Raw genomic sequence first — 57671 nt, 5'->3', positions numbered from 1 at the left:
TTAATCCCCTAGCCATAACTGATAAGCCAGTGCCACCACCGATAAGTACAACTTTTATTTGTCTCATTTTTTCTCGCCACTTTCAATATGTGCGTCCCTATGATGCACATAAACATTATATTCAAATACTTCATTTAGATAATTACCTAGTCGTTCTGCTAATGCTACAGATCGATGTTGTCCACCCGTACAACCGATGGCAATTACTAATTGAGATTTCCCTTCTTTTTTATACCCGGGTATCATAAAATCTAACAAATCAGTTAATTTTTCAAAGAAAATCTCCGTCTCTTTCCATTTCATAACATAATTATAAACGTCTTTATCTAATCCTGTTAAAGGTCTTAAATCTACTACATAATATGGATTTGGTAAAAATCGTACATCAAATACTAAATCTGCATCCATCTGAATCCCATGTTTAAAACCGAAACTTGTGACATTAATTGTAAAAGTTTCAAACTCTTCATCTTCATAGTATCGACGAATGCGTTCTTTTAATTCTTTAGGTGATAACTTTGTAGTATCTATAACAAAATTAGCTATACTTCTAATTTGAGACAAATGCTCTCGCTCATCATTAATTGCATTGATTAACGATCTTTTACCTTGTTCCATCAAAGGATGTGCACGACGCGTTTCCTTATATCTTGAAATTAATTTTTCAGTACTTGCTTCTAAAAACATAACATCAATGATGACGTCACTTTCACTTTTGACTTTATCCACTACTGCAACTAATGAATTAAATAGTTCCTTACCTCTTAAATCAATTGCAATTGCCACTTTTCTTAAGGATGGATTTCCTTGTTCCATCAACTCTACAAATTTAGGCAATAACACTGGTGGTAGATTATCTACACAAAAATATCCCATGTCTTCTAAACATTGAATAACCAAAGATTTACCTGCGCCAGATAAACCTGTTACAACTAATAGTTCACTTTTACTTTTTTCTTTTTCATTATTATCCATTATTTTTTCACCGCCAAAACGAATTTCATGATGTTAATTTAAATGTTCTATGACAAAATTAAGCAACGATGTTTTATATTTATTTCCAACTATGTCTAGATTAAATTTCTAAAAATATACATCATTTAAAGGAGCTTGGGACATAAATCAATGTCCTAGGGTCTATAATATTATATTGGCAGTATTTGACTGAATGAAAATGCGCTTACAACAAGCTTTTTTCAACTCTAGTCAGGGGCCCCAACACAGAGAATTTCGAAAAGAAATTCTACAGGCAATGCGAGTTGGGGTGTGGGCCCCAACACAGAGAATTTCGAAAAGAAATTCTACAGACAATGCGAGTTGGGGTGTGGGCGCCAACATAGAGAAATTGGATTCCCAATTTCTACAGACAATGCAAGTTGGCGGGGCCCCAACACAGAAGCTGACGAAAAGTCAGCTTACGATAATGTGCAAGTTGGGGTGGGACAACGATAAAGTAATACTTTTTCTATAGAAATTAGTATTTCTTATGCATGAGTTTTACTCATGTATTCCTATTTTTAAGTACACATTAGCTGTGGCTAATGTGTAAGAACCACTACATAATAAATCATTAGTGGCTCTTTATCATTTCTGTCCCACTCCCATAAAGTTATAAGTTTAATATAACATATAAAAAAACTAGAACTCATTGAAACGCACAAATGATACGTACTAAGTTCTAGTTTTCTATATAATTTGCTTTAATTTAAAAGTAAGACATTATTTTAACGCTGTGATGACACTATTAAAATAAATATCCAAATAATTTACAGCTCAACATCTTAATTCGACTTCGAATTAAGCTTGATCGTTTAAATGTTCAATATATTCCGCTGCACTTTGCGCTGCAATACTACCATCGCCAGTAGCAGTGACAATTTGGCGTAAACCTTTGTCGCGAACATCTCCTGCTGCAAAAATACCTGGTACTGATGTTGTCATATCATCTTTTGTTACAATATAACCAACATCATTTGTAATACCTAAGTCTTTAAATGGCGCTGTTAATGGTTTCATACCAATATAGATGAATACACCATCAGCCTCGTGTGTTTCTTCTGAACCATCTTTTGTAGACGTTAATGTCACAGAACCCACTTTGCCGTCTTTTTCATTAATTGATTTCAAAGTATGACTCCAAATAAAGTCGATTTTATCATTTTTGAATGCTCTATCTTGTAAAATACGCTGTGCACGTAACTCATCACGACGGTGAACGATTGTTACTTTGTCAGCAAATTTAGTTAAGAATGTTCCCTCTTCTACTGCTGAATCACCACCACCGATAACGAATAGGCGTTTATTTTTAAAGAATGCACCATCACATACTGCACAATAACTTACACCGCGTCCACCAAGTTCTTGTTCACCCGGAACACCAATTTTCTTGTATTCTGCACCTGTAGCAATAATAACCGCTTTCGCTGTTAATTCTTTATTACCAAAGTTAATCACTTTATATTCGCCTTTATCTTCTACAGATTTAATATCTCCATATTGATAAACTGCACCAAACTTTTTAGCGTGTTCAAACATTTTTGTAGATAAATCTGGACCTGTAATCATTTCGAAACCAGGGAAGTTCTCTACTTCTTCTGTATTAGCCATTTGACCGCCTGGAATACCTCTTTCAATCATAACTGTTTTTAAATTAGCACGTGATGCGTATACTGCAGCAGTCATACCAGCTGGACCTGCACCGATAATTGCTATATCAAAATCTATTTCAGTCATTTTATTAACGCCTCCTCATTATTAATCATTATGCGCATTATATAATAAATCTAACTTTTCATAAATCTATATGCTCAAGAGAAATTCAATCATTTTGTTCAGTTTATATTGTGTTATGCCTAACCATGTTGTAATTTGCTTCTTTGTAACGTTTCGAGGTTGATTTTTAAAATACAAATAAATAAACGCACCGATATATGGCTCAACATCAGTTAAATCTACTTTTTCAGCAATTATGAGTTCACCTTGATTAATCCATGCAACCATTACATCATTTTCACTTACAAATAATTCATTATGGTAAAGCGTTAATAAGCCGCGATGAATGAAGTCTAATTTATTGAGCGTTAAACCTTGAACTAAATACGTTAAATACAATTTCTCATAATTATTTAGATTTTCCAGAACCTGCCAAATACTTTCCGTCATCACAATTTCTTTACCATTTAATTGATCCAATAAAAAAATACCATATAAACGATAATGACTGTCATCACTTTGAAGTAATGGCAAAATATGTTGGTCAAAAACTTCTTTGCTATTTTCAATTACCCAAGGCGCATGTCCAATTTCCACTTTAGAAATTTGCTTCAATTTATCCCAGTAGTAATGACTTTCGTCTTCTTCACCTAAATAATAATAATTATATGCTAAAGCATTGTACATTTGAATTGATAAAAATTTCCCTTTTTTATATAAAGGGTACAACAATTGTTGTGATGCACGATACTGCTTTAAATAACTTAATACAATACCTAATTTAAAACTTTCATCGTCATTCATAGGTACAACTTTGTTTAATATTTTTAAATATTTTTGATATTGTTCATTTTCCTTAGTGTTATAAAGTAGCAAAGTATAATGGCATAATGCATATATATCTGTACTATCCTCTTGTAATAGTGCTTCGTACAATGCTTTAGCCGTATCATATTCACCGAGATATAAATAACACATTGCCAATAAATTACGTACTACACGATGATCTTGAACTTCTTGTGGTTGATGTAAGACATAATTCTTTGCATCTTTTAATCGACCTTGAGAAAAAAGATATTGGAATAGTATTTGAACTACAAACAATTGAGCTTCAAGTTCAATTTGTTCTTCACTTTGATATTTCACATCAAACATTTGATCTAATTCATCTCTATAATCTTGGTCGTCGCTAACAATAACATAATTAATACCAAACAAGAATGCCTTGTTTGGTTCGTTAACTTCAATGTTGAGCTGACTCAATTCATAAAAGCTATCTTCTAGATGCCTATTATAAATAATATTGTCATAAAATAAATGTTCTGCTTTTTTAGCAATACCAAGTTGCACTAGACATTGTGCATAATCAATTTGAATTTCCAGATCATCAGGTGACAATTCTAACACTTTTTCAAAGTATTCAGCAGCTCGTTTATATTCTCTTTGTTTAAACTTCTGTTTAGCCATTTTACGATAAAATGCATCATCAAAAGTCATTGGAATTACATTATTATTCTTTTGCGCCATAAAATTGTCACCTCCTAATCATTTTTATATACATAGGGTTGCCATATGCAAATCCATTATCCGGTATATCTTTTGAAACAACCGTACCAGCTGCAACTTTTACATTGTCACCAATCGTTATACCGGGTAAAATGGTAGCATTTGCACCAATCAAAGTGTTAGATCCTATCGTCACTGGTCCATAACGAAATTCATCAACTAATGCTTCATGCGTCAAAATTGTTACATTGTAACCAATAACACTGTTACTACCAATCGTAATCAGTTCTGGGTAAAAAATATCTAACATTACTTTATAAGCTATCGACGATTGATTACCGATATTAATATTTAAAAGTTGTTTATATATATGTCTTTTCAGTACCATACTTGGAATAAATTTCGAAAATTCAATGATAATTACATTCTTAAAAACTTTCGAAAATTTAACAAGACGGTATACACGCCATAAAGGGTTTGTATGATGATGTGTTTTTGATAAAAATTTCCTCAAACTATCACTACTTCACTTTTTTTGTTGGCCATGGAAGCGCCCCAACTTTGCTATACAACGGTGGATTATACTTAATCCTTCTATATACAATTAAACTTATACTTATTAAAATTAAAAGAATTGATACTAATTGTGCAACTCTAATATTACTTGTGAGCATTAAGCTATCTGTACGTAATCCTTCTATAAAGAATCGACCAATTGAATACCAAGTTAAATATAAAAAGAATGTTTCTCCTAATTTTAAATGTTTACGAATATTAACTAAGATAATAAATCCAGCGACATCCCAAATGGATTCATATAAGAATGTTGGATGATAATATTGGCCGTTAATATACATATTTTCTATTATAAAATTTGGCAAATGTAATTGTTCTAAAAAAGCGCGTGACACAGGTCCACCATGTGCCTCGTGATTCATAAAGTTACCCCAGCGTCCAATTCCTTGCGCTAAAATTATACTTGGCGCAACGATATCACCAATTTGAAATGGGTTTAAATTTTTCACTTTACATACAATAACACCAGCAATAAAGCCACCTATTAAACCACCATGTATTGCTATTCCACCATGCCATATTTTAATAATTTCACTTGGATTTTCCGCGTAATATGGCCATTGGAAAATCACAAAATAGATTCGTGCCGCGATAAATCCAAATAGTGCACTATAAAAAATAATATCTACTAAAGTATCTTTATGTAATCCTGCTTTAACTAGTGCACGTTGTGCAACAAAGTAACCAAGTAATATTCCGACAGCAATGATAATTCCATACCATCGTACACTCAGTGGTCCTAAGTTAAATGCCACAGGATCTATATAGTTAAATACAATACCCATTCAACCTACTCCTCACTCTTATGACTGTTCTTGATAATTTCTTCATTTAATCTTTCACTAAATTCTTCGGCCGTGTTAATGCCCATGATATTTAATCGATAGTTCATTGCAGCGACCTCAATAATTACCGCAACATTTCTACCAGGTCTTACAGGTATTGTTTTTTTAGTGATTTCAGTATCTAAAATACTTAGCGTCTCTTCATTAAGACCTACACGGTCATATAACTTTTGCTTGTTCCAGTTTTCCAAATTAATATTTAATCTAATTCGTTTTTCAGTTAATATTGAACCCGCGCCAAATAAAGTCATAACATTGATAATACCTAGTCCACGTATTTCTAATAGATGTTCTATTAACTTTGGTGGTTTCCCTATTAGTTCATCTTTATTAATTTGACGTATTTCTACATTATCATCTGCTACTAATCTATGCCCACGTTTAACTAATTCCAACGCAGTCTCACTTTTACCTATTCCTGAATCACCGGTAATTAGTACACCAACACCGTAAACATCTACTAAAACACCATGTAAAGATGTCGTCTTTGCAAGTGCATGCTCTAAAAACGTTGTTAAGCGACTCATTAAACTTGTAGTCGCATCTTTAGCAACTATAAGTGGGGTATTTAATTCTTTTGCAGCTTCAACTAATTCTTCTGGTGGCTGCAATCCACGTGTCACAATAATTGCAGGCGTTTCTGGTCTGCATAGTTTACGCATACGACCTGCGCGATCCTTATCTGGTAATAAATTGTAAAACGATAGTTCCGTTGTTCCTAATAGTTGTATTCTATCTGACGCATAATGTGAAAAATACCCTGCCATCTCTAAGCCCGGTCTTGATATATCAGCATTTTTAATTGGCTTCGATAGTCCTTCTTCACCAGCGATTAAATCTAACTTTAATGTTTCAACTAGTTTTTCTGTCGTTAACATGGGTTCACCTCAATTGTATTTATCCCTACTCTTACATCTCTTCTTATCATATCAAAAATATAACACCAATCTACATTGAAAAGCTAAAATAAATATTAATTGTTCATTATTGTTATTATTTTACAAGTCAATATCAATCATTAATTTATTGCTTGCTTAATTTACATGGTTCATATCGCCATAAAAGTCCGAGCCATAAATCAATGACCTAAGCTCTACAATGATATATTGGAATTAGGTGGCGGGGCCCCAACATAAAGAAATACTTTTTCTTTAGAAATTAGTATTTCTTATGCATGAGTTGCACTCATGCATTCCTATTTTTTAAGTACACAATAGCTGTGGCTAATGACAAAGAACCACTACATAATAAATCATTAGTGATTCTTTATCATTTCTGTCCCACTCCCAGTTCGATTTATGTTTAACTACTCTAGATTGACCCTATCTTAACATAATTCTTTTTACGCATCTTTTCTTTCTACTATTCATTACTAAATTAATAAAAAGAAGCGAAGGATAAATTTATAACATCCTTCACTTCTTTTAATCTTATTTATCTTCAGTATTTTGTTTATCTCGTTCAAGTACTTCTTTTAAATACTTTCCTGTATATGATGACTTTGTCTGAGCAATATCTTCGGGTGTGCCAGTCGCAACAATAGTACCACCTCCACTACCACCTTCAGGACCTAAGTCGATAATATAGTCTGCTGTTTTGATAACATCTAGGTTATGTTCAATAATTACAACAGTATCACCATTTTCAACTAATCGGTTTAATACTTTTAATAATCTACTAATATCGTCAACATGTAACCCTGTTGTCGGTTCATCTAGGATATAAATAGATTTACCAGTTGAACGTTTATGAAGTTCAGATGCAAGTTTCACACGTTGAGCCTCACCACCTGATAACGTTGTAGCTTGTTGACCTAATGTGACGTATCCAAGACCAACATCAACTAGTGTTTGTAACTTGCGCTTAATCTTAGGAATATTTTCAAAAAATTGTGTTGCTTCTTCAACAGTCATTTCTAAAATGTCAGCAATATTTTTACCTTTGTAAGTAACCTCTAGTGTCTCACGATTATATCGTTTACCATCACACACTTCACAAGGAACATAAACATCAGGTAAAAAATGCATTTCAATTTTAATAATACCGTCACCTTTACAAGCTTCACAGCGTCCACCTTTTACATTAAAACTAAAACGCCCTTTTTGATATCCTCGAATTTTAGCTTCATTTGTTTGCGCAAACACATCACGTATATCATCAAACACACCAGTATATGTTGCTGGATTAGAGCGTGGCGTTCTACCTATCGGTGATTGATCAATATCAATAATTTTATCAAGTTGATCAATACCTTCAATCTTATCGTACAATCCTGGCTTTACTTTAGATTTATTAATTTTTTGAGCTAATGATTTGTATAATACTTCATTTACTAATGAGCTTTTACCAGAACCTGATACACCTGTAACAACCGTCATGATTGATAGTGGTATGTCCACATCAACCCCTTTAAGATTGTTGCTTCTAGCTCCACGTATAGAAATTTTACGATCTGAAGCCGGTCTGCGATATTCAGGTACTTCAATACGTTTCTTACCACTCAAGTATTGTCCTGTTAATGATTTTTTATCTTTCATTACCTTTTGAGGAGTACCACTAGACACAATCTGCCCTCCATGTTCACCAGCACCAGGACCTATATCCACTAAGTAATCAGCCGCACGCATTGTATCATCATCGTGTTCAACTACAATTAAAGTATTTCCTAAATCTCTCATTTCTTTAAGTGTATTAATTAATCGATCATTATCTCTTTGATGCAGTCCAATTGATGGCTCATCTAATACATATAAGACACCAGTCAAACGCGACCCAATTTGCGTTGCCAATCGAATACGTTGTGCTTCACCACCTGAAAGTGTACCTGAAGCTCTGTTTAGCGTTAAATATTCAAGTCCCACATTATTTAAAAAAGTGAGTCGGGAAATAATTTCTTTCAATATTTGATTTGCAATCGCTTGATCTTGTTCTGACAAATCAATGTTTTTATAATAGTTCAGCGCTTGACTGATTGAGTATTCGACTACTTCACCAATATTTAAACCACCTACATAAACAGATAAAGCTTCACGACTCAATCGCTTTCCATGACAAGTTTCACAAGGTAGTTCGGTCATATATTTACTCATCATTTCACGTGTATATTCTGAAGGAGATTCATGGAATCGTCTACTTATATTAGGAACTACACCCTCGAAAACCATTGTTCGCTTTCTAGTACCGCCTTGACGTTGTGTAAATGTAAATTCAATTTCTTTGTCACCCGAACCATACAATAATATATCACGTTGACGTTCTGTTAACTTTTTAAAAGGTTTATCCATATTGATTTTATAAACTTCACAAACACGTTTTAACAATGTTGGATAAAAATCAGAACTCGTCGGTATCCAAGGTTCTATTGCACCTTCGTTTAGCGTCTTATCTTTGTCGGGAACAACCAAGTCTACATCGACTGTTAACTTTTGGCCTAAGCCATCACATGTCGGACAAGCACCAAAAGGACTGTTAAAGCTAAACATTCTTGGTTCTAACTCTCCGATTGAAAATCCACATATAGGACAAGCATGGCTTTCTGAAAACTTAAGGTCTTCCCCGTCAATGACATCAACTGTTAATTGTCCTTCTGAAAGCTCTAACGCAGTTTCTATAGAGTCAGCTAGTCGTGTTTCAATTCCATCTTTAACAACTAATCGGTCTACAACAACTTCTATTGTATGATTCTTGTTCTTATCTAAAGTAGGTACATCATTTACATCAACAATTTCGCCATCGATTCTTAAACGTACATAACCTTTTTTACCAATATCTTCGATTAGCTTTTCATGACTACCTTTACGATGAGCGATGACAGGTGCTAATAATTGAATCTTTGTACGTGCCTCTAATTCCATAATGCGGTCAACCATTTGTTGTACTGTTTGCGATTCAATTTCTATATTGTGATTTGGACAGTAAGGTTTACCAACACGTGCATATAACAAACGTATATAATCATATATTTCTGTTACTGTTGCTACAGTTGATCTTGGATTTTTACTTGTTGTTTTTTGATCTATTGAAATTGCTGGCGATAATCCTTCAATTGTATCAACATCTGGTTTGTCCATTTGGCCTAAAAATTGACGCGCATAGGCACTTAATGATTCAACATAACGTCGTTGTCCTTCAGCATATATAGTATCGAATGCTAATGACGATTTACCTGACCCAGATAAACCTGTCATAACAATTAATTTATTTTTAGGTAGTTCGATATCAATATCTTTCAAGTTATGCGCACGAGCACCTTTTACTACTATGGATGGTTCTTTCATTTACTTGTCACCCTTCTGCTTTTAATTCAAATAACATATCTCTTAATTCTGTAGCTTTCTCGAAATCTAAATCTTTCGCTGCTTGTTTCATTTCTTTTTCTATATTGTCGATTGTCTTTTGACGTTCTTTTTTCGTCATCTTCTTAGGTATCACAGTTTGTGCTTTGTCATTATTTTCGTCATTTTCAACAGTAGCACTAATTAAATCATGTATTTTTTTATTAATTGTTTTAGGTGTAATACCATGTTTTTCATTATGTTTCATCTGTATTTCTCGACGACGTTGTGTCTCATCAATTGCATACTTCATCGAATCAGTCATTTTATCGGCATACATAATGACTTCACCTTTATCGTTACGCGCAGCTCTACCTATTGTTTGAATTAATGAGCGGTTAGAACGTAAAAACCCTTCTTTATCTGCATCTAATATGACAACTAGAGAAACTTCTGGTATATCAATACCCTCTCTTAATAAATTAATACCTACGATAACATCATATGTACCCATTCGTAAGTCTCTAATTATTTCGATTCGTTCTAATGTCTTGATTTCTGAATGCAGATAATTAACTTTAATACCCGCTTCTTTCATGTATGTGGTTAAATCTTCACTCATCTTTTTAGTGAGCGTTGTAACAAGTACGCGTTCATTACGCTCAACTCTTGTTTGAATTTCACTTAATAAATCGTCAATTTGATTTTCAGTAGGTCTAACCTCAATCTTAGGATCCAGTAAACCAGTAGGACGAATAATTTGTTCAACCATCTTATCCGTATGTTCAATTTCGTATGGTCCAGGCGTTGCAGATACATACACAAGTTGTTTTGTCTTTTCTTCAAATTCTTCAAATTTAAGTGGACGGTTATCTAATGCACTCGGTAATCTAAACCCATGATCCACCAAAACTTGTTTACGCGCTCTGTCTCCGTTATACATGCCTCGAACTTGCGGTAATGTCACATGTGATTCATCAATCATTACTAACCAATCATCGCCAAAGTAATCCAATAAAGTATATGGTGTCGAACCCAGTGGTCGCAAAGTTAAATGTACGGAATAGTTTTCAATTCCTGAACAGAATCCCATCTCTCGCATCATTTCTAAATCATAGTTGGTACGCTGTTCTAACCTTTGCGCTTCTAGTAATTTATTCTCATCTCGTAATTCTTTCAATCGTTCTTCCAATTCTTTTTCAATACGTTCAATCGCAACTTTCAACTTTTCTTCACGTGTTACGAAGTGAGAAGCTGGGAATATCGCAAAATGTTCTCTTTCTTTCAACACTTCACCTGTTAGGTAGTTAACTTCTCGGATACGGTCAATCTCATCGCCGAAAAACTCAACCCTTATACAAAGTTCTTCTTTAGAGGCTGGGAATATTTCCACTACATCACCACGCACTCGAAACGTTCCTCGTTGGAAATCGATGTCATTTCGTGTATATTGCACATCTACAAGTTTTCTAAGTAATTCACTTCTATCCATTTCCATACCAACTCGAACACTTACTACTAAATCTTTATATTCTTCAGGATTACCTAAACCATATATACAACTTACACTAGCAATAATAATTACATCATCGCGTTCAAATAATGCACTTGTAGCAGAATGTCGTAGTTGATCAATTTCATCATTGATTGAGGCATCTTTTTCAATAAAAGTGTCAGTAGACGGTACGTATGCCTCTGGTTGATAATAATCATAGTAACTTACAAAGTATTCCACCCTGTTTTCAGGAAAAAATTCTTTAAACTCACTATATAATTGTCCTGCTAATGTTTTGTTATGCGCGATAATTAACGTTGGTTTCCCAACTTCTTTAATAACATTACTCATCGTAAATGTTTTCCCTGTGCCAGTAGCACCTAATAAAGTTTGATGTCTTTTCCCCGCTTTAATACCTTCCACGATTTCTTTAATTGCTTGCGGTTGGTCACCTTGAGGCTCAAAATCAGAATGTATTTTAAAAGGATAATGTTCAACCATTGTCACATATGCCTCCTCTTTCAACGTATTATTTATATTTCCGCTCAACTCTTTGCTTTCTCATTACATATTTTAGCAAAGTAGTCACACAAAAAGCAAACGTTTGTTCGTAAAAATGTCGAACAAAGAAAAACAAACATAGTTGTGCTAACTATGCTTGCCTTAAATCAAATCGTTTATCTTGTTATTTTTAGTATGTAAATACACATTATATTAATCATCATTTTGTTTCAACAAATTTGTTTGAAACATTATTTTAAAGTTAATCTTAGCGATCTTCATCTTGATGTTTATGAAATTCGAGTTGATCTATAATTAAATAACCAGCTAATAATGACACTACATCAATAAAAATAATCCACTCGTTATGGAAATACTCTTTATAGATTGAGGCACCAATTAAAATTAATGTCAGAATAGTACCGACCCATTTACTTCTTGTTATTACACTAAATAATACTACCAAGACACATGGAAAGAATGCTGCGCTAAAATACCATATCATTCATTTTCCTCTTTTCTTTTATTTAAAATGTTCATGGTTGTTTCTCTTAATTCTGTTCTAGGTATAAAGTTTTCAGTCAACATTTCTGGAATGATATTATTAATAAAATCTTGTACAGATGCTAAATGGTCAAATTGAATAATTGTTTCTAGACTCATTTCATAAATTTCGAAAAATAATTCTTCGGGATTACGTTTTTGTATTTCTCCAAATGTTTCATAAAGCAAATCAATTTTATCAGCAACTGAAAGTATTTGGCCTTCTAATGAATCATCTTTACCTTCTTGCAGTCGTTGCTTATAAACATCTCTATATTGTAATGGAATTTCTTCTTCAATAAAGGTCTCTACCATTTCTTCTTCAACTTGCGAAAATAATTTTTTTAATTCACTACTCGCATATTTAACAGGTGTTTTTATATCACCAGTAAACACTTCGGCGAAATCATGATTTAATGCTTTTTCATATAAGCTTTTCCAATTAATCTTTCGTCCATGATATTCTTCAACTGTTGCTAGATATTGAGCAATTTTAGTTACTTTAAAGGAGTGTGCTGCAACATTGTGTTCAAAATATTTAAATTTTCCAGGTAATCTTATAAGTCTTTCCATATCTGATAATCTTTTAAAATATTGATGTACACCCATTTCAATTACCTCCTCCATTAATTAATCATAAATTATACTTTCTTTTTACATATCAATCAATTAAATATCATTTAAATATCTTCTTTATATAACTCTGATTAAATGATACCAAAAAATCCTCTCAACCTGTTACTTAAACAGGCTAAGAGGATAGTCTTGTCTTGATATATTACTTAGTGGATGTAATTATATTTTCCTGGATTTAAAATTGTTCTTGAAGATTTAACATTAAATCCAGCATAGTTCATTTCAGAAACAGTAATTGTTCCATTAGGGTTTACAGATTCAACAACACCAACATGTCCATATGGGCCAGCAGCTGTTTGGAAAATAGCGCCAACTTCTGGTGTTTTATCTACTTTAAATCCTGCAACTTTTGCTGCGTAATTCCAGTTATTTGCATTGCCCCATAAACTTCCTATACTTCTACCTAATTGTGCACGACGATCGAAAGCATAATATGTGCAGTTTCCATAAGCATATAAGTTCCCTCTGTTAGCAACTGATTTATTGTAGTTATGTGCAACAGGTACAGTTGGTACTGATTTTTGTACTTGAGCAGGTTTGTATGCTACATTAACTGTCTTAGCTACTGCTTGCTTAGGTGCTTGCTTAACTACTACTTTTTTAGACGCTTGTTGTACAGGTTGTTTTACTACCTTTTTAGCTTGGCTTGCTTTTCTTACTGGTGTTTTAACCGCTTTAGTTTGTTTCACTTTATTTTGAGGCACAAGTGAAATCACGTCACCAGGAAAAATTAAAGGTGTTACACCAGGATTGTATGAATATAATTGATTCAACGTTAAGTGATGCTCTAATGCAATCTTATATAATGAATCGCCAGCAACTACTGTATAAGTTGTCGGTGATTGCGTTTGTGCTTGAACATTTGATACATAATTATGTTGAACAGGTGTTTTTACTTGTGTGCCATGTTGTTGTGCATGTGCTGCATTATTTAAAGCTAAAAAAGCTAACACTGACGAAACCGTCACTGTAAGAGTTTTTTTCATCTTGCTGTCATTCCTTTGCTGTTAGTATTTTAAGTATGCAAATACTATAGCACAATACATTTTGTCAAAAGCTATTGTTATAACGATGTAATCAAATGGTTAACAATATAAAAAGAATACAACCTTTTATCATAGTGTAAAATGTATTCATACCATGTAATTGAGAACGTTTTCAACGATTAATTCAATACCTTGAAAATCGCCATAGGTAATATTACTAAATGCACACTGCATATGTTGTTTTAACAAATACAACTTTCAAAAAATATATTCTAACTCTATCTACCGAATTGTACTTAAATATTCATAAACAAATCATATTCCAAAATCTAATTTACAATTTATTTAGCTACCTTTAAAAAAACCAAAAAGCCTGAGACATAAATCAATGTTCAATGCTCTACAAAGTTATATTGGCAGTAGTTGACTGAACGAAAATACGCTTGTAACAAGCTTTTTTCAATTCTAGTCAACCTTGCCGGGGTGGGACGACGAAATAAATTTTTCGAAAATATCATTTCTGTCCCACTCCCTTAAAAAATATATTAATCGTGCGACATTGTCTGTCTTAAATATGATTCGATAAATGGTCCAATGTCTCCATCCATCACTGCATCAACCTTACCTGTCTCTTCGTTCGTACGATGATCTTTCACCATTGAGTATGGATGGAAAACATATGATCTAATTTGGCTTCCCCAGCCAATTTCTTTTTGTTCGCCACGAATTTCAGCCATTTCACGTGCCTGCTCTTCCAATTTTAATTGATATAATTTAGACTTTAACATTTTCATAGCTGCTTCACGGTTTTTAATTTGAGAACGTTCATTTTGGTTATTAACAACTATACCTGAGGGGTGGTGGGTAATTCGTATTGCTGATTCAGTTTTGTTAATATGCTGACCACCTGCACCAGAAGCTCTAAATGTATCAACTGTAATATCATCCGGATTGATTTCAATCTCTATTTCATCATTATTAAAATCTGGAATCACGTCACATGATGCAAATGATGTATGACGACGTCCTGATGAATCAAATGGAGAAATTCGTACTAGTCGGTGTACACCTTTTTCAGCTTTTAAATAACCATAAGCATTATGCCCTTTGATGAGCAATGTTACACTTTTAATCCCTGCTTCATCCCCAGGTAGATAATCAACAGTTTCAACTTTAAAGCCTTTCTTCTCACAATAACGTTGATACATTCTAAATAGCATATTAGCCCAATCTTGAGACTCCGTGCCACCTGCACCAGGATGTAACTCTAGAATTGCGTTATTGGCATCGTGAGGCCCATCTAATAATAATTGCAATTCGTATTCATCCACTTTAGCCTTAAAATTAATGACCTCTTGCTCTAAGTCTTCTTTCATTTCTTCATCAAATTCTTCTTGTAATAAATCCCAAGTAGCATCCATGTCATCTACTTCTGCTTGTAGTGTTTTATAACCATTAACTATTGCTTTTAACGCATTATTTTTATCTATAATATCTTGCGCTTTCGTTTGGTTATCCCAAAAATTAGGTTCTGCCATCATTTCTTCATATTCTTGAATATTAGTTTCTTTGTTCTCTAAGTCAAAGAGACCCCCTAATTTGTGTTAAATCTTGATTATACTTATCTATATTTCGTTTGATTTCTGATAATTCCATAGCATTCGCTCCTATTTATATTTCAATTCAAGTCATTGATTTGCATCTTTTATAATGCTAAATTTTAACATAATTTTGTTAAATAACAATGTTAAGAAATATAAGCACACTGACAATTAGTTTATGCATTTATTGTTAAAAATCAGTACATTTATCATCGACATATGCCTAAACCGATTTTTTAAAACTAAGTACATAACAACGTTTAACAACTTCTTCACATTTTTTAAAGTATTTAACGCTTGTAAAATAAAAAGACTCCTCCCATAACACAAACTATAGGTGTTTAATTGGAAGGAGTTATTTTATATCATTTATTTTCCATGGCAATTTTTGAATTTTTTACCACTACCACATGGACAATCATCGTTACGACCAACTTGATCGCCTTTAACGATTGGTTTCGGTTTCACTTTTTCTTTACCATCTTCAGCTGAAACGAGCTTCGCTTCACCAAACTCTGTTGTTTTTTCACGTTCAATATTATCTTCAACTTGTACTACAGATTTTAAAATGAATTTACAAGTATCTTCTTCAATATTTTGCATCATGATATCAAATAATTCATGACCTTCATTTTGATAGTCACGTAATGGATTTTGCTGTGCATAAGAACGTAAGTGAATACCTTGACGTAATTGATCCATTGTGTCGATATGATCAGTCCAATGGCTATCAATAGAACGAAGTAAAATCATACGCTCAAACTCATTCATTTGTTCTTCTAAGATATCTTTTTGACTTTGATATGCTGCTTCAATCTTAGCCCAAACGACTTCGAAAATATCTTCAGCATCTTTACCTTTGATATCATCCTCTGTAATGTCACCTTCTTGTAAGAAGATGTCATTAATGTAGTCGATGAATGGTTGATATTCAGGCTCGTCATCTGCTGTATTAATATAGTAATTGATACTACGTTGTAACGTTGAACGTAGCATTGCATCTACAACTTGAGAGCTGTCTTCTTCATCAATAATACTATTTCTTTCGTTATAGATAATTTCACGTTGTTTACGTAATACTTCATCGTATTCTAAGATACGTTTACGCGCGTCGAAGTTATTACCTTCTACACGTTTTTGTGCTGATTCTACAGCTCTTGATACCATTTTTGATTCAATTGGTGTAGAGTCATCTAAACCTAGTCGGCTCATCATTTTCTGTAAACGTTCAGAACCAAAACGAATCATTAATTCATCTTGTAATGATAAATAGAAGCGACTATCCCCTTTATCACCTTGACGTCCAGAACGACCACGTAACTGGTCATCAATACGACGAGATTCATGTCGTTCTGTACCTATTACTGCTAAACCGCCTAATTCCTCTACGCCTTCACCTAATTTGATATCTGTACCACGACCAGCCATGTTAGTGGCAATAGTAACGGCACCTTTTTGTCCAGCGCCTGCAACAATTTCAGCTTCACGTTCATGATTTTTCGCATTTAACACATCATGACGGATACCACGTTTTTTAAGTAAATTTGAAATATATTCAGAAGTCTCAACTGCAACAGTACCTAATAGCACTGGTTGCCCTGCCTTGTGTTTTTCAACAACATCTTCTACTACTGCATCAAATTTACCTTTTTGGCTAATGTAAATTAAATCAGACTTATCGTTACGTTGCACAGGTTTATTTGTCGGAATTTGAGTTACTGTCATGTTATAAATATTTCTAAATTCTTCTTCTTCAGTTTTAGCTGTACCTGTCATACCCGCAAGTTTATTGTACATTCTGAAATAGTTTTGGAATGTAATAGACGCCATAGTTTTAGATTCATTTTGAATTTGAACGCCTTCCTTCGCTTCAATAGCTTGGTGTAAACCTTCTGAGAAACGACGGCCTGGCATTGTACGTCCTGTAAATTGATCGACAATTAGTACTTCGCCATCAACAACCATATAGTCTACGTCACGTTGTAATGTAACGTGCGCACGTAAAGCTGTGTTGATATGACTAATAACATCAACATTTTGTACATCATATAAGTTTTCAACTTTGAACATACGTTCAGCTTTATCCGCACCTTGTTCTGTTAAATGTACGGCTTTCGTTTTTTCATCGTATTTATAATCTTCGTCCTGTTTTAACATTTTCGCAAAAACATTTGCTTGTGTATAAAGCGACGTTGACTTTTCAGCTTCACCAGAAATAATTAATGGCGTACGTGCCTCGTCGATTAAAATTGAGTCAACCTCATCAATGATTGCAAAATGTAATGGACGCATTACTCTATCTTCAGAATAATTCACCATGTTATCTCGTAAGTAATCAAAACCTAGCTCATTATTAGTACTGTAAGTAATGTCTTGTGCGTATGCTTCACGTTTTTCTTCTGTCGTCTTACTGTTTAAGTTTAATCCGACAGTCAAACCTAAGAAGTTATATAACTCAGCCATTTCTTCACTTTGAACACTTGATAAGTATTCATTGACTGTAATAACGTGAACACCTCTACCAGCTAATGCATTTAAGTATGTTGGCATTGTCGCTGTTAATGTTTTACCTTCACCTGTTCTCATCTCAGCGATATCACCTTTATGAATTGCAATACCACCCATAATTTGAACTTTATATGGGGTCATATTGAATACACGTTTAGAGCCTTCTCTAACAAGTGCATATGCTTCTGGTAAAATTTTATCTAAATAATCATTTTGCTTTTTGACATTATCAATGTCAGCTAATTCTGTTTGGAATTGTTTCGTTTTATTACGAATTTCTTCATCAGTTAAAATTGCCGTTTTTTCTTCTAAAGCGATTACTTTATCAGCAAGTTTACCTAACTGTTTAATTTCTTTATTATTGCCATCAAGAATTTTTAATAAAAATCCCATTTCGTTCGCTCCTTTAGCTAAAAAACTGTTTGGCCTACAACAATATATCTTATCATTTATAGTTAGAAAATTATACTTATTTACTCATTTGTAGAATCAATATAAATATATTTATGACATACTTCATTCACATTCTGTTGTCAACAAGTTTATCACTAATAAATATATTCTCAATACGCAATTATACTTCCTAATAAATTATATTATAAATATTTTACGATTTTCGACTCGGACTATACAATAGACTGACATACTATTATTAACTTAACATTCAAATATATACATCCATTAACATTAGCATAGTCACTATGTTTCATTCAACAAATTACATTATCGAACTATGAAATAGTCATAATTTGCTTTTGGAGTATAAAAAAGCACTTGTGCAAAAACACAAGTGCTTTAAACTTAATTTATTGTTCACTAGTTTGAATCAAGCCATATTTACCGTCTTTACGGCGGTAAACGATACTTGTTCCATCAGTTTCTCTGTCTGTGAATACAAAGAAGTCATGACCTAATAGATTCATTTGTAATACCGCTTCTTCTGAATCCATTGGTTTTAAGCTGAATTCTTTTGAACGAATAATTTCTATCTCGTTATCATCGTAAGCGTCATTATCAACTTGTGTTTCTTGCATTTCTTGTAATTCGGCAACAAACACTTCTTGATCTCCTCGATCACGGCTCTTACGATTAATACGTGTTTTATATTTTCGAACTTGTCTTTCAAGTTTATTATTAATTAAATCAATACCTGCGTATAAATCATCGTTTCGCTCTTCAGCTCTTAACGTAACATTTTTCAATGGAATTGTTACTTCAATTTTAGTAGCTGAATTTGAATAAGTTTTAACTTTAACATGTGCCACTGCATTTGGTACGTCATTAAAATAACGTTCCAACTTACCAATTTTTTCCTCAATATAGTTGCGAATAGCATCTGTGATAGTGAGGTTATCTCCATGAATTTCAAATCTAATCATAGTAATCTCTCCTTAAACCTCTTTATTGGTAACTCTTTATTATATTTTAACATTTTTACGCTATCGTGCAAACGCAAACACTTTGAATTTTCTGATATTTTTAGCGTATAATTTACACCCTGCACGATGAATTGTTAATCCAGTTGTATAAATATCGTCAACGAGTAATATTTCCTTGCCATTTAAATCTAATTCCGTATCAATAATAAATGGATTTTCATCTGCCAGACGCTCTTTCTTAGTTAAATGAGACTGTTTTGGTCTATTTGACATCTTTAAAATCTTATCAAAGCGAATCCCTTTAGCTTTTAGTACTGCTTCTACCGGGTTAAATGTTCTAGATAAATCATGTGCCGGCGAAGAAGGAATTGGCACAATATAGTCATAAGATGTTTGTGGTATTTCAATCAAATGTGCCAATAATTCACATAAATAATAGTCTTTCAAAAATTTATACTGATGTATCATCTCTTTCATTAAACCGTCATATTGAAATTGACAATATAATTGTTCCATTAAATTAAAGTGTGCCGATAGAAACTTGCAGTCTAAACAATACGCTTCATCTTGATTTAAGTGTTTTAAGCACCTTGAACATCGCCTTGCTTTAATATCAAGTTTAATATTGTCCCAATTCTCTTTGCATCTGTCACATAATCTATTAGGTTTCTTGAACAAATTATAAATGGTTATATTTTCATATAACTTAGCACCACAACTCAAACAATTATTCATCAATCCAACCTCTTTTTAATGCTAATTTGTTCATCTTTTGAATCTCTTTTTTAGCTTGAATCATATTCATACTTACTCCTTCATGAAAAAACAATACTTTTCCAGTAGGACATTCTAATTTTCGTCCAACACGTCCAGCAATTTGTATTAAAGCCTCTTGAGTATATTGATGTGCATCGATAACAACAACATCCAAATTTGCCATTGTAAATCCACGTTCTAATATTGTCGTAGTAAAAATGACATCGAAATGTCCATTCCTTAATTGTTCAACTTTTTCAAAGCGAAAAACATCCTCGCTATGGACGTATGTTAATTTAGTAATTTTCTGCTTATAAACCGAAAATGTTTTAATCATTGTTTCTATATTGTTAAAAAACACCAGTGTATAACGTTGATTATTAATTTGATCTTGTAAAATTCGGTATAACATTTTCTGAATCTTATTATTATTAAGTTTGAAATAACGATATTTAGGAACTGGAAGTGATTTTTTATGAAAGCGAGCTGGCAATTTAATTATATTTTCGTGGGGAATCTCTGACAGAAGTTGTTTCGGTGGTGTTGCTGTCATATAAATCGTTGCATGTTCAACTTTAGAAGATGACTTCAATGCTTGTTGTAAACTTTTATCCATTGATAAAGGAAAGGCATCGACTTCATCAATAAAAATAGTATCAAAGTGCTGTTTGAATCGGTAAAGTTGATGTACTGTGCATACAACAAAATGCCCTTCAAATTGTTGACTTGATTGCTGGTGTAGTATGTCTATATCTTCATTAAGAAATGCGTCTTTAATACGTTTACTAATTTCTACAACAACATCTACACGCGGTGACACAATAGCTATATTATCTCCCTGTCGTCTTGCATATTGAATGCCTTGAAACATCATTTCTGTCTTACCTGCACCTGTTACGGCATATAACAAAATCGTTTGTCTCATTCTAATGGCTCGAACAATATGTTCTGAGGCATAAGACTGCTGTTCCGACATTTCAAATGAGAGATGATAATATGCTTGTGATGAACTTTGCGAACTCTCTGTTATTTTATATCTTGTTACATTATCCATTCGACCCAGTGATATACAATTTCTGCAATATACAATTTTCTTGGAATGTACTGAGGAAGCATACTGATAAAAATGCTTTGGATTTGTACTTTCACATTGAACACAATAAAAGTTTGAATTTTGTTTGATGACACCTGTTACTTCTTTTTTTATTTTTTCATTAGTAAGTGAAGTATGAGGATGAATTAATTTCCCGTAATGTTTAATGCTTAAAACCTCATTTCAACGTAAAAAAGAGCCTAATATTATAATGATTTTCTTATATCTTTAGCATTTTGACTTTCAAATGATGAACATTTAAAGCCATGTATACGAGAGATAATTTCCAATTACAATATAGACTCTTTTATTAAAATTTTATAATTATGTTAATCTTATTTTTCTGCCAACATAGCCTAAACCTAATCCACCAGAACCTAAATGTGCTGCAACAACTGGACCAAACTCAGAGTATGCTACTTGATAACCTGAAGGACAATCTTCTTGTAACTTTTTGTATAACGCTTGACCATCTTCAAAATGATCTCCATTTATGACAAATAAAGTTACTTCTTCAAAGTCTTTTACAATATCTAATACTTTCTTTTCTAATGTTTGAATGGCACGCTTTTTAGTACGAACTTTTTCTTCTGGTATAATCTTGCCATCTTCAAACTTAAGAACTGGCTTCATTTTCAATAATGTTCCAACCCATGCTTGAGCACCAGTAATTCGACCACTTTTTTGTAAATTCTTTAAGTCATCAACAATTAAATATGCACCTGTGTGCTCACGCATATTAGTTAAATCATCAATAATTTGCTGTGGTTCGTATCCTTCTTCAACCATTTCAATAGCACGTAATACATAACATCCTTCAATCATTGCTGCAAGCTTACTATCAAATGCATGTACATTAACACCTTCAACCATTTCCCCTGCTTGATAACTAGATTGATAACTTCCACTAATCCCACTGGATAAGCAAATGACAATGATATCTGTGTAACCCTGATCTCTTAGCATTTCATATTTAGTAATCCATTCGCCAATTGCTGGTTGGCTTGTTGTCGGAATCGTTTGAGACGATGCCATTTTATTATAAAATTCTTCAATTGCTATTTCATTACTTTCTGTAAAGTTCTTTCCATCATCAAAAGTCACACTTAATGGCGCTATTTGAATATTATATTTATCGATTAAGTCCTGCGACAGATAACTTGTAGAATCGGTCATCACAGCAATTTTCATAGTCGTCCTCCTAAAATATACTCATAGCAATGATACAATATTTCAGTTAAAAAGAAAATGGCAATCAAACGATTTATAGTCATGTCATTTTCAGTGTATAATGAAGATTAAATAATCTTAAGCTTATGAATTAAGGAGTTATTATGACACAAAATATCATTACTGTTAAAAAAGAACACATTATTGAAAATGTGATTAGTAAATCAAGATTCATTGCTCATATCAAACCTGTTCAAAATGAAGATGAAGCTAAAGCATTTATTGCTGCAATAAAAAAAGAACATAAAGATGCCACTCATAATTGTTCTGCATATACTATTGGACCTGAAATGAATATTCAAAAAGCGAATGATGATGGTGAACCGACAGGAACTGCCAGTGTCCCAATGTTAGACATATTAAAAAAGCTCGATGTTCATAATGCGTGTGTCGTAGTAACAAGATATTTTGGTGGTATTAAATTAGGTGGTGGCGGTTTAATTCGCGCCTATAGCGGTGCTGTTAGAGACGTCATTTATGATATCGGGCGTGTCGAACTACGAGAAGCAGTACCATGTATAGTAACACTGAATTATGATCAAACTGGTAAATTTGAATATGAATTAGCTTCAACTCATTTTATGTTAAGAAACCAAACTTACACTGATAAGGTAAGCTACTATATCGATGTCGTTAAAAGTGACTATGAAGCGTTTATTAACTTTTTAAATCAAATGACTGCTGGAAATTTCGATTTGACTGAAGAAACTCCAAAGCAGTTGCCTTTCGATATACCAACTGAATAAAAATAAAAAGCACTATCATTAGACGGTAAATATCAATTGCGTATAATTAAACGGCAATTGAAGTACACGTTTATGGCAGTGCTTTTTTATATTTGAAATTTAATACAAAAAAATTGTAAAGAGTAAAGCCATATAATACAAATTATCCCATACAGCTATGCTTTCATTCCCTATTCCTCTTTATGAGATGACTTACGACTAATTAAATTTAATATTGGTCGGTAGTTGTTATCTATTAATCCTGTAAATTCAACAATTAATTCAATACTAAATATGATTAATACAAACATTAATACAACACCTAATGGTGGCGATACATACAAAATAATGCTCGAAAGACTAAATAAAATAGAGATTGAATAGATTAATAATACTGTTTGTCTATGTGTGTAGCCTAAAGCTAATAGTTTATGATGCAAATGCGATTTATCAGCTTGCATTATATGCTGCCCTTTTTTCACACGTCGAATCATTGCGAACAAAGTATCAATGAATGGAACTGCTAAGATAACAATTGGGAAGAACAATGCAATAATTGTAATATTTTTGAATCCGAGTAAAGAAAGGAATCCGATGATAAATCCAATCATTAAAGCCCCACTATCACCTAAAAATATTTTGGCAGGATGGAAATTGTAAAATAAAAACCCAATTAAAGAGCCTAATAAAACACAACAAATCATCGTTATGAAAATATTAGCTTGTAAAATTGCAATGAATCCTATTGTAATGAGTCCGATTGCAGAAACACCCGACGCCAAACCATCGAGTCCATCAATTAAGTTAATTGCATTTGTAATAGCAACAATCCAAATCACAGTAATTGGAATACTAAGAAATCCAAAATGAATCGTTGTACCCATTGGCAACGAAATAAAATCAATAGTCACACCATAAAAAGCAACTACTAAGGCAGCGGCAATTTGACCAGCCAATTTTATATACGGTTTCAAATCGTAGATATCATCTACAAGCCCAAGTACGTACATAATAATCGCACCAATAATAAGTGGTTTGATTTCTGTTTCAATAGGATGACCAATCCAAATACCTATTAAAAATGAAAAGAGAATCACTGTACCACCCATAACTGAAATAGGTTTAGTGTGTACTTTTCTAAAATTTGGTTTATCAACTAAATTTAATCTTTTCGATATTGCAATAACAATTGGTGTTATCGTCAAACTGACAATCATTGTTACTGCAACTAGTAATAATGTAACCATTTATTCACCTTCATCGATATTAATTGTTTTTAACGTTATATTTATTTAATATTGTCTTTATAGAATGATATATCTATTTTCTACGTATATCTTATAGCTTTATTATAAATTAATTCGCTCAATCAATGATATCATATTTACAACTATACGATTCATTTCTTATATATCGCCTATTATTCATTTTTTCATCATATCATTTAAGGCAACATTTTAACATCAAAGTCTATATCATACATTAATTTTATATGTAAACTAATGACAAATTGTAAGTTTTCACTTACAATAGCTAGTGGTCAATTAAAGGAGTCGATTCAGACATGTTCGAAGCATTTATATACAATATATCTGTTATAGTCGCTGGAATCTATTTATTCCATCGCTTACAGTATTCAGAAAACAAACGTATGGTTTTTTCTAAGGCTTATGTCACTGTTTTAATGACAATCGTATCATTATTATTATCTGTCTACCCTATCCCTTATCGTGAAGATTATTTAATTCACTTAACATTCGTTCCTTTATTGTTTTTAGGTAGATTTACAAATATGGTCTATACATTATCTGCCACAGTAATTGTAGCAATTGTTGAAATTGTAGTATTTAACAACTCGATTATGTACGGTGTTACGTTGATTGTTATTGCTGCAGTAACAAGTGCTATTGGACCATTTTTAAAACAAAATGATGTGCTATCATTATTAATACTTAATGTTGTTACAATAATCATTTTATTTGGTGTCGCGTTAGTGAGTCCTATTTACACACTATCGGAAGTTATCATTTTAATACCAATTTCATTAATTATCACTTTAGCTTCAGCGATAACATTTGTCGATATTTGGCATTTCTTCTCACTCGTAAATCGTTATGAAAACGAAGATAAATATGATTACTTAACAGGCTTAGGTAATGTAAAAGAATTTGATAGACATTTAAATGAAATTTCACGAAAAGCTGAAAAAGAACATCAAAGTATCGCATTATTATTAATCGATATCGATGGCTTTAAAGATGTCAATGATACCTACTCACACAAATCAGGTGATGCTGTATTAAAACAAATGTCTCAATTACTTAAAAACTATGTGCCGAATCAATTTAAAATTTTTAGAAATGGTGGCGAAGAGTTCTCAGTTGTCATTCACAATTATTCACTTGATCAAAGTGTTAAATTGGCTGAAAATATTCGTTCGGGTGTTGAAAAATCATCATTCCATTTACCAAACAAAGAAGTTATTAAATTGTCAGTGTCTATCGGTGTTGGTTATTTAACAGATGACGATCCAAAATCACAGCGTAAAGTGTTTAAAGATGCAGACGATATGGTGCATGTAGCCAAAAATCAAGGGCGAAACAAAGTAATGTTTAACCCTATTATCAATTTATAACAACGACAAAACTGTTAATCCTTTGCTATTATTAAATCATAGTATAATAGCAAAGATTAACAGTTTTTCTTATTTAAATTTGAACCATACAAGTTCATCATACTAACACAAAGTCTCACTATTGAAAGTTGTAACAACAAGTTGTAAACTTCAATTGTTCAAATAAATAACACATATCATTGGAGGTGAATTGATATGCCAGATTCAATCACAATTATAGATGAAAACAAAGTGATTGATGTTGTATTAATTGCAGGTAGAATTTTACTTGAATCAGGTGCTGAAACATATCGAGTTGAAGATACAATGAACCGTATCGCACATAGTTATGGTCTTCATAATACATATAGTTTTGTCAGTTCAACTGCAATTATTTTTTCATTAAACGATCGAACAAGTACAAGATTAATTCGTGTACAAGAGCGTACAACAGATTTAGAGAAAATCGCTTTAACGAATAGTCTTTCACGTAAAATATCAAATAAAGAACTCACAATTGATGAAGCTAAATCTGAATTTATTCATTTACAGCATGCATCATTACAATATTCTTTTTTAACGAATTTCTTTGCAGCTGCCATTGCATGTGGCTTCTTCCTATTTATGTTTGGTGGTGTCGCATCAGATTGTTGGATTGCAGTCATTGCTGGCGGATCCGCATTTTTAACATTCAGCTTTGTGCAACGCTATATACAAATTAAATTTTTCTCAGAGTTTGTTGCAGCCGCTGTGGTCATATCCATTGCAGCCACATGTACTAAATTAGGCATTGCAACCAATCAAGATATCATTACTATAGCCAGTGTCATGCCACTTGTCCCTGGTATATTAATTACCAATGCCATTCGAGATTTATTAGCGGGTGAATTACTTGCAGGTATGTCTCGCGGTGTTGAAGCTGCATTAACAGCATTCGCAATCGGTGCTGGTGTCGCAATCGTTTTATTAATCATTTAAGGAAGGACTGTTAAAGCATGCTATTTTATTTATTTCATTTTACAATCAGCTTTATATCAACAGTACTTTTCTCTATCATTTTCAATGCACCCAAACGCCTCTTAGTAGCATGTGGATTTGTGGGTGCCATTGCATGGACGATTTACCAATTAACGGTAGATTTAGAGTTTGGAAAAGTTGGCGCTTCATTTTTGGGAAGCTTAATTTTAGGCTTAATGAGTCATACTATGAGTCGCAGATATAAACGACCGGTAATTATATTCATAGTGCCAGGCATTATACCATTAGTACCTGGTGGTGCAGCTTATCAAGCGACTCGTTTTTTAGTATCGAATGATTATACAAGTGCTGTAAATACATTTTTAGAAGTTACACTGATTTCAGGTGCGATTGCTTTCGGTATATTAGTTTCTGAAATTCTATATTACCTATACACACGTATCAAACAACTGTATGGTAAAATCAAAGGTAAGACATATAAAAAATCTTACAACATGAATAATAGAGTTTAAGGGGTCGAATATAATGAAGAACCAATTGATAGATAGATTAACAAGATATACGACAATTGATACGCAATCTGATCCAAAATCTACAACAACACCTTCAACTGAAAAGCAATGGGATTTGTTACATTTATTAGAAAAAGAATTACAACAATTAGGATTGCCAACTGATTTAGATGAAAATGGCTACTTATTTGCTACATTAGAAAGTAACATCGATGTCGACGTCCCAACAGTTGGATTTTTGGCGCATGTTGATACATCACCTGATTTCAATGCTTCAAATGTTAAACCGCAAATTATTGAAAACTATGATGGTAAGCCATACAAACTAGGCAATACTAAACGTGTCTTAGATCCTAAAGTATTTCCAGAACTTAACAGTTTAGTTGGTCACACATTAATGGTAACTGATGGTACATCGTTACTAGGTGCAGACGATAAAGCGGGTATTGTGGAAATTATGGAAGCTATTTGTTATTTACAAGAACATCCAGAAATTAAACATGGTACCATTCGCATTGGATTTACACCAGACGAAGAAATCGGTCGTGGTCCACATAAATTTGATGTTGACCGCTTCAATGCTGATTTTGCTTATACTATGGATGGTAGTCAATATGGAGAATTACAATATGAAAGCTTTAACGCTGCTGAAGCGATTATTACATGCCACGGTGTGAATGTACATCCTGGTTCAGCTAAAAATGCAATGGTAAACGCAATACGTTTAGGTGAACAATTCGATAGTTTGCTACCTGATAGTGAAGTTCCGGAGCGAACAGAAGGATACGAAGGCTTTTATCACTTAATGAACTTTGACGGAACTGTTGAAAAAGCAACTTTGCAATACATTATTCGTGATCATGATAAAAAACAATTCGAATTGCGTAAGAAACGTATTTTAGAAATACGTGACGATATCAATGCCCATTTTGAAAATTATCCAGTTAAAGTTGATATATCGGATCAATATTTCAATATGGCAGAAAAAATATTACCATTGCCTCATATTATTGATATACCTAAACGTGTCTTTGCTAAATTAGATATTCCAGCAAACACTGAACCTATTCGTGGTGGTACAGATGGTTCACAATTGTCATTTATGGGGTTACCAACTCCAAACATCTTTACAGGTTGCGGTAACTTCCACGGCCCATATGAATATGCATCCATTGATGTTATGGAAAAAGCAGTACAAGTAATCATTGGAATTGTAGAAGATATCGCTGAAAATCACTAAAAACCAACGATTATATACTAGTTCAACTCAGGCTTAATTAATATATAAAAATCACGCTAACATTCAGTGCAATGATAGCGTGATTTTTCATATTTTTTACGTATACTTTCGATCTTCTAATTCGTTTTGCTAACCATCATAAATGTTATTAACCATCATGACAGCATCACCAATTTAGTCCTTCTTTACTAAACCTCAACATTAAAATGTGTTTTCAACAGTTTTAAAGACTGAACCGTATAATGCCTAATTTGTAACCCCATTTTAAAGTCAGTATAAGTTTCTGGCATATCGATAAATGTATTAAACATTGCTGTAACCCCTTGTGATTCAAATAAATCAAACTTTTCAGCAGTTGCACAAATTGCAATGGCAACCTTTTGATGTTTATGACAAAGTTCTGCAATACGCAATGTTGTCGTTTCTAGCAACTGATCATTTTCATTTAATCCTTCTCCAAAAATAATTAAATCCGCTTGTTCAACTAAATTTTCTAAATGTGTTAGTTGGTCTACTAATGCATGACTGGTTAATATTTCAGCTTGATACAGTCCATTCAAGACTGCTGCAATTCCACCACCAGCACCACCACGTTCAACTGGACCAATTGCAATTTTCAATTCACTTTTAAATAACTCACTAAAATACCAAATTAAATTATCGATTTCTGCTGCTTGATTATGATTCAACTGATGCGCATCATAAGTTTGCATGATTTCACTTTGCTTACCATATAATCGACTTGAAAAATCCGACATTACTTGAATTCTTGCTGTTTCCATTTTTGGGTGTAAGTTCGACATATCCATACGACGAATATATTTAATTACACCAGCACCTTGTCTCATATCTACGACACGCCCTTCGTCATCATAGAATTGAGCACCTAATGCTTGTAACATACCTGCACCAGCATCAAAACTATCAATCCCACCTAGTGAAATTACAACATGTTTTGCGTCATTATCTAATGCATGTTTAATCATTTCTCCTAAACCATAACTTGTTCGTTCAACAATTGGTTTTTTACCTTTTAAAAATAAATTCCCCTCGATAACGGTCATCCCTGTATCAGTTTGTCCGTAAACACCTTCAACTTCATTCATATCTGCATCATGTACTGGTATACGATACTTTTGCCCAGATTGCCATAAAAATACAGAATCTAATAATTCATGTCTTCCATTAAATAATGGTACTTGAACTACATCTGCAGTTTCAATTTGGCTTGCAACTGCCTCTTCAACATATCTATTAGCTTGATAACTCGAAATAATTCCATGAAACTCATCCATGGCTACTAATACTTTCATAACCTTGACCACCTTACTTTATTATTTGTTGTGATACGTTTTTTATTCATAAAAGATTAATCTTAAATTTTAGATTTTATCTCGTGATTATATGCGAACATTTAACATGACATGATTATTAATTATTCCAGTAAATAACAGTATGCTTCTTTTGGTTTAGCATATATTTCCTATTAAACTAACTTACAAATCATGTTTAAATTTTCTTATTGGATTCGTCGTTTTCCAAAATATTTTCAATAAAAATACTCGAATACATTATACATATGTTTGTAAAAAAGTACTAACTTAACTGCTTCTAAAGGTGACATAAAATAAAAGGTCAGAACATCATTATAGCCAAACTACTCTGATTCACACGAATTTATGTTGTGCTATTCACGTCTAGTAGTGTAAGGCAAAATGTTCCAACCCTATAGTTTCATTATTCTTCTGCTTGTGCTAATGACGACACATTGATATCACCGTGGTCTCGATTCCAAACCATTTCACCATTTACAAAATAAAATGCTTGAGGTGATTCATGTTTAACGTTCGTTTTTTTAGCAATATAATCTGACAAATCGCGTTCTTGTTGGACAATCAAATAATAACCGTCCATATCGCGTTCATATAAAAATTTATTAAATTGATCGTACGCATTTGCCGATATTGGACAAGTTTCACTATGTTTTAATACAAAAACATATTTATTTTCCTCAATAACCTGTTCAAATTGGTCAATTGAACTTAGCTTTATAGCCACTCTATTCACCTCTAAAAATATTTATCACATTTAAATAGCATCTGCGTGACATTTTTATACATATAGTTAATATCAATGTTTACCATTATACACATAGTAAGTTGACATGTTAACCATAAATTCAAAATTTTTAACTTTGAAAAATGATTATAGTTATTTTTCTTCTAATTTTTCAAGCTTTTTTTCAAAGGCTTTATCGCCGTGAGTTATATCTATACCCTTTTTCGGCAACTTATCTACATCGACTTTTGATAACTTCTCACTAACCTTTATTGTTTCAATACGTGTATTATAATAGTTTTGCAGACTGTAATACATTTCTATTGCGTTTTTCCTTGCATTATTAACATGCTTATCACTAATATTAGTTTGGTTAATATCGGTAATTTGCTTTTCAATCATTGGCATAATGTGATTTTTAATCGCGCCTTTTACTTCATTTTCTTTACTATCATCTAGGTTCTTCTTCGCAGTATCTCTTAACGCTTTATTATTATGTTCTAATTTTGTCGTAAGATTAGTTGCTTCACTTTTATTATCAGCTAATTTAATTTCTGATTCAACTTTGTATCTATTTTTTTCAAATTGTTTCGTATAATCTAAAATGTCTTCGTTATACTTGATAGATTGATTACATAAACCTATGAATTTTTTTAATTGATATATCGCATCCTTCTTCTCATTTGCAAGCGTCATATATTCTTTTTTTAATTTCTTAACTTTCATTGTATCATCAGGCAAATTTTTTGCTGACTTATAATATGCTTCAAATTTAGGTATGAGATGGTTTTTAACATCTTCTTGTAGTGCCTTAAATTCTTTACTATTTTTATCAGTTGTATCAGTTTTACTTAGATGATCAATTTCTTTCAAATGTATATTATCCATGACATGTTGTAATTCTTTTTGTTTTTGCTCAACATCTTTAAATTGCTTAGTAAATTGATGTTGTGCCTCTTTTTCTTTATTACCACAAGCACTTATTACTACAAATAAAATCGCTAAAACAGCGATAATAACAATTTTTTTCATGATTGCACTCCTTAACAGATTCATTATACAAAAACATGTTTATTATGAAAATGAATTATGTTATAGTATTCCAGACTTTATCGTGATTAAATTAAATTTCAATATCAAAGGAGTTTATCATGTATTCAAATGTTCAACCATTCATTAATAGTGATTTAACTAATTGTTTTCAATCACAATACACTGAAATTGAATCATTATTATTCAACCTCTTAGACAGCCCAGTAAAATATACAAAACATATTGGCGGTACGCATCATTTTAAATATTCAACAGAGCCAATTTTAGATATTTTAGTAGGTGTAGAAAATTTGCATGATATTACATCCTTAGATGAAAAACGCTTAAATTATGTAGGGTTTTATCGTTTGCATCATAAATATACTAAGAAAGTTATGATGGCGAAGTTTAACAATTTTCATGAACTAAAACAACAGGTGCGTCTACATATCATTCAAATGAATACCCAAACATTTGAATCTTATCTTGCACTTGATTACCTCTTATCAACTAATGATGATATTGCTTTGCAATTCAATACAAAAAAGCACCAAATATTGCAACATAGCTTAACAATTAGACAATATGAGATGCAAAAGCAACATTACTTTGAAAAACTATGTAAAAAATACTTATAACGACAATAATGCCGTATTTTATAATTATACTAATTCTAATACTTTCTTTTCAATTTTCGCAAATGAATTTTAAAATTGGTATAATACTATATGATATTAAAGACATGAGAAAGGATGTACTGAGAAGTGATAAATAAAGACATCTATCAAGCTTTACAACAACTTATCCCAAATGAAAAAATTAAAGTTGATGAACCTTTAAAACGATACACTTATACTAAAACAGGTGGTAATGCCGACTTTTACATTACCCCTACTAAAAATGAAGAAGTACAAGCAGTTGTTAAATATGCCTATCAAAATGAGATTCCTGTTACATATTTAGGAAATGGCTCAAATATTATTATCCGTGAAGGTGGTATTCGTGGCATTGTAATTAGTTTATTATCACTAGATCATATCGAAGTATCTGATGATGCGATAATAGCCGGTAGCGGCGCTGCAATTATTGATGTCTCACGTGTTGCTCGTGATTACGCACTTACTGGCCTTGAATTTGCATGCGGTATTCCAGGTTCAATTGGTGGTGCAGTGTATATGAATGCTGGCGCTTATGGTGGCGAAGTTAAAGATTGTATAGACTATGCGCTTTGCGTAAACGAACAAGGCTCGATAATTAAACTTACAACAAAAGAATTAGAGTTAGATTATCGTAATAGCATTATTCAAAAAGAACACTTAGTTGTATTAGAAGCTGCATTTACTTTAGCTCCTGGTAAAATGACTGAAATACAAGCTAAAATGGATGATTTAACAGAACGTAGAGAATCTAAACAACCTTTAGAGTATCCTTCATGTGGTAGTGTATTCCAAAGACCGCCTGGTCATTTTGCAGGTAAATTGATACAAGATTCTAATTTGCAAGGTCACCGTATTGGCGGCGTTGAAGTTTCAACTAAACACGCTGGTTTTATGGTAAATGTAGACAATGGAACTGCTACAGATTATGAAAACCTTATTCATTATGTACAAAAGACCGTCAAAGAAAAATTTGGCATTGAATTAAATCGTGAAGTTCGCATTATTGGTGAACATCCAAAGGAATCGTAAGTTAAGGAGCTTTGTCTATGCCTAAAGTTTATGGTTCATTAATCGATACTGAAACACGCTGTCGCCATTATTTTACCGAAGAAGATATTATTGCTATTAAATTTAAATGTTGTAATAAATACTATCCATGCTATAAGTGCCATAATGAGTTTGAAAAGCACGCCATTAAGCGTTGGTCTGAGCCTTCATTTAACGAAAAAGCAATCTTATGCGGTGTATGCAAACACGAATTAACAATCAATGAATATATGATGGTAGAGCGTTGTCCAAATTGCCAATCTCGGTTTAACAATCGCTGTAAATATCACTATCATATTTATTTTGAAATTTAAACAACATAGTCAAAACATTATAGGGAGTGGGTCAGACATGATAAAGCACCACTTCTGTAGAATTCCTTTTTGAAATTCTCTATGTTTGGGCCCCGCCAACTTGCATTGTCAGTAGAAATTTAAAATCAAATTTCTCTATGTTTGGAGCCCACTGGTATTGAAATGAACTTGTTACAAGTACATGTTCATTCAACCAACGACTGACAACAAAACATTTTAGAGTCTAGGACATTGATTGACGTCCCAGATTTCCTTTTTTAAAGAAAAGAGGGGAGCAATGATTAAGACCTTTAACCATTGTTCCCCTCTTTTAAAATTATTTTACAACTTTATCAAGTTCCTCAATTTGTTTAATTGTAGTTGTAGTTGATCCAGCTGCAAAGTACCATAATTTAGGATCTAAATTATATACTTTGTCTTCTTTAATTGCTTTAACATTTTTTAATACAGGATTATTTAATGCTTGTTTCGCAGTTGATTTACCACTTATCGCTTGACCTCTATCCATCGCTAAAATAACATCTGGATTTTCTTTATTAACATATTCGTTAGAAACATTTTGTCCATGATTGCTATTACTTACTTTTTTATCAACTGCATTGAATCCTAATGTATCGTAAACTAATCCACCAAAACGACCTTTAGGTCCAAATGTTGATAATTCACCTTCGTTAACTAGTAAATACATAACAGTTTTATTGAAGTTTTTCGTTTTATCTTTCATTGAAGCAATTTTGTTATCTAAATCTTTATTTAATTCTTTAGCTTTATCTTCTTTATCGTAAATTTTACCGATATTTTCAGTGTTTTGTTTCATTGAACCAATTAAGTTCTTTTCATCTGCACCAACATAAACAATTTTCGCTTTAGGTGCAGCTTTTTTGAATTCATCTAAATTCTTTTGATTAGCTGTACGTCCAGAGATAAAGATTACTTCGGGTTTCGTCGCAGCAATTTTATCAAAATTCACTTCTTTTAAATTACCAACGTTTGTATATTTATCATCTTTAAATGATTCTAAGAAATTCGGTAATGACTTACCGCCTTCCCCTTTAGGTAATGCTTTTACTTTATCTGATAAGCCCATTTCTTTCATTACATCTAATGCGCCATAGTCTAACACAACTGCATTTTTAGGATTTTTTGGTACTTCAACAGTTTCTTTAACTTTTTTAGCGTCACTACCATCTTTTTTCTCGCCACGCATTTTATAGTTATTTTCAATTTTTACTGTATCTTTAGAACCTTTAGTTTCTGATTTTGATTGTTCTTTATCAGAATTGTTACCGCATGCCGCTAATAAAAACATTACTGCTAATACTAAATATAAGACTGTTTTCTTCATAATATAATATTCTCCTCTTTTGGCTTAATCTGTGTGCTTGATGTGAAATATAAATAAATGCTTTACGTTTAACCCTTCTTTAATTGGCGCATCACCCCTTTAAAGTGTCTCCAAATTATCAATCCTTAAAATATAAACAAATCCTTTGATTTCTTATATGTTCAATTTGAATATTCATGTCATATAAATCACTTAAAACACTACTTTGAATGACATTATCTTTCAAATCTGACTTAACTAGTTGTCCGTTTTTCAATGCTACAATCTGATCTGAATAACAGGACGCAAAGTTAATATCATGTAACACAATGACAATCGCTTTATTCATTTTATGCGCTAACATTTTTAACGTTTGCATAATTTGAACAGCATGCTTCATATCTAAATTATTTAATGGTTCATCTAGCAAAATATATTCAGTATCTTGTGCTATTGTCATTGCAATGTATGCACGCTGACGTTGTCCACCAGATAATGACTTAATATTACGATTTCTGATATCTTGTAGTTGCAACAAATCTAGCGCATCATTGACAATATCATGATCCTCTTTCGTCAAACGACCTTTAGAATAAGGGAATCGTCCAAAGTTTACCAACTGCTCTACCGTAATATTCATTTCAGTATGGTTTGTTTGTTTTAATATAGATATTTTTTTCGACAAGTCATTATTTTTATAATCAGACATGAGCTGTCCATCTATTTTCACTTCACCGTTATCAAAACGAATTAACCTACATATCGCTGAAAGTAAAGTACTCTTACCCGCACCATTAGGTCCAATTAAAGAAGTCAATTTACCTTTTTCGATATCTATGCTAATATCTTCCAATATCATTTGATTATTTATAGTTTTAGTTAAATTTTCAACTTGAATCATTGCGCATTTCTCCTTCTAACTAATAGATAAATGAAATAACTTCCACCAATCAAATCAATAAGTATACTCATTTCTGTCGTAGCTTCAAACACATTTTCAACTACCCATTGCGCACTAAATAAACTAATCCAACTCAAGCAAATTGTCGCAATTAAAATATACTTATGTTCATACGTCTTCATTAGTTCATGCGCTAGATTTACAGTTAATAAACCTAAAAATGTAATTGGTCCTACTAATGCAGTTGACACAGAAACTAAAACTGAGACTATTACAAGTAGAATTCGCGTTAATTTTTCATACGATATCCCAAGATTAATTGCTTCAGCACGACCTAAAAGCAATACATCTAAATAAGGCAATAGTAAAATTGTAATGACTAATAAGATTACTAATAGCACTGCTGAGAAAATAACTAAATTCGAATTAGAAGCATTAAAATTAGCAAACATACTACTTTGTATTGCTAAAAATGACTCAGGATCCATAATCAGTTGAATAAAACCTGTTATGCTTCTAAAAAATGTTCCTAAAAGGACACCAATAAGTAAGATAAAATAAATTGAAAAATGTCCAATTTTAAAGATACCTTGGAATAGGATTAGTGCGAATAACACCATCGTTATAAGTGTTAATATAAAGTTCAAATATACATTAGTAACCCATACCGATTGAATTCCAAATAAAAAGACTGGCAATACTTTGATAAATAAATAAACTGCATCTAACCCCATTATTGATGGTGTCAATAGACGGTTATTTGTAATCGCTTGAAAAATCACCACTGAAGTTGCAATGGCAGCACCTACTAAAATAATTAATATGAACTTTCTTAAACGACTTGAAAATTGATATTCAAATATTTCAAAATCAATACCTACAAATAAGTACAGCATACTAATTAATAACGTTACTGCAATTAAAAGCATTATTTTTTTATTATTGTTGCGCATAATTTTTCCTACCTTTCATAAGCAAGATAAGGAAAATGATTGTTCCAAATACACCTATTGTTAAACCAATATTTATTTCATATGGATAAACAACAATTCTGCCAACTATATCAGAAAATAATACAAAGATGGCACCTAACATCATCGTATGAGGGATAGCATTTTTCAAATGATCACCTCGATAAATTGAAATAATATTTGGTATTACTAGTCCTAAGAACGGTAATGTTCCAACAGTCACCACTACCAATGCTGTAATAGTTGCAGTAATAAACAATGCGATGTTAATTAATTTTTCGTAACTCAAACCTAAATTATTAGTAAAGTCTTTACCCATTCCTACAATCGTGAAATGATTAGCAAAAAGATATGTCAATGCTAAAAGAGGAATACTTAAATATAAAATTTCATAGCGTCCACTTGTGATAATGGCAAAGTTCCCGTTAAGCCAGTTACCAATGCTTTGAACAGCATTCGTGCGCAATGAGATGAAGGTTGTGAAACTTGCAACAATCCCACCCATCATAATTCCTAGAAGCGGTACAAAAATGACATCTTTCACTTTTATAAAATCAATGATTTTAACAAATAAAAACGTACCGCAAATACTGCAAATAACAGCAAATACTAGTTTTAATAAAATATGACCGGTTGGAAAGAACAATAAAGCAATTAAAATACCTAGTTTAGCCCATTCCATCGTTCCAGCTGTAGTCGGACTAACAAACTTATTTTGCATCATTTGTTGCATTATCAAGCCTGCTAAAGCCAACGAACTTCCAGCAATTAAAATACTCATCGTCCTTGGTATTCGGCTTGAGAATAAAATATTCCGCTGTGACTCAGTTAAATGTAGTAAATCTTTAATTGATAGTTCACTCACACCTATGAACAACGAAATAATTGTCAACAATATTAGTAATAGAAGCAAAATATTTCCCTTTAATAAATACTTCATTACAAATTTTTCTCCCTTTAAATTAATGATAATCATTATCATTGATAATATTTCTCATTAATAGTAGCGTTTTTTGACCATAATTTCAATAGCCTTTCAAATAATTTAGTGTCAATTTTATTGATATTTGCAATTAAACTGAAATTTAATTTTTCGGAATGTGTATTTTGTTTGCTTAAAGTAAAATAGAACACTTAAGATTTTGATGTCTGGGAATAGTGGAAATGATAAAAACTACTAATGATTGATTATGTAGTGGTTCTTAACATTAGCCTCAGCTAATGTGTACTTAAAAATAGGAATACATGAGTAAAACTCATGTGGAAGTGATAATTTCTAAAGGAAAAAGTTTTTCTTTATGTTGGGGCCCCGCCCGAACTTGCACAATATTGTTAGCTGACTTTCCGCCTGCTTCTGTGTTGGGGCCCCGCCAACTACTGCCAATATAAATAACATTGTACATCTTAGAGCATTGATTTCTTACTCAGACTCATAATGAGTTAGATACACATAAAAAAAGACCTTCAACATGTAGGAGACAAGACGAAACGAATCGCTATTTCCCTTTACATGTGAAGGTCTTTTAATTTAATTGTTATTTGTTGTCAAATACAAAGTCATCATCTTGTAATGCTTCTACGTTTAATGCTAATACATAACCATCACCTTTTACTGAGAAGAAGTCATGGTTTTTAGTTGTTGTATCTAAGGCATTCTCAATGATTGGGTTAAATTCACGTTCCTCAAAATAAGGTTCAAAGCCTAAGTTTGAAAGTGCTTTGTTTCCATTATATTTAACATAGTTTAGCACATCTTCAGTGATTCCAAGATCATCGTATAACATTTTTGTGTATGACTCTTCATTTAAATACAAGTCATTTAGCAATTTATACATTTCTTGATCTGCTTTTTGTTTCTCACTTTCAGATAGTTCATTTCGTAAATGCTGTGCATCTAAACCGGTAAATACACCATGAATAGATTCATCTAAAAGAATTTTACGAATGATTTCACCTGATGTCGTCATTTTCCCTTGACCAGCAAGATATAGTGGATAATAGAAACCTGAGAAGAATAAGAATGTTTCTAAAAATACACTCGTAACTCTGGCCATATATTGGTCGTATATCGAAGCTTCTTTACCCCAAAGTTTGTGATAATTAGCAACAATTTTATCAGATTTATATTTTAAATGGGGTTCCTCTAAAACCCATTCATCTAATAGGTAGTTTGTTTCACTAGATGGTAATAGTGTTGTGAAAATATGTGAATAGCTTTTCGCGTGTATTTGCTCCATCATCGCCATAAATGAATAAACTGCTTTTTTCCTTAAGTCAGTCGTATGTAGCATAACTAAAGGCATGCCATCATCTGCTTGATGTGTATCTAAGCCTGTTAAACCAGCTAATGCTTTTTTAAATGTGTCTTGTTCAGCTTCAGATAAAGTCTTCCAACTTGCAATGTCTTTTGATACTTTAAATTCTGTTTCAACCCACATTTGAGATATATTTTGTCTCCAAAACATATTCGTCATATCTTCTTGTGTGTTCCAATTAACAGCTATCATGAATATAATTTCCTCCTGTAATGTTACTCAATAATTGACAAATACAGACATAGCAGTCTAATCATCTGCTAATTCAGACCAGATGATTAGCTGTTTGTCATTTTCAACATTTAATTGTTAGATAGAACAACTTGTACATTCTTCTACACTTAATAATTTATTTCTAGTATAGTAAAGTGATTTTAATCCTTTATAGTGCGCATATACATATAATCTTGCTAACTCACGTGTAGAAATTTCAGAATTAACATAAAGGATCGTTGAGATACCTTGGTCAATATGCGTTTGAATTGTCGCAATTAAATCGATTAATTTCATCTGATCAGTATTGAATGCTGATTTGTAGTACCACATTGTTTGTGGTGATAAGAATGGCATAGGGTAAAATGTTTCCGCATTACCATAAGTACGACGTTCAATTTGGTCAACGATTGGCATTACAGAACTTGTTGCATTTTGAACATAAGAAATACTTTGTGTTGGAGCAATTGCTAATCTATATGCATGATATAAACCATATTGTTCAACATCTTGTTGTAGTTTCTTCCAATCCTCAGAAGTAGGAATAGCCATACCATCGAATAATTCACGTACTTTTTCGAATTGAGGTTCAAATTCTTGAGTTGTATAGAACTCGAAATATTTGCCATTAGCATAATCAGACTTTTCAAAGTCTTGATATTTGATACCACGCTCTTTAGCGATTTCCATTGAACGTTCGATTGAGTAGAAATTCATCATCATAAAGAAGATATTTGCAAAATCTTTTGCTTCTTCTGACTCATAACCAATTTTATTTTTTGCTAGGTAACCGTGTAAATTCATGACACCAAGACCAACTGAATGTAATTCACTGTTAGCTTTTCTAACTCCTGGTGCATTTTGAATATTTGCTACATCACTCACAACAGTTAATGCGTCCATACCAGAGTGAACTGAATCTCTGAATTTTCCGCTTTCCATTACATTAACAATATTTAATGAGCCCAAGTTACAAGAAATATCACGTTTAATTTCGTCTTCAATACCATAGTCATTAATAATTGAAGTTTCTTGTAGTTGGAAAATTTCCGTACATAAGTTACTCATTTTAATTTGTCCAATGTTTGAATTCGGATGCACTCTGTTAGCATTATCTTTAAACATTAAATATGGATAACCTGATTGTAATTGTGTTTGCGCAATTAAATTCAACATTTCACGCGCATTCTTTTTCTTTTTCTCAACATTTGGGTTTGCAACCATGTCATCATAATATTTTTCTAAATCGATATCGTCTAATGTCACACCATATTCTTCTTTAACTGTATGAGGTGCAAACATATAAAAGTCCTTACCTTCTTTAGCTAAATCGAAGAATTTAGATGGAACAATTAAACCAGTTGATATTGTAGATAAACGTAAATCTTCATCCGCATTTACTTTTTTAGTATCTAAAAATTCTTCTACATCATAATGGAAGATATTTAAGTACACAGCACCAGCACCAGGGCGTTGACCAAGTTGATCTGCATAGCTAAAGCCACCTTCAAGTGACTTAGCAATAGGTAAAACGCCTTTCGCTACGCCTTTAATTCCTTTAATTGCTTCACCACGTGCACGCAATTTAGATAAGTTAATTGCAACGCCGCCCCCAATTTTACTTAATTGTTTTGCAGTTGAATCAATAAAGTTAATTGAATTTAAGCTGTCATCCACTTCTAATAAGAAACATGACACTAGCTCACCACGACGCGCACGGCCTGCGTTTAAAAATGTTGGTGTCGCTGGTTGATATCTTTGTTCAACCATAGCAGAAATAAATTGTTTAGCTTGTGCTTTATTACCATTTGCTAGGTATAAAGCAACAATGGCAACGTGTTGATTATAGTCTTCTAAGTATTGACTTTTATCATTTGTTTTCAAAGCGTAATCTTTGAAAAATTTACTAGCTGACATATAACTTGCAAAATTAAACGGGATTGATTTTGCATAATCAGTGATTTCAATTAGATCCGCTTCACTATAAATATCAAACACATTGAAATAAAAATCGTTGTCTACTAAATAACGTAAACGCTCGATTTCAGTGTCGAAGAAGATTGTTTTGTCTTTTACTTCTTCTAAATAAGCTACTAAAGCTTCTTGGTCTTTTTCTAAACTAAAGAATCCATCTTCTCTTCGTTTAGTGACCTCATTATTTAATTCAATATGATTGTACTTTTTCTCTTCCATGGTTTTCATTAAAATTACCCACCTTGTTCTTAAATTCAATAACGTCTTTGTTTTTTCCATGTAACTCAAACTTCATTAATAAAGGGACATTATACTCTTCTGATATCGTGCGACCCGCTTTTGCGAAATTTAGTCCCCAATTTCGATTACCGCTAGCTGCCACACCTCTGATGTATTGATGATTAACTTCTAAAAAAGATTGAACGGGTTCTGGTACTTCTCCAAATCCAATAGTGCCAGTAACGATAATAAACGGTTCATGAACTGGTTCCATACAATTTTCTGCTGTAATCTCAAGCGTATTTTCAAGTTCTGTTCTCTTAATAAAACGACGGACATTTCCAGTAAATGAAAAATATATTATTTTCATTGGATCACCTTCTTTCTTCAACCCTTTTAAATAAAGTAGTCATTCCAATTAAAAAATGCTTTAACAACATGGTTACTATGGTTATCTCAGCATTGTATTAACTATAATGAAGCTACTTATTTTCTCAAATGTAAACCAATTGCATAGATTTATATTTGAGAAAATAGTAGCTTATATGGGTTGAATGTATAAAAATCACTATATGTAGTATTTACATCATTGGATATCTTCCATTTGCTCAGTACATTTTCTAAAAATATGACTATTAATTGATAATAACTATTAAATTTCTGTGTTAAATTACTTTTAAATGTAATTTCTTCATAAATAAAGCATTTGCATACAAAACACAAGATATTGTGTCTTTTTCGTTTCACCAACACTATATTATGTGTTTCATTATACATAAGACACACTATGATTTAAAGTGCCATTTTCTAATCGAATGTTCGTAAAACGTTCCAACTAGGCACCAATACTAAATTAGAAAAACTTGAACAAATTTAAAAAAATTTTTTAGTAGATATCACTTGATTTTTTTAAATCTGTGTCAATCTCAATTGTATCAACAGAAATCAAGAAAAAGCTTATTAGCTTGATACTGAATTGATATTTGTTTTATGTAATAACACAAACATTCATAAAAGTGTAATGCCCTATTATTCCGACAAATAAACACAGAACATTTGTTCGGTACAGTCTATTATAGTCTTTTTATAGTAAATTTCAACTATTTATGCACAACATGTTGTTTTATGCTAATATAAATACGTTAATTTTATATAAAAGAGGCGATAAAATTGAATCCTAAAGTAAAAGGTATCATTGCCATTTTAATTTCGGCTATTGGTTTCAGTTTTATGTCAGTGTTTTTCAGACTTGCAGGTGACCTTCCTGTTTTTCAAAAATCATTAGCACGAAACTTAGTAGCAATGTTTATTCCATTATTTTTTATATATAAATACCATCAGCCAATGTTTGGCAGACTTTCAAGTCAACCCTTATTAATAACACGATCAACACTTGGACTTATTGGTGTATTGTTAAATATTTATGCCATTGATCATATGGTACTTAGTGATGCCGATTCATTAATGAAACTCAATCCTTTCTGGACGATTTTATTAAGCATTGTTTTCTTACATGAAAAGGTAAGGAAGTATCAAATTACAGCAATGATAATTGCTATTTTAGGTATGCTTTTAATAGTGAAACCTGAATTTTCATCATCTATGATTCCATCATTAGCTGGCTTATTCTCAGGTATTTTTGCAGCATCAGCATATACATGTGTTCGAGCACTTAGTACAAGAGAAGCACCATATACTATAGTATTTTACTTCTCCTTATTTTCTGTCATCGTTTTAATACCTTTCACTGCATATACCTATGAACCAATGAGTCAGATGCAAATACTTTATCTATTAGGGGCTGGCTTAGCTGCCGCTGTGGGTCAAATTGGTGTTACATTAGCATATAGTTTTGCAGCAGCAAAAGATATTTCTATTTTCACGTATGCATCTATAATTTTCACAGCAATACTTGGATTTATTCTATTCGGAGAATCTCCAGATTTCTATGCAACATTAGGTTACGTCGTTATTATCGGTGCAAGTTATTACATGTTTGAAAAAGCACGCCGAGACGCCAAAATAATAAAAAAATAAATTTAAAGGAGCGCTTTATATGGCACATGGCCGTCAACAAGATGAATTACAAGATATAACTTTATTAGGAAATCAAGACAATACTTACAATTTTGACTATCGTCCTGATGTATTAGAATCGTTTGATAATAAGCATCAAGGTCGTGACTATTTCGTAAAATTCAACTGTCCAGAATTTACATCATTATGTCCAATTACTGGGCAACCAGATTTTGCAACTATCTATATTTCATATATTCCAAATGTTAAAATGGTTGAATCAAAATCTTTGAAATTATACTTATTTAGTTTCAGAAATCACGGTGATTTTCACGAAGATTGTATGAATATTATTATGAATGATTTGATAGAGCTTATGGACCCACATTATATTGAAGTCTGGGGCAAGTTCACACCACGTGGTGGAATTTCTATTGATCCTTATACAAACTATGGACGTCCAAATTCTAAATATGAAAAAATGGCTGAGCATCGTTTGATGAATCATGATTTATATCCCGAAAAAATAGATAATCGTTAAATGTATCATTTAATAAACACACCAATAAGTTGATTTTCCTAACTTATTGGTGTGTTTTTCATTTAGCATACATAATAGGTTACATTAAAATAATATTTTATACCAAAGTACACCAAAAGAATATTAGTACACGAATTAAACAACATTTTTATAGAAACCTATTGCACTTTAACGTCAATAAGTATATTTTTATATTATCTCTAATTAATTGTGCGCGCTTAATAACAGAATATTCTCAATATTTTTATTTTTTTGTGATTTGTTGGAATATTTAGTTGATAAGGCACAATCAAATTTACTTAAACTATTGTATTAGGGGAAGAAAGGATGGGATGTATACATGACACAACAAAACTCCCATGGAAATCAAATTCAAGACATACCTCAAACAGGATTTTTCGGGCATCCTCGAGGACTAGGCGTACTCTTCTTTGTAGAGTTCTGGGAAAGGTTTAGTTATTATGGCATGCGTGCCCTACTCATTTTCTACATGTACTTTGCCGTAACAGATAATGGCCTTGGAATTGATAAAACAACAGCTATGTCAATTATGTCAGTTTATGGTTCATTAATCTATATGACATCAATACCAGGCGGATGGATTGCTGACAGAATTACAGGTACTAGAGGCGCTACTTTATTAGGTGCAGTCTTTATTATTATCGGACATATTTGTTTAAGCTTACCATTTGCATTAATCGGCTTATTCACATCAATGTTCTTCATCATTATTGGTTCAGGTTTAATGAAGCCAAACATTTCAAATATCGTTGGCCGTTTATATCCTGAAAATGATAGACGTATGGATGCAGGTTTTGTTATTTTCTATATGTCAGTTAATATGGGTGCATTATTATCACCTATTATTTTGCAACACTTTGTTAATGTTAAAAACTTCCACGGCGGATTCTTGATTGCAGCAGTTGGTATGGCATTAGGTTTAGTATGGTATGTACTTTTCAACCGCAAAAACTTAGGTAGCGTTGGTATGAAACCTACTAACCCATTGACACCAGCTGAAAAGAAAAAGTATGGTCTTATTATCGGAAGTGTTGTTTTAGCAATTGTATTAATTATCGTTATTGGTGCATTAACTAATTCATTATCATTTAACTTAGTTAGTAATACTGTTTTAGTATTAGGTATTGCATTACCAATCATTTACTTCACTTTAATTATTAGAAGTAAAGATGTCACTGATACTGAACGTTCTCGTGTTAAAGCATTTATTCCATTATTTATTCTTGGAATGGTGTTCTGGGCTATTCAAGAACAAGGGTCTAATGTATTAAACATATATGGAATTGAACATTCAGATATGAAATTAAACTTATTTGGTTGGAAAACAAACTTTGGTGAAGCGATCTTCCAATCAATTAACCCATTATTTATTTTATTACTAGCTCCAATTATTTCACTTTTATGGCAAAAGCTTGGAACTAAACAACCTAGCCTGCCAGTAAAATTTGCAATTGGTACGTTCTTAGCAGGTGCGTCATACATACTAATTGGTATTGTAGGTTATGCATCAGGTTCATCAAACTTCTCAGTTAACTGGGTTATTTTATCGTACATTATTTGTGTTATCGGTGAGCTATGCTTATCACCAACGGGTAATAGTGCTGCTGTTAAGTTAGCACCTAAAGCATTTAATGCCCAAATGATGAGTATTTGGTACTTAACTAACGCTTCTGCACAAGCAATCAATGGTACTTTAGTTAAGTTAATAGAACCACTAGGTCAAACAAATTACTTTATTTTCCTAGGTGTTGTTGCAATTATTGTTACAACAATTGTATTAGCATTCTCACCTTTAATCATCAAAGCGATGAAAGGTATACGTTAATATTGTTGGCCTAATTCAAAAAACAGTAAGTCATTTAAATGGCTTACTGTTTTTTTATAGGTTTCTATTAATTAAATTCAAGATATCAGTATAAATAAAAGCTTAATATGCTCGTTATAGACAGCTATAACTATTTTTTCTCGTCCCACTCTATAGACATCAATGTCAGTTATTACCATTTTCTCTATTTAAAAACATATTTTTGGTATTAACAATTAAAAGTGGGTATATATATTTAATGAACCAATTTTTAGAAAGTAGGCTAAACTATGGAAAATAAATATACACATGGTGTCCTCTTTTACCATGAACACAGTGGATTAAAAAATATTAATCAAGGTATTGGGGAAGTTACAACAGCATTAAGTTCAATTTGTAAGCATCTTTCTATTCAATTGAGTGAAAACGAAGGTGACATTATTAAATATTGCCAAGAAATCAAAACTAAAAACTATGCAAAAGATGTAGATATATTATTTATTCTTGGCGGTGATGGCACGGTTAACGAACTTATAAATGGTGTTATGTCACATGACCTTCAACTCCCTATTGGCATTTTACCAGGCGGTACTTTTAATGATTTTACAAAAACGCTAAATATAGCACCTAATCATAAACAAGCTAGTGAACAAATGATTTCTGCACAAGTTGGTACATACGATGTAATTAAAATAAATAATCAATATGCACTCAACTTTGTTGGGTTAGGTCTAATTGTTCAAAACGCTGAAAACGTACAAGATGGTTCAAAAGATATATTTGGTAAATTGAGTTATATTGGATCAACTGTCAAAACACTGCTAAATCCAACACAATTTAATTATCAATTATCAATAGATGATAAGACATATTCTGGCGAAACGACCATGATACTAACAGCAAATGGCCCATTCATTGGTGGTAGTCGTATACCATTGACTGATTTGTCTCCTCAAGATGGTGAACTGAACACTTTCATTTTTAATGAACAAAGTTTCAGTATTTTAAATGATATTTTTAAAAAGCGTGATAGCATGAATTGGAATGAAATCACTCAAGGTATTGAGCATATACCTGGTAAAAAGATTTCACTTACAACAGATCCAGCAATGAAAGTTGATATTGATGGCGAAATTTCATTAGAAACACCTATTGATATTGAGGTTATACCAAATGCCATTCAGTTACTTACTGTCAATGATTTGTAAGCATCCGGAATGATCTTAACCCGATATTATATTAGGTTTGGAGTGTAATCATAAGATTCAACGCACCTTATATTCGTTTTTATTAGCTTTAAGCTATTACCCTGTTTCAAAAACAGACATATAATTTTGGCGCATGCCACTAAAATGATTGATGTTGTATTTTAAATCATAGTGGTTTATGCGTCTTTTTCAAATTCTATAAAAAATCGGATGACGTGTAATCTGCCATAGATTAACACATTCATCCGATTTATAATAATGAGATAGACTAACATTTATTGAGAGCGGGACGGAAATGATAAAGAACGACTAATGATTGGTTATGTAGCGATTCTTTATCATTAGTCACAGCTAATGTGTACTTAAAAATATGAGGGAGGGGGACAGAAATGATATTTTCGCAAAATTTATTTCGTCGTCCCACCCCAACTTGCATTGTCTGTAGAAATTGGGAATCCAATTTCTCTGTGTTGGGGCCCCGCAGTCAACTACTGCCAATATAGTGTTGTAGTGTCTAAGACATAAAAGTTCATCTCAGTCACAATTACTTTATAGCCTATCCATCATCTTTTCTACATGAAATTTTTCAAGTGATATATTTTATTTCTCAATATTATCTAAAAAATACTGTTCTACATCTTTCCAGCTATTTACGCGTTCAAATCGATCATCATTAATATTATGCACTGCTGTAAACATAATCGGTGTACCAGTAAAAATTTCAAGCTGTCTAGGATTGTCATCTATTAAATAATCAGCTTTAACGATGTTTTTTCTACCACAAAAAACAAAATGCTGAGGATCTAAAAATGGAAAGAACTCTAGTAACCATTCATATTTATCACTAAATGATGTTGGTACATCCATTGCTGCTGTAGCAATATATACATCATAATGTTCAGTTAATTTTTTCACAACTTCTTGTGCATACGGCATCACTTTAAGATGTCTGAAGAAGCCTGGTTCTCTCAATACTTCTGTAATTAATCCATCATGTTCAGGAATAACATGTTTAAGTTTTTGACCATTCAAAGCTTCCATTTTAATACCTAAATCCGCTCTAAAATTGACAGCATCAATGATTTCTCCTAATGTATCTGCCAATACTTCATCCATATCAATCGCGATTGATTTACGGGTCATTTTAATCTTCTCCTCAAAATATCAGTATTGATTCAGTATAGCAAAAAAGCAATTGATACAAAACAATATCATCTATTGTTGCTTTTTACACTGAATACTCTCACCTCATCATTCACACTGCATTGAGCTTGAGACATAAATCAATGTTCAATGCTCTACAAAGTTATATTGGCAGTAGTTGACTGAACGAAAATGCGCTTGTAACAAGCTTTTTTCAATTCTAGTCAACCTTGCCGGGGTGGGACGACGAAATAAATTTTGCGAAAATATCATTTCTGTCCCACTCCCCACTTACTATTCGTATTTAAAGTTTGATAAAACTTCTAACATTTTATCATTTTGTTCTTTAAAACCAATTGTAATTCTAACACCAGTTGGAAATGGTCGCGTAATACACCCTACATTTAAAAGTGCTTCATAAAGTTCATTTACCCGCTTTGTTTTTACAAATATAAAATTCGTTTGACTTGGCAAGAAATACTCACTTTGAGGTAATTGATAAAATCTTTCGCGTTCAACACTATTTTTATGTGTTACCTCTTTTAAATATTGTTGATCTTCAAGTGCTGCAACTGCTGCGTATTCAGATATACGTGTCACATTAAATGGTGGTCTAATGATGTTCCATTTTTCAATCGCATGTTCACTTGCTACCACATATCCTACACGTAAACCCGCTAATCCATACGCCTTTGAAAATGTACGTAATAAGAAAGCATTGTCATATTTTTGTTGCAAAGCAAGTGTATCCGGGTAGTCCTCTGCTGTCACAAATTCAAAATAAGCTTCATCTATAATTACTGGTACATGTGGAGGTACTTGAGATAAAAACGAATCTAAGCTCTCATGATTAAAATATGTACCTGTAGGATTATTTGGATTACATAACCATATCAATGACGTATCTTCATTAACTTCTTTTAAAATACCTTCTAAATCGAAGCCACCATCTTTTAAAGGTACTTGTATCACATTAGCTGATTCAACAATCGCATTGTGATAATATTGACCGAATGTCGCTTCACTTGTAACAATAGTATCCCCTGGCGTTAATACAGCTCTAGAAATCATTAATATAACTTCATCTAATCCCGCACCAAATAAAATGCGTGATTGATCTACATTTAAATGTTTACTAATCGCCGCTTTTAATGTCGGTGATCCTGTTTCAGGATAATAATATAACTCATCTAAGTGTGCTGATATCGCTTCTTTAACTTTAGGCGATGGTCCATACAAATTTTCATTTGATGCAAGTTTATATAAATCTCCTTCAATGCCATACTTTTCTTTCAATGCCCTTGGAGATAAACCAGGCTGATATGCTGATAGTTGATTAAGTTGTTCTTTCATAATAAAAACAACCTCCTTAGAATTAACTGAAATTTTAAAAAACTTATATTCATTATATCGCTCTATGTTTCTAAAATGCAATGCTACTATTTTCACATCATAATAGCTTACATTGTGTTTAACATGTCATATTTTTTAATCATTATTGCATGTTTAAATTGAACATAATTATAGATTTAAATATAACAACGCCACATAAGATATAATTTGGTGTTACGCATCTTATGTGGCGTTGGTCGTTATTTGATTAACCCTTTTGCTTTTAAATAATCTTTCGCAACTGTATATGGGTCTTCATTTTTAACTGTTACTTTATAGTTCATCATTTGCATATCTTCATCAGATATTTTGTTTTCTAGTTTGTTTAACGGTTTCTTAATTTCTGGATGTTTCTTTAAAAAGCTTTCTTTAAATAATGGTGCTCCTTGATATGGTGGAAATACGTGCTTATCATCTTTTAACACAACCATATCATATTGTTTTAATTCAGCGTCAGTTGAATATGCATCTATTAAATTAATATTACCTTTATTGATCGCTTGATATCTCAACTTAGGTTCCATTGTACGTATGTTATCTAAATTTAAATTATAAGCCTTTTGAACAGCTTTGTAACCATCTGGACGATCATTAAATTCCAATGTAAATCCTGGTTTAAGTTGATCTTTAACCTTATTTAAATCACCAATTGTACGTATATTATGTTGTTTAGCAAAATCACGTTTTACAGCTAAAGCATACGTATTGTTATACTTCATTGGTTTTAACATAGTCATTTGATATTTCTTTTCAAGACTTTGCTTAGCTTGTTCATAAACTTTTTTCTCTTCTTTTGACTTCAATGGTTCTTTTGTTAATTCACCTAAAACTGTTCCAGTAAATTCTAAATACCCATCTATATCGTCAGATTTTAAAGCATTAAATAAAAATGCTGTTTTGCCCATACCATCTTTCACTTCTACAGTATTTTTGGTCTCTTCTTCTATTAAAATTTTATACATATTTGTAATAATCGATGGCTCGGAGCCAAGCTTTCCAGCTAACGTAATTTTATCACCTTTTTGTGCAAACATAGGAATAGCGATAGCCAGTATAATAATCATCACTATAACACCTAACGTCATCAATAACTTTTTATAAGATAATTTAGCCATAAATCTTAAAATTAAATCAAATATAATTGCCAATAAGGCTGCTGGAATTGCACCTAATAATATCAACGATGCATTGTTACGGTCTATACCTAATAAAATTAAATCTCCTAGTCCGCCTGCACCAATTAATGCTGCTAGTGTTGCTGTACCTATAATTAATACCATAGCCGTTCTTACACCAGCCATTATAACAGGCATTGCTATCGGAAGTTCGACTTTAGTTAAACGTCTAAATGGTTTCATACCTATACCTTTAGCCGCTTCAATGAGTGATGGATCAACTTCTTTAATTCCAGTATACGTATTCCTTAAAATTGGTAACAACGCATACACTACAAGTGCAATAATTGCTGGCACACGACCGATACCAAATAAAGGAATCATTAAACCTAATAATGCCAACGATGGTATGGTTTGAAGAATTGCCGCAATATTCATTACGATTTCAGATATCGTTTTAGTCTTCGTTAATAAAATACCTAATGGTACCGCAATAGCAGTTGCAATCAATAATGCGATAAATGATATTTGAATATGTTCTATCATTGTCGAAAAGAGTTGCCCCTTACGTTCACTCAATATGTCGAAAAAGTTAGTCATGTTGAGCTACCTCCTTTTTCTGGGACAAATATTTGAAGATATCTTTCCTATCAATAACATATTGACCTACGCTATCTTCTTGCATGACAATGACACGCTCGCTCTCTGATAAAAGTTGATACAATACTTCAATTGGTTGATTGTCATAAACAATTGGATAAGCGCTCATAGATGTAACCTCATCGATTGGTTTCATAATATCCAAGTCACGGATAATTGCGTTCTCTTCAACACATGGCGCATCATCTTCTAAATGACTACCCATAAATTGTTTAACAAATTCACTTTGAGGATTATTTTTAAATCCTTCTGGTGTGTCAATTTGTTCAATATGCCCTTCATTCAAAAGACAAATCTTATCACCAAGTTTCATCGCCTCTTGAATATCATGTGTAACAAATATGATTGTCTTCTTAATTTTAGTTTGTAATTCAATTAAATCATCTTGAAGTTTTTCTCGGCTGATTGGGTCTAATGCACTAAACGGTTCATCCATTAAAATAACTGGTGGATCAGCTGCTAACGCACGTATAACTCCTACACGTTGTCGTTGCCCCCCTGACAATTCATCAGGTTTTCTGTTTTTATATTTTTCAGGTTCTAATCCAACCATTTCAAGTAATTCATCTACTCTTTTATCTATATCTTTTTCTTTCCACTTTTTCATTTGTGGCACTTGTGCAATATTTTCTTTGATTGTCATATGTGGGAATAATGCAATCTGCTGCAATACGTATCCAATATCCCAACGCATTTCGTATACTGGATAATCACTTATTGGTTTATCTTTAAAATAAATATAACCTTCACTTAAGTGAATGAGTCGATTAATCATTTTTAATGTCGTAGTTTTTCCACAACCTGAAGGTCCAATTAGCACAAAAAATTCACCCTCATTAATATTGAAACTAATGTTATCGACAGCAACATGTTTGCCATAACGCTTAGTTACATTTTTAAACTTAATCACTTTGCCACCTCTTTTTTTCTCATAGCATAAAACCGAGATTATATGTATGTATTCCCTATTTAACCACGTTTATTACAATTTTCAAATTTAAATGATTTATCCTTGAACTTTTTTAATAAAATAATGAATAATAGGTAATCTCCAGTTAAGAAATAGTGTTATTTTACCTTGAATTCAAAAAAACACCCAGTAAAACAAGGAATGCTTACTAGGTGTCTTCACTATACTTTGGCTTTATAATTTTGAATCGTTTCTAAAAATGCTGGACAATAATGTTTTAATTTGTAACTACCTACGCCATCAATATTAATCATATCTTGTTTCGAAGCAGGCTTACGTTTAGCAAATTCCTCCAACGTGTAATCAGAAAATATACTTACAGGTGCTATCGTTAATTTGTCACTTAACTTTTTACGAACTTCTACCAACTGACTGAATAATACTCGGTCAACCCCTTCAACCGTATTTATAAATACTTTTTCAGTCGCTTTTTGCTTAAATGGTGTTGTGAATACTTCTACTTCATTACTGAGTAATTTTTTAATTGAAGTATCACACATTAATATTTCATCATTTTCATTTAAGAACCCTTTGAATCTTAATTCATCTATTAAGTGACTTAATTCTGATGTTGTGTAACCTTTCATTAAACCATGGGTTGAAATTTGATCATAACCTTTGTACTTAATATAATCTGTTGACTCTCCTCTTAGCACTTGAATGATAACACTATAACTCTCTTGTTGTTTCATACGAGCGATGCAACTAATAATCATCTTAGCTTCTTGTGTCATATTATATGATTTATCTTGTTGAACACAATTACTACATTGTTCACATTCTTCTAATTTTTCATTCGGTTCAAAATAATGGACAATTGTTGCTTCTAAACATTTTTTTGTTTTTGTATATTGAATCATTTTAGTTAACTTTTCGCCCATTTTATCTTTATAGTCATCATCAGCTTGAGAGACTGTTATAAAATACTCGTGTAAATTGATATCGCGTTCGCTAAATAACAAAATACATTCACTTTTCAACCCGTCACGACCTGCACGACCGGCTTCTTGATAATAAGATTCTAAATCTCCAGGCATATTATAATGAATAACAAAACGTACATTGGATTTATCAATACCCATACCAAAAGCATTTGTAGCAACGACTACTTTAACACGATCAAATAAGAAATCATTCTGCGCTTCTTCTCTTTCTTTATTGCTCAAACCTGCATGATATATAACACTTTCAATTTTCTGGCTTTCTAAGGCTTCTTGAAGCTCTTCAACTTGCTTACGTGTAGAACAATAAATAATACCTGCATCTTCATCGTGTGTTTTAATATAATCCAATATAAATTTTTGACGTTGATAAGTAGGATTTACTTTAAAAATTAAGTTTCTACGCTTAGTACTCGTTTTAATTTGATCAGTTTGAGCGATATTTAACTTTTCTCTAATATCTTGCTGTACTTCAACCGTGGCAGTTGCTGTCAACGCTATTATTGTAAAATCTTGAGGTAACGTAAATACTTTTGAAATAACATTTTGGTAACTCGGCCTGAAATCATGACCCCATTTAGAAATACAATGCGCTTCATCAAACGCGACTAAGTGAATCTTTATACGCTGAAGCATATTTAAAAAATATCGGTTTTCAAATCGTTCTGGTGCAACATACAAAAATTGAATTTCTCCATTTGATAATGCTTTTTCAATACGTTGTTGCTCTTTTTGAGTCAAACTACTATTTAAAAAAGCAGCTTGAATTCCCATCGCTTTTAATTGATCCACTTGATCTTTCATTAATGATATTAGTGGACTTATTACAATTGTTGTACCACCTAACAATAAACCTGGTACTTGATAGCATATAGACTTACCTCCACCAGTTGGTAAGACACCAAGCACATTACGATGGTCTAATACTTTGCTAATAATTTCTTCTTGTCCTGGTCGAAACGTTTCATACCCAAAGTAATGCGATAATGTTTGTTGCATCATAAATTGACCCCTTATTGTTGTTCTTTAATTTCTTCTAACTCACTCCATCTTGTGATGTCTAAATCATATTGAATTTCAAGTTGTTCTTTTTCTTCGTTTAATTCTTTAATTTTCCCATAATCTGCACTTGCCTCAATCATGAGCACATCTATTTCTTCCATTCTTACTTCCGCTTGTTCTATGCGTTTCATCAATTGTTCATATTCTAACTTTTCTTTATATGATAAACCATTTTTCTTACGTACAGTTGTAGAAGATTTAGATTGTTGCTTCAATGTGGATTTATTTTTATCTAATGATTTTTTATAACTTTCATAATCTTCAAAAGTTCCGATAATCTTTTCCATCTGACCATCATGAATAAACCAATATGACTGTGCAACTTTATTTAAAAAGTAGCGATCATGGCTTACGGTAATCACTGTACCACCGAAAGTATGAATATAATCTTCAAGTATTGTTAAAGTCTCAGTATCTAAATCATTTGTCGGTTCATCTAACAACAGAACATTTGGCTGGTGTACGAGTAGACGTAATAAATACAAACGCTTTTGCTCTCCACCAGATAATTTATAAACTTTTTTACCATGAGTTGCACTTGGAAATAAAAATCGTTCAAGAAGTTGTGTAATAGATACCGAGGTTCCATCTTTTTCTTTTGCGATCTCACTTTCTTCTCTTAAATAATCAATCATACGAATATCTCTATCCAGGGTCTCATCTGTTTGCTTAAAATAAGCTACTTTAACCGTCTGTCCAGTCTTCAATTTACCTTCGAATTGTTGGTCTTCTCCACTCAAAATATTTAAGAGTGTTGTTTTACCAGCTCCATTTGGCCCAACAACACCAATACGCTCACCTTTTTGAATAATTTCCGTCAGATGTTCAAATAATACTTTATCATTAATAGCCTTTGATAAGTCTTCTAATTCGAACACTTGCTTACCTAATCTTGAATAAGCAAGATTCAATTCACCTTTATCGTCTTTATATTGCTGGTTAACTTCATTTTCTAGGTCATTAAATCGATTAATTCTAGCTTGTTGCTTTGTAGTACGAGCCTTAGCTCCAGCCCTCATCCAAGCAAGTTCTTCCTTATATAAAGCTCGTTGCTTTTGTTGTTGCTTTTGAAGTGTTACTTCTCTTTCAGCGCGCATTTCAATATAAGATTCATAGTTACCAGGATATGACGCTAACTTACCTCTGTTTAGTTCAATAATTCTAGTGGAAACTTCATTTAAAAAATATCGATCATGGGTTACGAATAAAACAGTATGAGGATATTGCTTCACATAATTGATCAACCAGCTGATTGATTCGAAGTCTAAATGGTTCGTAGGTTCATCTAATAACAATAAATCTGGTTGTTCTATTAATGTTTTAGCAAGTACAACACGTTTTTGTTGTCCGCCGGATAATTCTTTAATGTATTTAGTAGTATCATGTATACCTAGTTTTGAGAGGATTGTTTTAATTTCAGCGTTATAGTCCCAAGCATCATGTTGATCCATAGCATCTTGCGCATCCATCATTCGCTTGAACAATTTATCACTTTGGTCATCCGCATAAGCTTGTACTGCCTGCTCATATTGCTTGATGATGCGTAAAGTTGTTGTATCAGAACTTAATACTGCATCAAAAACTGTCATATCTTCATTAAGGTCCTGTTTCTGAGACGAATATCGAATTCGATATTGATTTGGATGCATAACATTGGCTGTAAAATCATCATCAATACCACCAATTACTTTTAACAACGTACTTTTCCCTGTACCATTTATGCCTACTAAACCTATTTTTTCACCTTCTGAAATTGATAAATCTAGGTTATCGAATATAGTCTTATCGGCATAAGATTTATTTAAATGTTCAATTTTATATGCTTCCATACCCATCTTCCTTCTTCTGTTGAAATCTCTACGTACTTAAATCAGTTCTATACATTATACACCTTTTTGAAATCAAAAGAAATCGATACCGTTAAGTGTCATAATTTAATATATTGTTGCTTCAACTATAAATAAAACTTGTTAAGGCTTTGATGACTATGCTAATGATCTTTATAATATACCTTTTTATCAACACATATAATGTAAAACATAATATAAAAGAACATAATAAAAACCCGGATTGATATTTTATCAATCCGAGTTCGTGTTTAAATATTATTTTTTAGAGTTTGCTTTAGGTCCTGTTTCATATTTATACTTCGAAGGATTTACCTTTTTGAAGTCTGGATTTTTGTAGAATCTAAACAAATCACCATTAAGCACGTTGTCACTCATTTCGAGATCCTTTTCAACTTGCTTTTTATTCTTTTCGAAATCAGCTGGTTGAGTAGTTATGAGTTCATTATTTTTATTAGAATAAATCTTACCATTAACATATTTATAATCTTTTGTTATAAAGTCACCATTTCTGAATGGAACTACTTGATTATGACCTTTAGAGAATAAATCAGTACCGAACATTAAATAATTCTTCGTATCTATACCAGCCAAATGTAAAATTGTTGGCATTACATCGACTTGACCAGCATATTCATTATTGATACCACCAGATTTACCAGGGATTTTAATCCAGAAACCAGTTCTGTTTAAATCTGTAAATTTAGCTGGTGTGATTTTTTCACCTAATAGTTTTTCCATGGCATTGTTATGGTTTTCAGAGATACCATAGTGGTCACCATAAATCATAATCACTGAATTGTCATATAATCCTTTTTTCTTCAAGTCATTAATATATTCTTCTAATGCTTCGTCTAAATAACGCGCTGTTTGAATATAACCATCAACTGTTGCATCACCTGTGTTTGACTTCTCAATAGTCGCATCCTTTTCATCTAATGTGAATGGATAGTGGTTAGTCAAAGTAATTAAATGAGAATAGAATGGTGATTTCATCTTAGCTTGATAATTAGCAGAATCTTTAAAGAAAATTTTGTCTTTCAAGCCTAAGTTTACAACGTTTTTATCAGACATGTCATAGTATGTTGCATCATAGAATTTATCGATACCAAAGTGTTTATATACTTGGTCTCTGTTCCAGAATGTTTTATAGTCACCGTGCATGACATCAGATTTGTAGCCTTGCTTTTGATCTAAAATTGCTGGTAGTGACT

General features: G+C 32.3%; 53 protein-coding genes (2 of these 53 only partly in view). 13 read left to right on the top strand and 40 right to left on the bottom strand.

Going from position 1 to position 57671, the window contains the following annotated elements; translation table 11 throughout:
- From HMPREF3247_RS11630 to fakB1, 20 genes are all read right to left on the bottom strand, one after another.
- Nucleotides 1-67, bottom strand: the start of a protein-coding gene (locus tag HMPREF3247_RS11630) for a YvcK family protein (RefSeq protein ID WP_001248939.1). It extends 929 nt beyond the left edge of the window; 67 of the gene's 996 nt are visible here — the first part of the coding sequence; the start codon lies at nucleotides 65-67; the stop codon falls past the left edge of the window.
- Nucleotides 64-975 carry an RNase adapter RapZ gene (rapZ, locus tag HMPREF3247_RS11625; protein ID WP_000369722.1) on the bottom strand — a complete coding sequence of 304 codons (912 nt, stop codon included), beginning with the start codon at nucleotides 973-975 and terminating at the stop codon, nucleotides 64-66. The genes HMPREF3247_RS11630 and rapZ overlap by 4 nt, the downstream gene beginning before the upstream one ends.
- An 822-nt stretch (nucleotides 976-1797) precedes the next feature.
- The gene (gene trxB, locus HMPREF3247_RS11615) at nucleotides 1798-2733 is read right to left on the bottom strand and encodes a thioredoxin-disulfide reductase (RefSeq protein ID WP_000134963.1); all 936 of its coding nucleotides are present in this window, start codon (nucleotides 2731-2733) and stop codon (nucleotides 1798-1800) included.
- A gap of 66 nt (nucleotides 2734-2799) precedes the next feature.
- Nucleotides 2800-4239: a tetratricopeptide repeat protein gene (locus HMPREF3247_RS11610; RefSeq protein ID WP_000057542.1), complete on the bottom strand. Its 1440-nt coding sequence runs from the start codon at nucleotides 4237-4239 to the stop codon at nucleotides 2800-2802.
- A 7-nt stretch (nucleotides 4240-4246) separates the two neighbouring features.
- On the bottom strand, nucleotides 4247-4732 hold the full coding sequence (locus HMPREF3247_RS11605) for an acyltransferase (RefSeq protein ID WP_001224793.1): 486 nt from the start codon (nucleotides 4730-4732) through the stop codon (nucleotides 4247-4249).
- A 7-nt stretch (nucleotides 4733-4739) separates the two neighbouring features.
- Nucleotides 4740-5579, bottom strand: coding sequence for a prolipoprotein diacylglyceryl transferase (gene lgt / locus HMPREF3247_RS11600; protein ID WP_000513305.1), 840 nt, complete (start codon nucleotides 5577-5579; stop codon nucleotides 4740-4742).
- Nucleotides 5580-5584: 5 nt separating this feature from the next.
- Entirely contained in the window at nucleotides 5585-6517 is a 933-nt protein-coding gene (hprK, locus tag HMPREF3247_RS11595; protein ID WP_000958224.1) for an HPr(Ser) kinase/phosphatase, read from the bottom strand.
- Nucleotides 6518-7069: 552 nt separating this feature from the next.
- Nucleotides 7070-9916: an excinuclease ABC subunit UvrA gene (gene uvrA / locus HMPREF3247_RS11590; RefSeq protein ID WP_000662681.1), complete on the bottom strand. Its 2847-nt coding sequence runs from the start codon at nucleotides 9914-9916 to the stop codon at nucleotides 7070-7072.
- Nucleotides 9917-9923: 7 nt separating this feature from the next.
- Nucleotides 9924-11909: an excinuclease ABC subunit UvrB gene (uvrB, locus tag HMPREF3247_RS11585; protein WP_000229253.1), complete on the bottom strand. Its 1986-nt coding sequence runs from the start codon at nucleotides 11907-11909 to the stop codon at nucleotides 9924-9926.
- A gap of 268 nt (nucleotides 11910-12177) precedes the next feature.
- A complete protein-coding gene (locus tag HMPREF3247_RS11580) occupies nucleotides 12178-12414 on the bottom strand; it encodes a CsbA family protein (RefSeq protein ID WP_000638419.1) in 237 nt (78 codons plus the stop codon).
- Entirely contained in the window at nucleotides 12411-13061 is a 651-nt protein-coding gene (locus HMPREF3247_RS11575) for a YfbR-like 5'-deoxynucleotidase (protein ID WP_000538141.1), read from the bottom strand. Before HMPREF3247_RS11575 ends, HMPREF3247_RS11580 begins: the two co-directional genes overlap by 4 nt.
- Nucleotides 13062-13234: 173 nt before the next feature.
- Entirely contained in the window at nucleotides 13235-14074 is an 840-nt protein-coding gene (locus tag HMPREF3247_RS11570) for a CHAP domain-containing protein (protein ID WP_000753321.1), read from the bottom strand.
- Between the two features lie 147 nt (nucleotides 14075-14221).
- Nucleotides 14222-14329, bottom strand: coding sequence for a hypothetical protein (locus tag HMPREF3247_RS11565; RefSeq protein ID WP_072360986.1), 108 nt, complete (start codon nucleotides 14327-14329; stop codon nucleotides 14222-14224).
- A gap of 290 nt (nucleotides 14330-14619) precedes the next feature.
- Nucleotides 14620-15730, bottom strand: a protein-coding gene (gene prfB, locus HMPREF3247_RS11560) for a peptide chain release factor 2 (RefSeq protein ID WP_010956549.1) whose coding sequence is annotated in 2 segments (ribosomal slippage) — nucleotides 14620-15657 and nucleotides 15659-15730 — 1110 coding nt in all. Because the reading frame shifts where the segments join, the coding sequence is not laid out codon by codon here.
- Nucleotides 15731-15898: 168 nt separating this feature from the next.
- A complete protein-coding gene (locus HMPREF3247_RS11555) occupies nucleotides 15899-16003 on the bottom strand; it encodes a hypothetical protein (RefSeq protein ID WP_001790092.1) in 105 nt (34 codons plus the stop codon).
- 41 nt (nucleotides 16004-16044) lie between these two features.
- Nucleotides 16045-18576 carry a preprotein translocase subunit SecA gene (secA, locus tag HMPREF3247_RS11550; RefSeq protein ID WP_000506408.1) on the bottom strand — a complete coding sequence of 844 codons (2532 nt, stop codon included), beginning with the start codon at nucleotides 18574-18576 and terminating at the stop codon, nucleotides 16045-16047.
- Nucleotides 18577-18989: 413 nt separating this feature from the next.
- Entirely contained in the window at nucleotides 18990-19562 is a 573-nt protein-coding gene (gene hpf / locus HMPREF3247_RS11545; protein WP_000617735.1) for a ribosome hibernation-promoting factor, HPF/YfiA family, read from the bottom strand.
- 60 nt (nucleotides 19563-19622) lie between these two features.
- Nucleotides 19623-20297 (bottom strand): ComF family protein, encoded by a 675-nt coding sequence (locus HMPREF3247_RS11540; protein WP_001057965.1) that lies wholly within the window; start codon nucleotides 20295-20297, stop codon nucleotides 19623-19625.
- Entirely contained in the window at nucleotides 20290-21372 is a 1083-nt protein-coding gene (locus tag HMPREF3247_RS11535) for an ATP-dependent helicase ComFA (RefSeq protein WP_001566548.1), read from the bottom strand. Before HMPREF3247_RS11535 ends, HMPREF3247_RS11540 begins: the two co-directional genes overlap by 8 nt.
- Before the next feature lie 363 nt (nucleotides 21373-21735).
- Nucleotides 21736-22602, bottom strand: coding sequence for a fatty acid kinase binding subunit FakB1 (fakB1, locus tag HMPREF3247_RS11530; protein WP_000686344.1), 867 nt, complete (start codon nucleotides 22600-22602; stop codon nucleotides 21736-21738).
- Nucleotides 22603-22745: 143 nt separating this feature from the next.
- Here fakB1 and HMPREF3247_RS11525 point away from each other — a divergent pair, with 143 nt between their 5' ends.
- Nucleotides 22746-23387 carry a YigZ family protein gene (locus tag HMPREF3247_RS11525; protein WP_064129979.1) on the top strand — a complete coding sequence of 214 codons (642 nt, stop codon included), beginning with the start codon at nucleotides 22746-22748 and terminating at the stop codon, nucleotides 23385-23387.
- A 170-nt stretch (nucleotides 23388-23557) separates the two neighbouring features.
- Here the strand turns inward: HMPREF3247_RS11525 and HMPREF3247_RS11520 are convergent, their stop codons facing one another.
- Complete coding sequence (locus tag HMPREF3247_RS11520) at nucleotides 23558-24613, bottom strand: glycosyltransferase family 4 protein (protein ID WP_000258151.1); 1056 nt, start codon at nucleotides 24611-24613, stop codon at nucleotides 23558-23560.
- 317 nt (nucleotides 24614-24930) lie between these two features.
- Between HMPREF3247_RS11520 and HMPREF3247_RS11515 the strand changes: the two genes are divergently transcribed.
- From HMPREF3247_RS11515 to pepT, 4 genes are all read left to right on the top strand, one after another.
- Nucleotides 24931-26001 carry a GGDEF domain-containing protein GdpS gene (locus HMPREF3247_RS11515; RefSeq protein ID WP_000460983.1) on the top strand — a complete coding sequence of 357 codons (1071 nt, stop codon included), beginning with the start codon at nucleotides 24931-24933 and terminating at the stop codon, nucleotides 25999-26001.
- 195 nt (nucleotides 26002-26196) lie between these two features.
- Complete coding sequence (locus HMPREF3247_RS11510) at nucleotides 26197-26958, top strand: threonine/serine exporter family protein (protein WP_001113405.1); 762 nt, start codon at nucleotides 26197-26199, stop codon at nucleotides 26956-26958.
- Nucleotides 26959-26975: 17 nt separating this feature from the next.
- Nucleotides 26976-27470 (top strand): threonine/serine exporter family protein, encoded by a 495-nt coding sequence (locus HMPREF3247_RS11505; protein ID WP_000899890.1) that lies wholly within the window; start codon nucleotides 26976-26978, stop codon nucleotides 27468-27470.
- Between the two features lie 13 nt (nucleotides 27471-27483).
- Nucleotides 27484-28710 carry a peptidase T gene (gene pepT, locus HMPREF3247_RS11500; RefSeq protein ID WP_000795823.1) on the top strand — a complete coding sequence of 409 codons (1227 nt, stop codon included), beginning with the start codon at nucleotides 27484-27486 and terminating at the stop codon, nucleotides 28708-28710.
- A gap of 188 nt (nucleotides 28711-28898) precedes the next feature.
- On the opposite strand, the gene HMPREF3247_RS11495 is transcribed toward pepT, so the two are convergent.
- The 3 genes from HMPREF3247_RS11495 to HMPREF3247_RS11485 form a co-directional block, all read right to left on the bottom strand.
- Complete coding sequence (locus HMPREF3247_RS11495; RefSeq protein WP_000866742.1) at nucleotides 28899-30023, bottom strand: glycerate kinase; 1125 nt, start codon at nucleotides 30021-30023, stop codon at nucleotides 28899-28901.
- Nucleotides 30024-30447: 424 nt separating this feature from the next.
- Nucleotides 30448-30768: a bacillithiol system redox-active protein YtxJ gene (ytxJ, locus tag HMPREF3247_RS11490; RefSeq protein ID WP_000985617.1), complete on the bottom strand. Its 321-nt coding sequence runs from the start codon at nucleotides 30766-30768 to the stop codon at nucleotides 30448-30450.
- 153 nt (nucleotides 30769-30921) lie between these two features.
- A complete protein-coding gene (locus HMPREF3247_RS11485) occupies nucleotides 30922-31800 on the bottom strand; it encodes an EMYY motif lipoprotein (protein ID WP_000724887.1) in 879 nt (292 codons plus the stop codon).
- 119 nt (nucleotides 31801-31919) lie between these two features.
- Between HMPREF3247_RS11485 and HMPREF3247_RS11480 the strand changes: the two genes are divergently transcribed.
- The 3 genes from HMPREF3247_RS11480 to HMPREF3247_RS11470 all read left to right on the top strand — a co-directional run bounded on the left by HMPREF3247_RS11480 (nucleotide 31920) and on the right by HMPREF3247_RS11470 (nucleotide 33820).
- Entirely contained in the window at nucleotides 31920-32438 is a 519-nt protein-coding gene (locus HMPREF3247_RS11480) for a GrpB family protein (protein WP_000287205.1), read from the top strand.
- Between the two features lie 126 nt (nucleotides 32439-32564).
- Nucleotides 32565-33488 (top strand): UDP-N-acetylmuramate dehydrogenase, encoded by a 924-nt coding sequence (gene murB / locus HMPREF3247_RS11475; RefSeq protein WP_000608435.1) that lies wholly within the window; start codon nucleotides 32565-32567, stop codon nucleotides 33486-33488.
- Nucleotides 33489-33505: 17 nt separating this feature from the next.
- A complete protein-coding gene (locus tag HMPREF3247_RS11470; RefSeq protein ID WP_001127269.1) occupies nucleotides 33506-33820 on the top strand; it encodes a CHY zinc finger protein in 315 nt (104 codons plus the stop codon).
- A gap of 316 nt (nucleotides 33821-34136) precedes the next feature.
- On the opposite strand, the gene HMPREF3247_RS11465 is transcribed toward HMPREF3247_RS11470, so the two are convergent.
- The 8 genes from HMPREF3247_RS11465 to nrdI form a co-directional block, all read right to left on the bottom strand.
- The gene (locus HMPREF3247_RS11465) at nucleotides 34137-35165 is read right to left on the bottom strand and encodes a ferrated catecholamine ABC transporter substrate-binding lipoprotein SstD (protein ID WP_000754443.1); all 1029 of its coding nucleotides are present in this window, start codon (nucleotides 35163-35165) and stop codon (nucleotides 34137-34139) included.
- A 118-nt stretch (nucleotides 35166-35283) separates the two neighbouring features.
- A complete protein-coding gene (locus HMPREF3247_RS11460; RefSeq protein ID WP_000616840.1) occupies nucleotides 35284-36045 on the bottom strand; it encodes an iron ABC transporter ATP-binding protein in 762 nt (253 codons plus the stop codon).
- Entirely contained in the window at nucleotides 36042-36998 is a 957-nt protein-coding gene (locus HMPREF3247_RS11455) for an iron chelate uptake ABC transporter family permease subunit (RefSeq protein WP_001245573.1), read from the bottom strand. The genes HMPREF3247_RS11460 and HMPREF3247_RS11455 overlap by 4 nt, the downstream gene beginning before the upstream one ends.
- Nucleotides 36985-37956: an ABC transporter permease gene (locus HMPREF3247_RS11450; protein WP_000876318.1), complete on the bottom strand. Its 972-nt coding sequence runs from the start codon at nucleotides 37954-37956 to the stop codon at nucleotides 36985-36987. The genes HMPREF3247_RS11455 and HMPREF3247_RS11450 overlap by 14 nt, the downstream gene beginning before the upstream one ends.
- Nucleotides 37957-37994: 38 nt before the next feature.
- Entirely contained in the window at nucleotides 37995-38150 is a 156-nt protein-coding gene (locus HMPREF3247_RS11445) for a hypothetical protein (RefSeq protein ID WP_000499195.1), read from the bottom strand.
- 401 nt (nucleotides 38151-38551) lie between these two features.
- A complete protein-coding gene (gene nrdF / locus HMPREF3247_RS11440) occupies nucleotides 38552-39523 on the bottom strand; it encodes a class 1b ribonucleoside-diphosphate reductase subunit beta (protein ID WP_000562498.1) in 972 nt (323 codons plus the stop codon).
- A 117-nt stretch (nucleotides 39524-39640) separates the two neighbouring features.
- Nucleotides 39641-41746 carry a class 1b ribonucleoside-diphosphate reductase subunit alpha gene (gene nrdE, locus HMPREF3247_RS11435; RefSeq protein WP_000855505.1) on the bottom strand — a complete coding sequence of 702 codons (2106 nt, stop codon included), beginning with the start codon at nucleotides 41744-41746 and terminating at the stop codon, nucleotides 39641-39643.
- Complete coding sequence (nrdI, locus tag HMPREF3247_RS11430) at nucleotides 41709-42107, bottom strand: class Ib ribonucleoside-diphosphate reductase assembly flavoprotein NrdI (protein WP_000692521.1); 399 nt, start codon at nucleotides 42105-42107, stop codon at nucleotides 41709-41711. Before nrdI ends, nrdE begins: the two co-directional genes overlap by 38 nt.
- A gap of 800 nt (nucleotides 42108-42907) precedes the next feature.
- Here nrdI and HMPREF3247_RS11425 point away from each other — a divergent pair.
- The 4 genes from HMPREF3247_RS11425 to HMPREF3247_RS11415 all read left to right on the top strand — a co-directional run bounded on the left by HMPREF3247_RS11425 (nucleotide 42908) and on the right by HMPREF3247_RS11415 (nucleotide 46140).
- Complete coding sequence (locus HMPREF3247_RS11425; RefSeq protein ID WP_001068497.1) at nucleotides 42908-43774, top strand: DMT family transporter; 867 nt, start codon at nucleotides 42908-42910, stop codon at nucleotides 43772-43774.
- 19 nt (nucleotides 43775-43793) lie between these two features.
- Complete coding sequence (queF, locus tag HMPREF3247_RS11420) at nucleotides 43794-44294, top strand: preQ(1) synthase (protein ID WP_000930014.1); 501 nt, start codon at nucleotides 43794-43796, stop codon at nucleotides 44292-44294.
- 29 nt (nucleotides 44295-44323) lie between these two features.
- Nucleotides 44324-44569 (top strand): hypothetical protein, encoded by a 246-nt coding sequence (locus HMPREF3247_RS15010; protein WP_072490467.1) that lies wholly within the window; start codon nucleotides 44324-44326, stop codon nucleotides 44567-44569.
- A 65-nt stretch (nucleotides 44570-44634) separates the two neighbouring features.
- Nucleotides 44635-46140 carry a peptide MFS transporter gene (locus HMPREF3247_RS11415; protein WP_000193751.1) on the top strand — a complete coding sequence of 502 codons (1506 nt, stop codon included), beginning with the start codon at nucleotides 44635-44637 and terminating at the stop codon, nucleotides 46138-46140.
- Nucleotides 46141-46217: 77 nt separating this feature from the next.
- Here HMPREF3247_RS11415 and HMPREF3247_RS11410 read toward each other — a convergent pair whose 3' ends face one another.
- Nucleotides 46218-46319 (bottom strand): hypothetical protein, encoded by a 102-nt coding sequence (locus HMPREF3247_RS11410; RefSeq protein ID WP_031835073.1) that lies wholly within the window; start codon nucleotides 46317-46319, stop codon nucleotides 46218-46220.
- A gap of 90 nt (nucleotides 46320-46409) precedes the next feature.
- On the opposite strand from HMPREF3247_RS11410, the gene HMPREF3247_RS11405 reads away from it, so the two are divergent.
- Nucleotides 46410-47327, top strand: a complete 918-nt coding sequence (locus HMPREF3247_RS11405; protein WP_000429006.1) for a diacylglycerol/lipid kinase family protein — start codon at nucleotides 46410-46412, stop codon at nucleotides 47325-47327.
- Between the two features lie 600 nt (nucleotides 47328-47927).
- Here the strand turns inward: HMPREF3247_RS11405 and HMPREF3247_RS11400 are convergent.
- The 7 genes from HMPREF3247_RS11400 to ltaS form a co-directional block, all read right to left on the bottom strand.
- Nucleotides 47928-48470, bottom strand: a complete 543-nt coding sequence (locus tag HMPREF3247_RS11400; protein WP_000197271.1) for a 5' nucleotidase, NT5C type — start codon at nucleotides 48468-48470, stop codon at nucleotides 47928-47930.
- Nucleotides 48471-48764: 294 nt separating this feature from the next.
- Nucleotides 48765-49823, bottom strand: coding sequence for a histidinol-phosphate transaminase (gene hisC, locus HMPREF3247_RS11395; protein ID WP_000663024.1), 1059 nt, complete (start codon nucleotides 49821-49823; stop codon nucleotides 48765-48767).
- 239 nt (nucleotides 49824-50062) lie between these two features.
- Entirely contained in the window at nucleotides 50063-51577 is a 1515-nt protein-coding gene (locus HMPREF3247_RS11390; RefSeq protein WP_000180991.1) for an ABC transporter permease/substrate-binding protein, read from the bottom strand.
- Nucleotides 51570-52547, bottom strand: a complete 978-nt coding sequence (locus HMPREF3247_RS11385) for an ABC transporter ATP-binding protein (RefSeq protein WP_000589260.1) — start codon at nucleotides 52545-52547, stop codon at nucleotides 51570-51572. Before HMPREF3247_RS11385 ends, HMPREF3247_RS11390 begins: the two co-directional genes overlap by 8 nt.
- Before the next feature lie 221 nt (nucleotides 52548-52768).
- Entirely contained in the window at nucleotides 52769-54550 is a 1782-nt protein-coding gene (gene recQ, locus HMPREF3247_RS11380) for a DNA helicase RecQ (protein ID WP_000983677.1), read from the bottom strand.
- Nucleotides 54551-54561: 11 nt separating this feature from the next.
- Nucleotides 54562-56445: an ABC-F family ATP-binding cassette domain-containing protein gene (locus tag HMPREF3247_RS11375; protein ID WP_000525111.1), complete on the bottom strand. Its 1884-nt coding sequence runs from the start codon at nucleotides 56443-56445 to the stop codon at nucleotides 54562-54564.
- A gap of 270 nt (nucleotides 56446-56715) precedes the next feature.
- Nucleotides 56716-57671, bottom strand: partial view of a polyglycerol-phosphate lipoteichoic acid synthase LtaS gene (gene ltaS, locus HMPREF3247_RS11365; RefSeq protein WP_000098279.1) — the end only. It continues 985 nt past the right edge of the window; only the last 956 of its 1941 coding nucleotides appear in the window; its start codon lies off the right edge, out of view; its stop codon occupies nucleotides 56716-56718.

Origin of the sequence: Staphylococcus sp. HMSC36A10 (assembly GCF_001838845.1) — a bacterium.
Lineage (GTDB): Bacteria > Bacillota > Bacilli > Staphylococcales > Staphylococcaceae > Staphylococcus > Staphylococcus aureus.
Note: the sequence above shows the minus strand (reverse complement) of the source record. Positions and strands in the feature narration are given on the sequence as shown.

Coding starts and splice junctions, on each gene's coding strand:
- hprK (WP_000958224.1), bottom strand. CDS start 6,517: ATGTTAACGACAGAAAAACTAGTTGAAACATTAAAGTTAGATTTAATC.
- HMPREF3247_RS11485 (WP_000724887.1), bottom strand. CDS start 31,800: ATGAAAAAAATTGTTATTATCGCTGTTTTAGCGATTTTATTTGTAGTA.
- HMPREF3247_RS11450 (WP_000876318.1), bottom strand. CDS start 37,956: ATGAAGTATTTATTAAAGGGAAATATTTTGCTTCTATTACTAATATTG.
- HMPREF3247_RS11470 (WP_001127269.1), top strand. CDS start 33,506: ATGCCTAAAGTTTATGGTTCATTAATCGATACTGAAACACGCTGTCGC.
- HMPREF3247_RS11610 (WP_000057542.1), bottom strand. CDS start 4,239: ATGGCGCAAAAGAATAATAATGTAATTCCAATGACTTTTGATGATGCA.
- HMPREF3247_RS11525 (WP_064129979.1), top strand. CDS start 22,746: ATGACACAAAATATCATTACTGTTAAAAAAGAACACATTATTGAAAAT.
- queF (WP_000930014.1), top strand. CDS start 43,794: ATGGCACATGGCCGTCAACAAGATGAATTACAAGATATAACTTTATTA.
- HMPREF3247_RS11455 (WP_001245573.1), bottom strand. CDS start 36,998: ATGCGCAACAATAATAAAAAAATAATGCTTTTAATTGCAGTAACGTTA.
- HMPREF3247_RS11580 (WP_000638419.1), bottom strand. CDS start 12,414: ATGATATGGTATTTTAGCGCAGCATTCTTTCCATGTGTCTTGGTAGTA.
- HMPREF3247_RS11375 (WP_000525111.1), bottom strand. CDS start 56,445: ATGGGTATGGAAGCATATAAAATTGAACATTTAAATAAATCTTATGCC.
- HMPREF3247_RS11480 (WP_000287205.1), top strand. CDS start 31,920: ATGTATTCAAATGTTCAACCATTCATTAATAGTGATTTAACTAATTGT.
- HMPREF3247_RS11520 (WP_000258151.1), bottom strand. CDS start 24,613: ATGGTTACATTATTACTAGTTGCAGTAACAATGATTGTCAGTTTGACG.
- HMPREF3247_RS11510 (WP_001113405.1), top strand. CDS start 26,197: ATGCCAGATTCAATCACAATTATAGATGAAAACAAAGTGATTGATGTT.
- HMPREF3247_RS11460 (WP_000616840.1), bottom strand. CDS start 36,045: ATGATTCAAGTTGAAAATTTAACTAAAACTATAAATAATCAAATGATA.
- secA (WP_000506408.1), bottom strand. CDS start 18,576: ATGGGATTTTTATTAAAAATTCTTGATGGCAATAATAAAGAAATTAAA.
- uvrB (WP_000229253.1), bottom strand. CDS start 11,909: ATGGTTGAACATTATCCTTTTAAAATACATTCTGATTTTGAGCCTCAA.
- lgt (WP_000513305.1), bottom strand. CDS start 5,579: ATGGGTATTGTATTTAACTATATAGATCCTGTGGCATTTAACTTAGGA.
- HMPREF3247_RS11570 (WP_000753321.1), bottom strand. CDS start 14,074: ATGAAAAAAACTCTTACAGTGACGGTTTCGTCAGTGTTAGCTTTTTTA.
- HMPREF3247_RS11495 (WP_000866742.1), bottom strand. CDS start 30,023: ATGAAAGTATTAGTAGCCATGGATGAGTTTCATGGAATTATTTCGAGT.
- trxB (WP_000134963.1), bottom strand. CDS start 2,733: ATGACTGAAATAGATTTTGATATAGCAATTATCGGTGCAGGTCCAGCT.
- HMPREF3247_RS11390 (WP_000180991.1), bottom strand. CDS start 51,577: ATGACTAACTTTTTCGACATATTGAGTGAACGTAAGGGGCAACTCTTT.
- HMPREF3247_RS11415 (WP_000193751.1), top strand. CDS start 44,635: ATGACACAACAAAACTCCCATGGAAATCAAATTCAAGACATACCTCAA.
- HMPREF3247_RS11540 (WP_001057965.1), bottom strand. CDS start 20,297: ATGAATAATTGTTTGAGTTGTGGTGCTAAGTTATATGAAAATATAACC.
- uvrA (WP_000662681.1), bottom strand. CDS start 9,916: ATGAAAGAACCATCCATAGTAGTAAAAGGTGCTCGTGCGCATAACTTG.
- fakB1 (WP_000686344.1), bottom strand. CDS start 22,602: ATGAAAATTGCTGTGATGACCGATTCTACAAGTTATCTGTCGCAGGAC.
- HMPREF3247_RS11515 (WP_000460983.1), top strand. CDS start 24,931: ATGTTCGAAGCATTTATATACAATATATCTGTTATAGTCGCTGGAATC.
- nrdE (WP_000855505.1), bottom strand. CDS start 41,746: ATGAAAACCATGGAAGAGAAAAAGTACAATCATATTGAATTAAATAAT.
- pepT (WP_000795823.1), top strand. CDS start 27,484: ATGAAGAACCAATTGATAGATAGATTAACAAGATATACGACAATTGAT.
- recQ (WP_000983677.1), bottom strand. CDS start 54,550: ATGATGCAACAAACATTATCGCATTACTTTGGGTATGAAACGTTTCGA.
- nrdI (WP_000692521.1), bottom strand. CDS start 42,107: ATGAAAATAATATATTTTTCATTTACTGGAAATGTCCGTCGTTTTATT.
- hpf (WP_000617735.1), bottom strand. CDS start 19,562: ATGATTAGATTTGAAATTCATGGAGATAACCTCACTATCACAGATGCT.
- HMPREF3247_RS11535 (WP_001566548.1), bottom strand. CDS start 21,372: ATGGATAATGTAACAAGATATAAAATAACAGAGAGTTCGCAAAGTTCA.
- HMPREF3247_RS11575 (WP_000538141.1), bottom strand. CDS start 13,061: ATGGGTGTACATCAATATTTTAAAAGATTATCAGATATGGAAAGACTT.
- HMPREF3247_RS11465 (WP_000754443.1), bottom strand. CDS start 35,165: ATGAAGAAAACAGTCTTATATTTAGTATTAGCAGTAATGTTTTTATTA.
- HMPREF3247_RS11410 (WP_031835073.1), bottom strand. CDS start 46,319: ATGGTAATAACTGACATTGATGTCTATAGAGTGGGACGAGAAAAAATA.
- HMPREF3247_RS11405 (WP_000429006.1), top strand. CDS start 46,410: ATGGAAAATAAATATACACATGGTGTCCTCTTTTACCATGAACACAGT.
- hisC (WP_000663024.1), bottom strand. CDS start 49,823: ATGAAAGAACAACTTAATCAACTATCAGCATATCAGCCTGGTTTATCT.
- nrdF (WP_000562498.1), bottom strand. CDS start 39,523: ATGATAGCTGTTAATTGGAACACACAAGAAGATATGACGAATATGTTT.
- rapZ (WP_000369722.1), bottom strand. CDS start 975: ATGGATAATAATGAAAAAGAAAAAAGTAAAAGTGAACTATTAGTTGTA.
- HMPREF3247_RS11400 (WP_000197271.1), bottom strand. CDS start 48,470: ATGACCCGTAAATCAATCGCGATTGATATGGATGAAGTATTGGCAGAT.
- HMPREF3247_RS11505 (WP_000899890.1), top strand. CDS start 26,976: ATGCTATTTTATTTATTTCATTTTACAATCAGCTTTATATCAACAGTA.